The sequence below is a fragment of the Pseudomonas sp. Ag1 genome (genome assembly GCF_000278565.1).
GTDB lineage: Bacteria > Pseudomonadota > Gammaproteobacteria > Pseudomonadales > Pseudomonadaceae > Aquipseudomonas.
Genome location: NZ_AKVH01000101.1, coordinates 56,500 through 113,574, shown reverse-complemented (window position 1 = coordinate 113,574; position 57,075 = coordinate 56,500). Strand labels below are relative to the sequence as shown.

50 protein-coding genes and 1 tRNA gene (2 of these 51 cut by a window edge) are annotated in these 57,075 nt (G+C 59.4%); 27 read left to right on the top strand and 24 right to left on the bottom strand.

The genetic code is table 11. The features are described from left to right. From A462_RS34280 to A462_RS33460, 3 genes are all read right to left on the bottom strand, one after another. Positions 1 to 5: the 5' portion of a hypothetical protein gene (locus A462_RS34280; protein ID WP_102650689.1), read on the bottom strand. The gene continues 190 nt to the left of window position 1, outside the view; the window shows 5 of its 195 coding nt (coding positions 1-5); its start codon is at positions 3 to 5; the stop codon falls past the left edge of the window. A gap of 79 nt (positions 6 to 84) precedes the next feature. Continuing rightward, positions 85 to 678, bottom strand: coding sequence for a putative adenosine monophosphate-protein transferase Fic (locus tag A462_RS14355; RefSeq protein ID WP_008435782.1), 594 nt, complete (start codon positions 676 to 678; stop codon positions 85 to 87). Further along, positions 678 to 848: a YhfG family protein gene (locus A462_RS33460; protein ID WP_003213201.1), complete on the bottom strand. Its 171-nt coding sequence runs from the start codon at positions 846 to 848 to the stop codon at positions 678 to 680. Before A462_RS33460 ends, A462_RS14355 begins: the two co-directional genes overlap by 1 nt. Before the next feature lie 209 nt (positions 849 to 1,057). Here A462_RS33460 and A462_RS14360 point away from each other — a divergent pair, with 209 nt between their 5' ends. From A462_RS14360 to A462_RS14370, 3 genes are all read left to right on the top strand, one after another. After that, positions 1,058 to 2,995 carry a RecQ family ATP-dependent DNA helicase gene (locus A462_RS14360; RefSeq protein ID WP_008435781.1) on the top strand — a complete coding sequence of 646 codons (1,938 nt, stop codon included), beginning with the start codon at positions 1,058 to 1,060 and terminating at the stop codon, positions 2,993 to 2,995. 114 nt (positions 2,996 to 3,109) lie between these two features. Further along, positions 3,110 to 3,967: a M15 family metallopeptidase gene (locus tag A462_RS14365; protein ID WP_008435779.1), complete on the top strand. Its 858-nt coding sequence runs from the start codon at positions 3,110 to 3,112 to the stop codon at positions 3,965 to 3,967. A 60-nt stretch (positions 3,968 to 4,027) separates the two neighbouring features. Continuing rightward, complete coding sequence (locus A462_RS14370; RefSeq protein ID WP_003213207.1) at positions 4,028 to 4,459, top strand: acyl-CoA thioesterase; 432 nt, start codon at positions 4,028 to 4,030, stop codon at positions 4,457 to 4,459. Between the two features lie 165 nt (positions 4,460 to 4,624). On the opposite strand, the gene A462_RS14375 is transcribed toward A462_RS14370, so the two are convergent. From A462_RS14375 to A462_RS14390, 4 genes are all read right to left on the bottom strand, one after another. Then, complete coding sequence (locus A462_RS14375) at positions 4,625 to 5,107, bottom strand: glycine zipper domain-containing protein (protein ID WP_008435777.1); 483 nt, start codon at positions 5,105 to 5,107, stop codon at positions 4,625 to 4,627. A 257-nt stretch (positions 5,108 to 5,364) separates the two neighbouring features. Continuing rightward, entirely contained in the window at positions 5,365 to 7,713 is a 2,349-nt protein-coding gene (locus A462_RS14380; RefSeq protein WP_003213210.1) for an FdhF/YdeP family oxidoreductase, read from the bottom strand. After that, positions 7,710 to 8,549 carry a formate dehydrogenase accessory sulfurtransferase FdhD gene (gene fdhD / locus A462_RS14385; protein WP_008435774.1) on the bottom strand — a complete coding sequence of 280 codons (840 nt, stop codon included), beginning with the start codon at positions 8,547 to 8,549 and terminating at the stop codon, positions 7,710 to 7,712. Before fdhD ends, A462_RS14380 begins: the two co-directional genes overlap by 4 nt. Positions 8,550 to 8,644: 95 nt before the next feature. Continuing rightward, positions 8,645 to 9,532, bottom strand: coding sequence for a LysR family transcriptional regulator (locus tag A462_RS14390; RefSeq protein ID WP_003213213.1), 888 nt, complete (start codon positions 9,530 to 9,532; stop codon positions 8,645 to 8,647). Between the two features lie 130 nt (positions 9,533 to 9,662). Between A462_RS14390 and lysM the strand changes: the two genes are divergently transcribed. Beyond that, entirely contained in the window at positions 9,663 to 10,103 is a 441-nt protein-coding gene (gene lysM / locus A462_RS14395; RefSeq protein WP_003213215.1) for a peptidoglycan-binding protein LysM, read from the top strand. 120 nt (positions 10,104 to 10,223) lie between these two features. On the opposite strand, the gene yrfG is transcribed toward lysM, so the two are convergent. Further along, positions 10,224 to 10,886, bottom strand: coding sequence for a GMP/IMP nucleotidase (gene yrfG / locus A462_RS14400; RefSeq protein WP_003213217.1), 663 nt, complete (start codon positions 10,884 to 10,886; stop codon positions 10,224 to 10,226). 87 nt (positions 10,887 to 10,973) lie between these two features. On the opposite strand from yrfG, the gene nudE reads away from it, so the two are divergent. Next, on the top strand, positions 10,974 to 11,540 hold the full coding sequence (gene nudE, locus A462_RS14405) for an ADP compounds hydrolase NudE (RefSeq protein ID WP_003213218.1): 567 nt from the start codon (positions 10,974 to 10,976) through the stop codon (positions 11,538 to 11,540). Continuing rightward, positions 11,537 to 12,373 (top strand): 3'(2'),5'-bisphosphate nucleotidase CysQ, encoded by an 837-nt coding sequence (gene cysQ, locus A462_RS14410; protein ID WP_008435771.1) that lies wholly within the window; start codon positions 11,537 to 11,539, stop codon positions 12,371 to 12,373. Before nudE ends, cysQ begins: the two co-directional genes overlap by 4 nt. A gap of 113 nt (positions 12,374 to 12,486) precedes the next feature. Here the strand turns inward: cysQ and A462_RS14415 are convergent, their stop codons facing one another. From A462_RS14415 to rfbB, 7 genes are read right to left on the bottom strand one after another with little or no spacing between them, the layout of a single operon-like run. Next, positions 12,487 to 12,942 (bottom strand): YiiD C-terminal domain-containing protein, encoded by a 456-nt coding sequence (locus A462_RS14415; RefSeq protein ID WP_003213222.1) that lies wholly within the window; start codon positions 12,940 to 12,942, stop codon positions 12,487 to 12,489. A 27-nt stretch (positions 12,943 to 12,969) separates the two neighbouring features. Further along, positions 12,970 to 14,355 carry a sigma-54-dependent transcriptional regulator gene (locus tag A462_RS14420; protein WP_008435770.1) on the bottom strand — a complete coding sequence of 462 codons (1,386 nt, stop codon included), beginning with the start codon at positions 14,353 to 14,355 and terminating at the stop codon, positions 12,970 to 12,972. Next, positions 14,352 to 16,160: a sensor histidine kinase gene (locus A462_RS14425; RefSeq protein WP_023659335.1), complete on the bottom strand. Its 1,809-nt coding sequence runs from the start codon at positions 16,158 to 16,160 to the stop codon at positions 14,352 to 14,354. The genes A462_RS14420 and A462_RS14425 overlap by 4 nt, the downstream gene beginning before the upstream one ends. A gap of 36 nt (positions 16,161 to 16,196) precedes the next feature. After that, positions 16,197 to 17,066, bottom strand: a complete 870-nt coding sequence (gene rfbD / locus A462_RS14430) for a dTDP-4-dehydrorhamnose reductase (protein ID WP_008435752.1) — start codon at positions 17,064 to 17,066, stop codon at positions 16,197 to 16,199. Further along, the gene (gene rfbC / locus A462_RS14435) at positions 17,063 to 17,608 is read right to left on the bottom strand and encodes a dTDP-4-dehydrorhamnose 3,5-epimerase (protein ID WP_008435750.1); all 546 of its coding nucleotides are present in this window, start codon (positions 17,606 to 17,608) and stop codon (positions 17,063 to 17,065) included. The genes rfbD and rfbC overlap by 4 nt, the downstream gene beginning before the upstream one ends. Then, complete coding sequence (gene rfbA, locus A462_RS14440) at positions 17,605 to 18,480, bottom strand: glucose-1-phosphate thymidylyltransferase RfbA (RefSeq protein WP_032899443.1); 876 nt, start codon at positions 18,478 to 18,480, stop codon at positions 17,605 to 17,607. Before rfbA ends, rfbC begins: the two co-directional genes overlap by 4 nt. Further along, positions 18,477 to 19,559, bottom strand: coding sequence for a dTDP-glucose 4,6-dehydratase (gene rfbB, locus A462_RS14445; protein ID WP_008435746.1), 1,083 nt, complete (start codon positions 19,557 to 19,559; stop codon positions 18,477 to 18,479). The genes rfbA and rfbB overlap by 4 nt, the downstream gene beginning before the upstream one ends. Before the next feature lie 177 nt (positions 19,560 to 19,736). On the opposite strand from rfbB, the gene A462_RS14450 reads away from it, so the two are divergent. The 4 genes from A462_RS14450 (at position 19,737) to A462_RS14465 (ending at position 25,219) form a co-directional block, all read left to right on the top strand. Continuing rightward, a complete protein-coding gene (locus A462_RS14450) occupies positions 19,737 to 22,646 on the top strand; it encodes an aminotransferase (RefSeq protein ID WP_008435740.1) in 2,910 nt (969 codons plus the stop codon). A gap of 125 nt (positions 22,647 to 22,771) precedes the next feature. Further along, on the top strand, positions 22,772 to 23,650 hold the full coding sequence (gene aguB / locus A462_RS14455) for an N-carbamoylputrescine amidase (protein ID WP_008435737.1): 879 nt from the start codon (positions 22,772 to 22,774) through the stop codon (positions 23,648 to 23,650). A 6-nt stretch (positions 23,651 to 23,656) separates the two neighbouring features. Next, positions 23,657 to 24,763: an agmatine deiminase gene (gene aguA / locus A462_RS14460; RefSeq protein WP_008435736.1), complete on the top strand. Its 1,107-nt coding sequence runs from the start codon at positions 23,657 to 23,659 to the stop codon at positions 24,761 to 24,763. 243 nt (positions 24,764 to 25,006) lie between these two features. After that, positions 25,007 to 25,219, top strand: coding sequence for a hypothetical protein (locus A462_RS14465; RefSeq protein ID WP_008435735.1), 213 nt, complete (start codon positions 25,007 to 25,009; stop codon positions 25,217 to 25,219). 169 nt (positions 25,220 to 25,388) lie between these two features. Here the strand turns inward: A462_RS14465 and A462_RS14470 are convergent, their stop codons facing one another. Next, positions 25,389 to 27,461, bottom strand: coding sequence for a TonB-dependent receptor (locus A462_RS14470; protein WP_008435734.1), 2,073 nt, complete (start codon positions 27,459 to 27,461; stop codon positions 25,389 to 25,391). Positions 27,462 to 27,688: 227 nt separating this feature from the next. On the opposite strand from A462_RS14470, the gene A462_RS14475 reads away from it, so the two are divergent. Further along, on the top strand, positions 27,689 to 28,396 hold the full coding sequence (locus A462_RS14475) for a DsbA family protein (protein ID WP_008435732.1): 708 nt from the start codon (positions 27,689 to 27,691) through the stop codon (positions 28,394 to 28,396). Between the two features lie 272 nt (positions 28,397 to 28,668). Next, on the top strand, positions 28,669 to 29,955 hold the full coding sequence (locus tag A462_RS14480; protein ID WP_003218115.1) for an OprD family porin: 1,287 nt from the start codon (positions 28,669 to 28,671) through the stop codon (positions 29,953 to 29,955). A gap of 72 nt (positions 29,956 to 30,027) precedes the next feature. Here A462_RS14480 and A462_RS14485 read toward each other — a convergent pair whose 3' ends face one another. Continuing rightward, positions 30,028 to 30,801 (bottom strand): alpha/beta hydrolase, encoded by a 774-nt coding sequence (locus tag A462_RS14485; protein ID WP_008435731.1) that lies wholly within the window; start codon positions 30,799 to 30,801, stop codon positions 30,028 to 30,030. Positions 30,802 to 31,059: 258 nt separating this feature from the next. On the opposite strand from A462_RS14485, the gene A462_RS14490 reads away from it, so the two are divergent. From A462_RS14490 to A462_RS14500, 3 genes are read left to right on the top strand one after another with little or no spacing between them, the layout of a single operon-like run. Then, entirely contained in the window at positions 31,060 to 31,275 is a 216-nt protein-coding gene (locus A462_RS14490; RefSeq protein ID WP_003218111.1) for a tautomerase family protein, read from the top strand. Further along, complete coding sequence (locus tag A462_RS14495; protein ID WP_008435730.1) at positions 31,272 to 31,922, top strand: DsbA family oxidoreductase; 651 nt, start codon at positions 31,272 to 31,274, stop codon at positions 31,920 to 31,922. Before A462_RS14490 ends, A462_RS14495 begins: the two co-directional genes overlap by 4 nt. Before the next feature lie 31 nt (positions 31,923 to 31,953). Then, a complete protein-coding gene (locus A462_RS14500; protein ID WP_003218108.1) occupies positions 31,954 to 32,664 on the top strand; it encodes an SDR family NAD(P)-dependent oxidoreductase in 711 nt (236 codons plus the stop codon). Between the two features lie 69 nt (positions 32,665 to 32,733). Here the strand turns inward: A462_RS14500 and A462_RS14505 are convergent, their stop codons facing one another. Then, positions 32,734 to 33,075, bottom strand: coding sequence for a DUF6124 family protein (locus A462_RS14505; RefSeq protein WP_003218106.1), 342 nt, complete (start codon positions 33,073 to 33,075; stop codon positions 32,734 to 32,736). Positions 33,076 to 33,932: 857 nt separating this feature from the next. On the opposite strand from A462_RS14505, the gene A462_RS14510 reads away from it, so the two are divergent. Genes A462_RS14510 through A462_RS14515 form a run of 3 tightly spaced genes read left to right on the top strand, consistent with a single transcriptional unit; the run spans position 33,933 to position 37,405 of the window. Further along, entirely contained in the window at positions 33,933 to 34,856 is a 924-nt protein-coding gene (locus A462_RS14510) for a hypothetical protein (RefSeq protein WP_008435726.1), read from the top strand. Positions 34,857 to 34,892: 36 nt separating this feature from the next. After that, the gene (locus tag A462_RS33455; protein WP_238544242.1) at positions 34,893 to 35,312 is read left to right on the top strand and encodes a hypothetical protein; all 420 of its coding nucleotides are present in this window, start codon (positions 34,893 to 34,895) and stop codon (positions 35,310 to 35,312) included. Continuing rightward, on the top strand, positions 35,309 to 37,405 hold the full coding sequence (locus tag A462_RS14515) for an ATP-binding protein (RefSeq protein WP_008435724.1): 2,097 nt from the start codon (positions 35,309 to 35,311) through the stop codon (positions 37,403 to 37,405). The genes A462_RS33455 and A462_RS14515 overlap by 4 nt, the downstream gene beginning before the upstream one ends. Before the next feature lie 127 nt (positions 37,406 to 37,532). On the opposite strand, the gene A462_RS14520 is transcribed toward A462_RS14515, so the two are convergent. The 5 genes from A462_RS14520 to A462_RS14540 all read right to left on the bottom strand — a co-directional run bounded on the left by A462_RS14520 (position 37,533) and on the right by A462_RS14540 (position 42,570). Then, the gene (locus A462_RS14520) at positions 37,533 to 38,432 is read right to left on the bottom strand and encodes a TIR domain-containing protein (RefSeq protein WP_008435723.1); all 900 of its coding nucleotides are present in this window, start codon (positions 38,430 to 38,432) and stop codon (positions 37,533 to 37,535) included. Beyond that, a complete protein-coding gene (locus A462_RS14525) occupies positions 38,432 to 38,710 on the bottom strand; it encodes a hypothetical protein (RefSeq protein WP_008435720.1) in 279 nt (92 codons plus the stop codon). The genes A462_RS14520 and A462_RS14525 overlap by 1 nt, the downstream gene beginning before the upstream one ends. Positions 38,711 to 39,108: 398 nt before the next feature. Next, entirely contained in the window at positions 39,109 to 40,089 is a 981-nt protein-coding gene (locus tag A462_RS14530; RefSeq protein ID WP_032899448.1) for an integrase domain-containing protein, read from the bottom strand. Between the two features lie 910 nt (positions 40,090 to 40,999). Further along, a complete protein-coding gene (locus A462_RS14535) occupies positions 41,000 to 42,322 on the bottom strand; it encodes a tyrosine-type recombinase/integrase (RefSeq protein ID WP_008435717.1) in 1,323 nt (440 codons plus the stop codon). Positions 42,323 to 42,494: 172 nt separating this feature from the next. Next, positions 42,495 to 42,570: transfer RNA gene (locus A462_RS14540), tRNA-Thr, on the bottom strand. 126 nt (positions 42,571 to 42,696) lie between these two features. Between A462_RS14540 and A462_RS33440 the strand changes: the two genes are divergently transcribed. Further along, entirely contained in the window at positions 42,697 to 42,888 is a 192-nt protein-coding gene (locus A462_RS33440) for a hypothetical protein (protein ID WP_008435716.1), read from the top strand. A gap of 166 nt (positions 42,889 to 43,054) precedes the next feature. On the opposite strand, the gene A462_RS14545 is transcribed toward A462_RS33440, so the two are convergent. Then, positions 43,055 to 43,285, bottom strand: a complete 231-nt coding sequence (locus A462_RS14545; protein WP_003218078.1) for a DUF2790 domain-containing protein — start codon at positions 43,283 to 43,285, stop codon at positions 43,055 to 43,057. Between the two features lie 690 nt (positions 43,286 to 43,975). Between A462_RS14545 and bcsQ the strand changes: the two genes are divergently transcribed. The 8 genes in view from bcsQ to A462_RS14585 are tightly spaced (at most 17 nt apart) and all read left to right on the top strand, a layout consistent with a single transcriptional unit that may run on beyond the window. After that, complete coding sequence (gene bcsQ, locus A462_RS14550) at positions 43,976 to 44,959, top strand: cellulose biosynthesis protein BcsQ (protein WP_008435715.1); 984 nt, start codon at positions 43,976 to 43,978, stop codon at positions 44,957 to 44,959. Next, positions 44,956 to 47,175, top strand: coding sequence for a UDP-forming cellulose synthase catalytic subunit (gene bcsA / locus A462_RS14555; RefSeq protein ID WP_003218076.1), 2,220 nt, complete (start codon positions 44,956 to 44,958; stop codon positions 47,173 to 47,175). The genes bcsQ and bcsA overlap by 4 nt, the downstream gene beginning before the upstream one ends. After that, entirely contained in the window at positions 47,172 to 49,430 is a 2,259-nt protein-coding gene (gene bcsB, locus A462_RS14560) for a cellulose biosynthesis cyclic di-GMP-binding regulatory protein BcsB (RefSeq protein WP_008435714.1), read from the top strand. The genes bcsA and bcsB overlap by 4 nt, the downstream gene beginning before the upstream one ends. Then, positions 49,427 to 50,623, top strand: coding sequence for a cellulose synthase complex periplasmic endoglucanase BcsZ (bcsZ, locus tag A462_RS14565; RefSeq protein WP_008435713.1), 1,197 nt, complete (start codon positions 49,427 to 49,429; stop codon positions 50,621 to 50,623). Before bcsB ends, bcsZ begins: the two co-directional genes overlap by 4 nt. After that, positions 50,605 to 54,462: a cellulose biosynthesis protein BcsC gene (locus A462_RS14570; protein ID WP_008435712.1), complete on the top strand. Its 3,858-nt coding sequence runs from the start codon at positions 50,605 to 50,607 to the stop codon at positions 54,460 to 54,462. Before bcsZ ends, A462_RS14570 begins: the two co-directional genes overlap by 19 nt. Before the next feature lie 17 nt (positions 54,463 to 54,479). Beyond that, a complete protein-coding gene (locus tag A462_RS14575) occupies positions 54,480 to 55,151 on the top strand; it encodes an SGNH/GDSL hydrolase family protein (protein ID WP_003218072.1) in 672 nt (223 codons plus the stop codon). After that, positions 55,151 to 55,816 carry an alginate O-acetyltransferase AlgF gene (locus A462_RS14580; RefSeq protein WP_008435711.1) on the top strand — a complete coding sequence of 222 codons (666 nt, stop codon included), beginning with the start codon at positions 55,151 to 55,153 and terminating at the stop codon, positions 55,814 to 55,816. The genes A462_RS14575 and A462_RS14580 overlap by 1 nt, the downstream gene beginning before the upstream one ends. A 17-nt stretch (positions 55,817 to 55,833) precedes the next feature. Continuing rightward, positions 55,834 to 57,075: the 5' portion of an MBOAT family O-acyltransferase gene (locus tag A462_RS14585; RefSeq protein ID WP_008435709.1), read on the top strand. The gene runs 174 nt beyond the window's last position; 1,242 of the gene's 1,416 nt are visible here — the first part of the coding sequence; it begins with the start codon at positions 55,834 to 55,836; the stop codon falls past the right edge of the window.

The window sequence follows — 57,075 nt, the reverse complement described above, 5'->3', positions numbered from 1 at the left end:
TTCATGGCTTGGGTCGTGCGCGGATGACGGGACGCGGAGCGTCCCTGGCGGCATTCCCACGCGGAGCGTAGGGAACGATCGGGGCTAGCGCGGGGTACTGATACACCGCTCGAAAATCGCCTCCAACCCCCGATAATCACACGCCACCGCATCAATGTTCGCCGGTATCCACGCTGCGTTCTTCACCAGCCACCAGTTCACCGAAAACCCGGCATTCACGATGATCTGCTCGAACAGAATCCGCTGCGCCCGGCCGTTCCCTTCGCGAAACGGGTGGATCACGTTGAGGTCGCCATAAGCTTCGGCGACTTGCGTCACCAACTCCGCCTGCGTCACCCCGACAAACCAGTTCGCCTGCGCCATGTGCTGGATGATCTTGCTCGCCTCAGGCGGGATACGCTCCGGTGTGCAGAACAGCGTGTCGCCTTTCTGGATGTTGACCGTACGCAGTTCCCCGGCCCATTCGTAAATGTCTGCGAACAGGGTGCGGTGGATGTGTTGCAGGCGTTCCAGGTCGTAGGGCGGGGGATACAGCGGAAGGCTGCCGACAGCGATTTCAGACAGTTCCCGCTCGGCCTGGTGCAGGCGTTCTTCGTCGAACAAATCGAGGCGGTTACGCAGGACGCTGCTACCGGGGTAGCAGTACGGGTCCTGGCCCACGCCATATTTGTCGAGCATCAGCGTGGGGTGTTGCGGTACTTGGCGAGGACGGCTTCGCGGGTCGGCAGGGGTTTGTCGACGTCGGCGGGCTGGGTGTCGAACCCTTCCAGGCGCAGGCTGGCGAGGTAGTTGGAACGGCGGATCTTGTCGTAGTGATCCTGCTTTTGCTCAAACGTCAGTTCGGCCATGACAGCGTCCTCTCGGTGCGAAGGTTGATTGTAGCGCAATGAGTTTCGAGATGCGTCCCGCGTAAGGTTGGAACGATTCTTACGGGTGCCTACTCCACTTCCCAGGCTGTGTATCATCCAGACTCTTTTTTCCTTGCGACCTTTCTCGATTCGCTGAATGCGCTGGTCTATGTTTTGGGCTCGTTCAGCGGTCAATGGAGTGACAGCTTATGCACAACACCCTCCAACAGGTCTTTGGTTATCCACAGTTTCGTTTGGGCCAGGAGGCGGTGGTCAGTGCCGTGCTGGCCGGCCGTTCGGCGGCGGCGATTTTTCCCACCGGTTCCGGCAAGTCCCTGTGTTATCAACTTTCCGCCGTGTTGCTGCCGCACCTGACGCTGGTGGTGTCGCCGTTGCTGGCGCTGATGCAGGACCAGTTGGGTTTCCTGCAGCGCCACGGTATCTCGGCGGGCAGCATCGACTCGGCCCAGAGCCGCGATGATGCCAATGACGTCATGGCCCGGGCGCGTTCGGGCGAGCTGAAGATCCTGATGGTTTCCGTGGAGCGCTTGAAGAACGAGCGCTTTCGCAACTTCCTGCAAAGCGTGCCGATCTCGCTGCTGGTGGTGGATGAGGCTCACTGCATTTCCGAATGGGGCCATAACTTTCGCCCGGACTACCTGAAGCTGCCGGATTACCAACGCCAGTTCCGCATCCCCCAGGCGCTGCTGCTGACCGCCACGGCGACGCCCAAGGTGATCGCTGACATGCAGGCCAAGTTCGCCATTGCACCTGACGATGTGATCACCACCGGGTTCTACCGCTCCAACCTCAACCTGCTGGTTGAGCCCGTCAGTGGCCAGGACAAGCGACGACGGCTGGTGACGTGGATGCAGGAGCGAGCCAATCAGCCAAGCATCGTCTACGTCACGCTGCAAAAAACCGCGGAGCAGATTGCCGAGCATTTGAATCGCAATGGAATCCAGGCCGAGGCTTATCACGCGGGCCTGGCTCACGATAAGCGGGAGGCCATTCAGAAGCGATTCATGGGCGGTCAATCCAACTGCATCGTCGCCACCATTGCCTTCGGCATGGGCATCGACAAAAGCGATATCCGCAACGTGGTGCACTTCGACCTGCCCAAATCCATCGAGAACTACAGCCAGGAAATCGGCCGCGCCGGGCGTGACGGGCAGCCGTCTGAGTGTCTGGTTCTGGCCAACCGCGACAGCCTGAATATCCTGGAAAACTTTGTGTACGGCGATACGCCGGAACAGGAAGGTATTCGCCGAGTCCTGGAGGAAATACAGGCGGTCCGTGCCGATGGACAGTGGGAGTTTATGCTCCGCTCACTGTCGGACCACAGCAACATCCGTGAACTACCGCTGAAGACCTTGCTCGTGCAGCTTGAACTCAAGGGTGTGATTGCGCCGCGCTACGCGTTTTATGCCGAATACCGCTTCAAGTATTTGATTGAACCAGAGGCATTGCTGGCGCGTTTTACCGGCGAGCGGCAGCAGTTTGTCGCAGCGATTATCCAGGTCTGCAAACGGGCGAAAACCTGGGCGACGGTGGACTTCGACGCGCTGTATCAACAGCACCAGGCCGAGCGCAGCCGGGTGGTGAAGGCCCTGGATTACTTTCAGGAACAAGGCCTGATCGAGATGGAAAGCCGGCAGATGACCGAGGTTTACGCCCTGCTGAATACCGACTTCGATCCACAGGCGCTGAGCACGGAGTTATACACAGGCTTCAAGCAGCATGAGGTAACGGAGGTGGCGCGAATTCACGCCATGCTGGATCTGTTCGCCACAGAGGAGTGCCTGGGTTACCGCCTGGCGCACTATTTCGGCGATGAAAACGCGCCCCGGCAGTGCGGGCACTGCTCGGTGTGCCACGGTAACGTCGCCCACTTGCCGGCGCCGCCGAGCTTGCCGCCGCTTGTGGATAAAAACTTTCTCGCGCTTTGCGGTGAATTTATCCACAGCCACCATGAATACAGCGGCGACTTGCCGAGCGCGGAGCGGCTGACACGGTTTTTATGCGGTCTCAGCGTGCCGTTGTTTACCAAGCTGAAGGCACGAGGGATTCCAGGTTTCGCGGTACTGGAGGAGTATCCCTATGCAGAGGTTCGTGAATGGGCGGAGGCAGGGTTGGAGGCACTCTGATTTCCGGTCTGGAAGGTCGCGCTTTCCCTTCCAGTGGCAGACGCCGCCGACAGCCGGACCGTGCCCGCAGGTGAGAAGGTTTGACGCTTCACTTCTTCTGCAAAGGAATTGCCCATGGCTTTTGGTTTTTCTCGTGGTGTTGTCCCCGGCGTCTTGCTGTTCGCCGGGTTGCTGGTCGCACAAGGCACGCTGGCCTCGGTCATCCCGTTGAGCGTGAATGACTGTCGGCAGATGCAGCTTCGCAACACTATCACCGCCGCCAATCCATTGCCCTGCGCACGCCTGGCGCGGGTGACGTTCAGCTATGTGGACTTTGGCGGAGTGCTGCATAACAACGGGCAGCTCGTGGTGCTGGATGCCATCGCACCCCATGTGGAGGAGATCTTCAGGCAGTTGCTGCAACGTCGGTTCCCGGTGCATCAGGCGGTCAGGCTGGAAACCTATCGAGGCAACGACAAGGTCTCGATGGCCCGCAACAATACCACTGGTTTTAATGGGCGCCAGGTCAGTGGCGCTTCGGGGTGGTCGCTGCACGCCTATGGCGCCGCAATTGACCTTAACCCTCTGCAAAACCCATTCGTTTTGTTCGGGCGTAACCCGCGAGGTGAATTCACCGGCCAGGCCACTGTTGAGCCCAGGGCAAGTACCGCGACTGCCGTTAACCGCCTGGATGCCCGCCCCGGCAAGCCGGCGCGCCCTGGCCGGGCAGAAGAGGTGATTGACCTGTTCGCCGAACACGGCTTTTTGACCTGGGGTGGTTATTGGGATTTTCCGCTGGATTACCAACACTTCCAGATCGGCCGGCGTTCGTTCGTGGAGTATCTGGCGCGGGTCACGCCGCAGCAGGCCAGCGCTGCAGTCGAGACCTATATCACCGCCTATCGCCAGTGCCTGCAGCAATCGGCCGAGACGGATCAAGCGCTCAAGCGTATGGCGTGCGTCCAGCAAACGATTGAGCAAAGCCCAACCTAGGCTTGCGGGTAGTGCTTGAACCCAGTATCAAGAGAGCCTCCTCCTGCCCGGGTTTTACCGATGACCAACGCCATGCCACAACGCGCCGATTACCGCCACTTCCAGCCGATCATCACGCGCTGGCACGACAACGATGTATATGGCCATGTGAATAACGTCACCTACTACAGCTTCTTCGACACCGCGGTGAATACCTACCTGATCGAGCAGGGCGGGTTGGATATTCATGACGGCGAAGTGGTTGGGTTTGTGGTGAGTTCGGCGTGCGACTACTTCGCCTCGATTGCCTTTCCGGACCGCATCGAGATCGGCCTGCGGGTGGGCAAGTTGGGCAACAGTTCGGTGCAGTATGAGTTGGCGGTGTTCAAGGCGGGAGAAGAAGATGCCTGTGCTGCGGGGAGGTTTGTGCATGTGTTTGTGGATCGGGCGTCGAACCAGCCGGTGACGATCCCGGGGATGTTGCGCGAGGCGTTACAGCGATTGGTGATCTGAATACGATCTGCGAAACAATGAAAGTCAAATGTGGGAGCGGCGGTGCGACGATTCGACTTGCTCGCGAAGGCGTTGTATCAGCCAATACATCCGGCGACTGATCCACCGCCTTCGCGAGCAAGCCCGCTCCCACATTAAATCCGCTGTGTTCTTTCGATTCGCGCGTTACCGGTGGTGGCGATAGTGATGCTTGTTTTTGCGATGCCCATAAGCATGGCCGCGCCCGCGATGGTCGTCGCGGTCATAGCGGCGGTTATCACGCCCACGGTAACGACGATCATCGTCATCGCTCTTGTTGCCCATGTAGTTGCCCAGTGCGCCACCGGCGCCACCGCCGGCTGCTGCGCCGATCAGGCTGCCGGTGCTGCCGCCGACACTGCGACCCACCACGTTGCCGCCGGCCGCGCCCAATGCGCCGCCAATGGCTGCTTCACCGCGGCTGCGCTTGTCTGCGCCCACCGCACTGCCGCCTGCGCCGCCAAGAGCCGCACCGATGGCTGAACCAGTGTTACCGCCCAGCTGCTGACCTACGACAGAACCTAGAACCCCGCCCAATGCGCCGCCCACACCGGCTTCGGTGGTGCCACCGGCCATGGCTGCGCCACTGACCAGGCCAAGGGACAACAAGAGAATCGAGGAGAACTTCATAGAGGAACCTCAAGAGGATGACGGCGCGATCCTGAGGTTGTATCGAGACGGTGACAATCGAAACCCGACCAGTGGTATGGGTTGTATACAATTCTCTAAGTTACTGTTTTGTATGAGGAACTTAAATGATTTTTGCGAGTCTTTAGTTACTTCGGAACGGCCGCTTTTATGCAAAAGCGGCCTTTTTTGTGCCCGTAAGAAACTCGGGTGCTGTCTGTGGCGAGGGAGCAAGCTCCCTCGCCACAATGAGGTGTCGCTTAGGCCGACTTCGCCATGATCAAGCCGGTCGCACTCGCTGCTTCCAGGCGGATCGCTACAAACTTCGACGTAGGCGTATGGCTGCCATCCCCCGTGCTTTCCAGCGGCACCAGCGGATTCACTTCCGGGTAATAAGCCGCAGCCTGCCCCGCCGGAATATCAAATGCCAGCAAGGTAAAGCCCTTCACCCGACGCTCACGGCCGTCGTCCCAGATCGACACGATGTCAGCCTTCTGCCCCGGCTTGAAGCCCAGGCGGATGATGTCGGCTTCATTGACGAACAACACATCCCGCTGGCCCTTGACCCCACGATAGCGGTCGTCCAGGCCATAGATGGTGGTGTTGTACTGATCGTGGGAGCGCATCGACTGCATGATCAGGTCCGGCAATTGCCCGGTGTTGCGGGTGCGTTCGTGCACCAGGTCCTTGGGCAGGATGTTCGGGCGGAAGTTGGCGCGGCCCGACGGGGTGTTCCAGCGACGAGCGCCAGCCGAGTTGCCCAGGTAGAAACCGCCCGGGTTTTTCAGGCGCTCGTTGAAGTCCTTGAAGCCCGGAATGGTGTCGGCGATCAGGTCGCGAATACGGTCGTAATCGGCCACCAGCCAGTTCCAGTCCACCGGCTTGCTGCCCAGGGTGGCGGCGGCAATGCCCGCCAGAATCGCAGGCTCGGATTTCATCTGTTTCGACAGCGGCTGCAGTTGGCCGTTGGAGGCGTGGACCATGCTGAACGAGTCTTCAACGGTCACGGCTTGCGGGCCTTCGGCCTGGATGTCGATGTCGGTGCGGCCCAGGCATGGCAGGATCAGCGCGTCCTTGCCATGCATCAGGTGGCTGCGGTTGAGCTTGGTGCTGATCTGTACGGTCAGGTCGCAATTGCGCAGTGCTTCAAAGGTGCGCGGGCTGTCCGGGGTGGCTTGGGCGAAGTTGCCGCCCAGGCCGATAAAGACCTTGGAGCGGCCTTCGAGCATGGCGTGAATCGCTTCCACCACGTTGTGGCCGTTATCGCGCGGCACCTGGAACTGGAAACGACGCTCCAGGGCATCGAGGAACGCCACCGGCGGCCGTTCGTTGATGCCCATGGTACGGTCGCCCTGCACGTTACTGTGGCCACGCACCGGGCACAGGCCCGCGCCCGGGCGGCCGATGTTGCCGCGCAGCAGCATCAGGTTGGCGATTTCCTGGATGGTCGGCACCGAGTGGCGATGCTGGGTGATGCCCATCGCCCAGCACATGATCACGTTCTTGCCTTTGGCGTACATGCGCGCCGCTTGCTCGATCTCCACCAGGGTCAGGCCGGACTGCTCGACGATTTCATCCCATGAGGTGTCGTCGATCTTGCCCAGGTAATCCAGCACGTTGGCGGTGTGTTCGTTGAGGAAGTCGTGGTCGAACACGGCCTCCTTGCCTTCGGCCTGGGCCTGGCGTTCCCACAGCAGCAGGAACTTGGCCATGCCCCGCAGGATGGCCATGTCGCCTCCCAGCGCCGGGCGGAAGTAGGCGGTGTTGGTTGGCTTGTCGCCGTTGGTGAGCATTTCCAGCGGGTGTTGCGGGTGCTGGAAGCGTTCCAGGCCACGCTCTTTCAGCGGGTTGATGCACACCACCTGGGCGCCGCGTTTTACCGCTTCGCGCAGTGGCTCCAGCATGCGTGGGTGGTTGGTGCCGGGGTTCTGGCCCCAGACGAAAATCGCGTCCGCATGCTCGAAGTCATCGAAGGTCACGGTGCCTTTGCCCACGCCCACGCTTTGCGCCAGGGCGACGCCGCTGGCTTCGTGGCACATGTTCGAGCAGTCCGGGAAGTTGTTGGTGCCGTAGGCGCGCACAAACAGTTGATACAGGTAAGCCGCTTCGTTGCTGGCCCGGCCCGAGGTATAGAACTCGGCCATGTCCGGGTTTGGCAGCGCATTGAGGTGCTTGCCGATCAAGTCGAAAGCCGATTCCCAGCTGATGGGTTTGTAACGGTCGGTTTCGGCGTCGTAGCTCATCGGCTCGGTCAGGCGGCCCTGGTATTCAAGCCAGTAGTCGCTCTGCTCCAGCAGCGCGCTGACGCTGTGCTTGGCGAAGAATGCCGCGTCGACCCGGCGCTTGGTGGCTTCCCAGTTGACCGCCTTGGCGCCGTTCTCGCAGAACTTGACCATGCCGCTTTCCGGCGAGTCGCCCCAGGCGCAGCCCGGGCAGTCGAAGCCGCCGTTCTGGTTGGTCTTGAGCATCATGCGGATGTTTTTCAGCGCGTTGTCGCTGGTCAGCCAGGCTTGCGCCACGCTGATCAGTGCGCCCCAACCACCCGCCGGGCCTTTATAGGGCTTGTAGCGCGGGGTGGGTTTGTCGTCGGCTTGATGATGATTACTCACGCTTGATTCTCCATCGCAGGGCTATAGACCCGCGGCGCACTTTTCTGCGGCAGGTGGATGAGATTGAGGTTGTGCCGGCGAGCCCATTGCAGGGCCAGGCCGGTGGGCGACGACAGGCTGACCAGGGTCTGGATGCCTGCACGCAGGACTTTCTGGATCAGTTCGAGGCTGCAGCGACTGGTAACAATCGCCAGGCCGCCGTCGGTCGGAATCTTTTGGCGGATCAGCGCACCGATCAGCTTGTCGAGGGCGTTATGCCGGCCGATGTCTTCACGGCCCAGCAGCAATTCGCCCTGGTTGTTCATGAACACCGCCGCATGCACCGCGCCGCTGTACTGGCCCAGCGGTTGGAACGCGCTGATGCGCTGGCGCAGGCCATCCAGCCATTCGGCAGGCGGCAACGGCGCGCCGGGCAACACCTTGAGGTTGGGCAGCGCCTGCTCCACGGCTTCTACGCCGCACAGCCCACAGCCACTGGTGCCGGCAAGTTGCCGGCGCTGCTGCTTCATATTCCAGAACGCGCGGCTGGAAATCTGCACCTGAGCGTATTGGGTCGAGCCCGAACCGCTGATTTTCAGGTCATAAATGTCGCTAACGTCTTCGATAATGCCGCTACCGATGCTGAATCCGACAATAAAGTCTTCAAGGTCGGTCGGCGTCACCAGCATCACCGCCTGGCTGATGTCGTTATAGGCAATCGCCAACGCGACTTCCTCGGCAAGCGCGGTGCTGGCCGATTCGGTGTGTTCGAGATTACAAAACTGGTAGCTCTGGCTGGCGGCGGGCGCGGGCGTTTCGAGGGCGGGCGCCGCGCAGACTGGGCGCTGGGCGTTCATTGGGCATTACCACCGGGAGTATTCAGCTGTAAGACTAGGCGCGACAAAGGGTCGCGTCTAATCGTCAGTACTGATCTACCGATAGATGCCGTCGATCAAGTCTCGATCAGCGATTTCTGGTACAGCGCAAAACACGCTTCCGCCAAGGCCGAACGGGGTGCACTGCGGCGCATGATCAACCCCAGGCGAGCCAAAGTGTGAGCGTCTTCAATTGGTTGCAGGCGCAGGTGCTCGGTGAGGGCGTCGAGGCCGCCGTCCAGTGGCATCACCGCGCAACACAGGCCGCCGTGCACCGCTTGTAACAATTGATGGACGGCATCGGTCTGCAACAGTGGCTGCGGGTTGAGGCCACGGCTGTGGAAATTGTGGTCGATGGACTGGCGAAAGTGCATGCCGCTGGTGAGCATGCCCAAGGGCAGTTCGATCAGCGCCTCCCAACTCAGGGGCTTGTCGCCGAAGCTGAAGAACCGTTGGTCGTACAGCAGGCCCATGCGGGTTTCGCCCAGGGCCAGGGAGTCGAAACGTTCGGCGTCCAGGCGCTCGAGGTACGACACACCGAGGTCCAGGCGGTTGCTGGCAAGTTGTTCAAGGATTTGCTCGGAGCTTAACGCGGACAACTCAAAGCGCAGGCTGGGGTGTTCCTTGTGCAGCTTCTGCATCAACGCCAGCGGATCGAAGCTCGACAACGGCACCACCCCCAGGCGCAACGTGCCTACCAGGTTGCCGCGACACGCAGCGGCCTCGGCCTGCAAGCCGTCATAGGCCGCCAGCACCGTGCGTGCCCAGGCCAGCACGCGTTCGCCGGGGGCGGTAAAGCCTTCGAAGCGCTGCCCGCGATTGACCAGCGGCAACTGCAGCTCTTCCTCCAGGCTGCGCAGGCGCATCGACAGGGTCGGCTGGGTGATATGGCAGCGCGCCGCCGCCTGGCCGAAGTGACGGGTTTCGTCGAGGGCGATGAGGAATTTCAGCTGTTTGATGTCCATCTTCGCTCCGGGCTTATTCCAATGCGGTGGGATTCTAGCGTGTTTGGGTCTTTGGTCAGGCTGGAACCCAATTCTGTAGGACTGGTCTAGTCTTTGGCATCTGGAAATTAAATCCCAAGGAGAGCGCACCATGAGTCTTTTAAGCTTTGTTAAGGAAGCAGGCGAGAAGTTGATTGACCTGTTGACACCGGGTAATGCCAACGCGAGCGAGCAGTTAAAAGAGCACGTGGCCAAGGTTGGATTGGGTAACCCCAATGTGCAAACCACCGTCGACGGTGACAAGGTGACCGTGACAGGTGAAGTCGCCAGCCAGGAAGAGAAAGAGAAGATATTGCTGGCGCTGGGCAACATCGCCGGCGTTGCGAGTGTTGATGACCAGATCACCGTTTCCGGTCCTGCTGTCGCGGCGGCCCGCTTTGTCGTGGTGAAAAAGGGCGACACCCTGAGCGCTATTTCGCTGGCGGTGTATGGCAACGCCAACCAGTACAACAAAATCTTCGAAGCCAACAAGCCGCTGCTGTCCCATCCGGACAAAATCTACCCAGGGCAGACGCTGCGTATTCCTGAGTAATCCGCGGACCCAATGTGGGAGCGGGCTTGCTCGCGAAAGCGGTGGATCAGTCAATATATTCAGTGGCTGACACACCGTATTCGCGAGCAAGCCCGCTCCCACATTGGACCTTCAGTGTTGTTACAAACCTACGATCAAGTCCCGGTAATCCCCAACCGCTGCAAACTCCGCCGTGTCCTTGGGCCCCTTCCGGCTGTCCGGTTCCTTCACCGCCAGCAAGTGCCCCACGCCAAAATCCCGGGCGCTGCGCAGGATCGGCAAGGTATCGTCGATAAACAGGCTGCGGGCCGGGTCGAAGGCGATGTCGGCGTGCAGGGCGTCCCAGAACTGCGGGTTTTCCTTGGCGAAACCATAGTCATGGGAGCTGATCAGTCGCTCGAAATAAGGCGCCAACTCGATGCGTTCCAGCTTCAACGACAGCGAATCCCGATGGGCATTGGTGATCAGGATCACCCGCTTACCCGCTTGTTTGATCGCCGCCAGGAAGGTATCGGCATCCGGGCGCAAGGCAATCAGGTGTGCGGTTTCAAGCTTGAGCTCGCGCACCGGGATCTTGAGTTCGGCGCTCCAGAAATCCAGGCAATACCATTGCAACTGTCCGGCGTTACGCTCGAACAGCGGCTGCAGCTCCATCTCGGCCATGGCCCGGCTCACACCATGCAACTCGGCATAGCGCTGGGGCAGGTGCTCCATCCAGAAATGGTTGTCGAAGTGCAGGTCGAGCAAGGTGCCGTCCATGTCCAGCAGGACGGTGTCGATGGCGTGCCAGGGCAATGGAGGCATAAAGAACACTCATGTAAGAAAAGATATCCGACACAGACAATCGGAAAAGCCACGGTATAGTAACCCGATCACGCCAAGGAGCCGCTCATGCGCCAGAAACCCACCGTCCTCGCCCGCGAAATAGTCGCCAGTAGCCGTTTGTTCCGCGTGGAGGAAGTGCAATTGCGCTTTTCCAATGGCGTGGAGCGGACCTACGAGCGCCTGGTGGGCAGGGGTGCCGGATATGGCGCGGTGATGATCGTGGCGATGATCGACTCGGACCATGCGTTGCTGATCGAAGAATATTGCGGCGGCACCGACGAGTATGAACTGTCACTGCCCAAGGGCCTGATCGAACCGGGCGAAGACGTGTTGGCGGCAGCCGACCGTGAGCTCAAGGAAGAAGCCGGTTTCGGCGCCCGCCAGTTGGAGCACATCACCGAGCTGTCGCTGTCCCCCGGCTACATGAGCCAGAAAATCCAGGTGGTGCTGGCCACCGAACTGTATGAAGAGCGCCTCGAAGGCGACGAGCCGGAGCCGATGCGCGTCGACCGGGTCAACCTGCGGGAGCTCTCGCAGTTGGCGCAGAACGAGCAGTTCAGCGAGGGCCGCGCATTGGCCGCGCTGTACCTGGTACGCGACCTGTTGACTCAACGTGGAGCGTTCCAGCCATGAGCGAACTGTTCCTGGGTCACCCGTTTATTGCCCCCGCGATCGAATTGGCCCGCCAGGCTGGCGAGGTCATCCTGCCGTATTGGCGCGCCGATGTTGCCGTCACCACCAAGACCGATGATTCACCGGTCACTGCCGCCGACTTGGCTGCCCATCACTTGATCCTCGCCGGGCTGACTGCGTTGGACCCGAGCATTCCGGTGCTCTCGGAGGAAGACGCGGACATTGACCAGAGCGTGCGCGCCGGTTGGCAGCGCTGGTGGCTGGTGGACCCGCTGGATGGCACCAAGGAATTCATCTCCGGCAGCGAGGAGTTCACCGTCAACATCGCGCTGATCGAAAAAGGCCGCGTGGTGTTCGGTGTGGTGTCGATGCCTACCAGCGGTCGGTGCTACTTCGGGGGGGCCGGGCTGGGTGCCTGGCGTTCCGATGTAGGTGCTGCGCCCAAGCAAATCCAGGTGCGCCAGACCCCGGCGAGCGGTGAAGCATTTACCGTGGTTGCCAGTCGTCGCCATACGAGCCCTGAACAGGATCGCTTGCTCGCTGGCTTGAGTGCCGGATTGGGCGAGCTGAAGCTGGCCAATATCGGCAGTTCTTTGAAGTTTTGCCTGTTGGCTGAGGGCAGCGCCGATTGCTACCCGCGCCTGGCGCCCACCTCGCAGTGGGACACGGCGGCCGCGCAAGGGGTGCTGGAAGGGGCGGGTGGGGAAGTGCTGGAGCTGGATGGGCAGCCGTTCAGTTACCCGGCGCGGGCGTCGTTGTTGAACCCGTTCTTCCTGGCATTGCCGGCTAAAGCGGAGTGGCGTGAGCGGTTGCTGACCCTGGCCCGGTCTTAAGCACAGCGCCGATCAAAAATGTGGGAGCGGGCTTGCTCGCGAAGGCAGTGTGTCAGTCACCAGATGTATTGGCTGATCCACCGCTTTCGCGAGCAAGCCCGCTCCCACATTTGTTATGTGTGCAGGACGTACTGCCCGGTAAAGGCCACGGCCCGCTCTTCACTGCCCTCGTTGACGATCCACGTCTCCAGCGCCAAGCGCGCCCGGCCATAACGCTTGTAGGTGGCGACGAATCGCTTCCACACCTTGTCATCAGGTGCCTGGCAAATCGCCGTCGCATCGGTGGTCACCGGCAGCGGATAACTGATCTGCCCTTCCTGAATCACGATGTGCCCGTCTTCAATCCCTTCCTCGCGCAACTGCAAATGCAGCCAGCCCCAACCTGCCAGCACGGCGCCGCAATACAGGCTGCCGCCAAACATGGTGCTCTTGTGGTTGATGTTGGCGTCCAGCGGCAAGCGCAGTTGCAGCTGCCGGTCCTGCCAGTCGATAACCTTGAGGCCCATTTCCCGGGTCAGGGGAATGTCGTGGTGAAGGATCGATTCCAGGTAACGGCTATCGCGACTCATGGTGGCCTCGTGGCAGGGGGAAAAGGGTCATTCGTCGTCAGCGTGACTGTTGCCGCTGTCAGCGAAGTTCAGCCCGTGCTTGCGCAGTTTGTCGTGCAGGGTTTTACGCGGCATGCCCAATGCCTCGGCGAGGCTGCGCATGGAATTGTGGGTGCGCGCCAGTTCGGCGGCGATCAGGCTTTTTTCAAACTGCTCGACTTGTTCGCTCAACCCCCCGGGGGTGCTGGTCAGGACGCTGGCTGAAGGGCTGTCCGAGGTGCTGTCCAGCGCCAGTTCAAGGCCAAGGGCAAAACGCTCGGCGGCGTTTTGCAGCTCGCGCACATTGCCCGGCCAGCTGTGACGCAACAACAGCGCGCGCTGGCCCGGTTGCAGCTCTTTCATCGGTAGCCCGTGGCGCGTGCTGGCTTCGTCGGCAAAGTGCTGGAACAGCATCAGCGCATCCTCACCCCGTTCGCGCAGCGGTGGAATGCGCAGCGGCGCAACGTTGAGGCGGTAATACAAGTCCGCCCGGAAGCGCCCCTGGTCGGCGGACTGGCGCAGGTCTTCCTTGGTGGCGGCGATGATGCGGATATCCAGCGGGATCAGTTGGTTGCCCCCCAGACGCTCCACCACACGCTCCTGCAACAGCCGCAGCAGCTTGACCTGCACATCCAGGCTCATGCTTTCGATTTCGTCGAGAAACAGCGTGCCGCCGTTGGCGAATTCGAATTTGCCGATGCGCCGCTTCTGGGCGCCGGTAAAGGCCCCGGGCTCATGCCCGAACAACTCGCTTTCCACCACCGACTCGGCCAGGGCGCCGGCGTTGATCGCCACAAACGGGCCGCTGCGGCGGTTCGACAGATCGTGCAGCGCACGCGCTACCACTTCCTTGCCGGCACCGGTTTCACCGAGGATCAGCACATCAGCCTTGGTCGCCGCCAGCGCGCCAATCTGCTCGCGCAGGCGCAGCATTTGCGGGGAGTGGCCCACCAGGCGCGTACTCAATTGCTGACGGTCGCTCAGGGCCAGGCGCAGGCTGCGGTTGTCCAGCACCAGGCGGCGCAGGGCCAGGGCGCGGCGCACGCTGTCGAGCAGGGCGTCGCTGGCGAAGGGTTTTTCCAGGAAGTCATAGGCGCCGGTGCGCATCGCCTGCACCGCCAGTGGCACGTCGCCGTGGCCGGTGATCAGCAGTACCGGCAGCTCCGGGTCCTGGGCGTGGAGTTCCTTCAACAGTTCCAGGCCGTCCATGCCGGGCATGCGGATGTCGCTCACCACAACCCCCGGCCAATCCCGGGACAGGCGCGCGGTCAGGCCCTGGGCTTCGCCGAGGGTCAGGACTTTCAGCCCGGCCAGGTCCAGGGTCTGGCAGAGGGCCTGACGCAGGTGTGGATCATCGTCGATCAACACCACCTGAATCTGGTTATCGATAGTCATACACTGCGGTCCTCGGACGGTTGCAGACTGACACCCGGTGCTCCGGCGCGCAGTTTCAAGGTTAACAGTGCGCCGCCTTCCTTGTGGTTGGCGAACAACAGTTCACCGCCAAAGGCGCGCATCAGGGTGTCGCAGATCGCCAGGCCCAACCCCAGGCCCTGGGTGCGGGTCTTGGTGGTGTAGAAGGGCTCGCTGGCGCGGCCCAGGGCTTCCATGCAGAAACCCGGGCCGTTGTCGCGAATGTACAGGTTGACGCCCTGTTCGGTGGTTTGGGCACTCAGCCAGAGTTTGCGCGGCGGGCCTTTTTCGGTCAGGGCGTCCAGAGCGTTGGCCAACAGGTTGCCCAGCACCTGGCGCAGGCGGGTTTCGCCGGCCGCCACCCACAAGGTGGCCTCGGGCAGGTCGCGGATCAGTTCCACTTCCATTGCCCGCCGCCGCTTGGCCAGCAGCGCCAGGGCATCGTCCAGGGCCGGTTGCAGGGCCACGCTTTCCGGCGCATGCCGGTCGCGCCGGGCGAAGGCGCGCAAGTGGGCGATGATCGAGGCCATGCGCCCGGTCAACTCGCTGATCAGCTTGAGGTTGCCACGGGCGTCGTCGGTGCGCTCATGGTCGAGCAAAATCCCGGCGTTTTCCGCGTAGCTGCGAATCGCCGCCAACGGCTGGTTGAGTTCATGGCTGATACTCGCCGACATGGTGCCCAGCGCCGACAACTTGCCGGCCTGCACCAGGTCGTCCTGGGCGCGCACCAGTTCCTGCTGGGCATGTTCACGCTCCAGCACTTCCTGTTTCAGGCGCCGGTTGAGGCCTTCCAGGTCGCTGGTCCGCTCGATCACGCGCATCTCCAGCTCGCGACGGGCCTTGGCTTCGAAGGCGATGCGTTCAAGGTAGTGACGGCGGCGCTGCATCATCAGCCCGAGCAACAGCATCAGCACCAGCAAGGCGGCGCCACCCACCGCGACCACGGTGCGCACCGGGCGGCTGATCAAGGTGCGCGGCGCGAGAATCTCGACTTTCCAGCCGGTTTCGGCGATGTCGGTGGATTGGCGCACCCACGCCGTCGGGCTGAGGCTCAGCGGCTGCGGGTCGCGGGTCGGATAGGGCTGGATGGCGATGATGGCGCGGCGTTCTTCATCCGTCAGCGGCCGGGTGGCACGAAAGCGCCATTGCGGGCGCGAGGTCAGGATCACCACGCCGTTGTGGTCGGTGACCAGCAGTTGTTCGGGGGTGTTGCCCCACAGGCTTTCGGTGTGGTCCAGGTCGACCTTCACCACCAGCACGCCGATGATCTTGTCACCATCTCGCACAGCGGCGGCGAAGAAGTAACCGCGTTTGGCCGAGGTGGTGCCCAGGCCGAAGAAGCGCCCGAGGCGCCCGGCCATGGCTTCGCTGAAGTAGGGGCGAAAGGAAAAATTACGCCCGACGAAGCTGTCCTGCTTGTCCCAGTTGGACGCGGCGAGGGTCTTGCCGGTGGTGTCCATCAGGTACATCACTTCCACCCCGGCCTGGGCGGCGACGTCCTTGAGCAGGTGGTTGGCGTTGACCAGGTTGGTGCTGACGTGAGGCGCGTCGATGGCGGTGCGCAGGGCCGGCAGGTCACCGAGGATTTGCGGCAACACTTCGTAGCGGTGCAGGGTGCCCAGCAGGTTGGCGACGTACAGGTCCAGCGTCTGGCGGTTCTGGCCGGCCAGTTCGTTGCGGTAATAACGCTCGGCCAAGTGCTCCAGCGGCCACAACAGCGGTGCCAGGCATAGCGCCAGCAATGCCAGGCTGCGCCAGCGGGGTCTTCGCGGAAGGGGTGGAGTCATGGGAGTCGTGCGCCTGTGGGTACAGGCGCATTATGCCTAGTGCTGCTCGGCAAGACACTCGCGCAATGCGTCATGCCACTGCGGTTGCGAGACATGCCATTGCTGTTGCAGGCGGCTGCAATCGAGGCGCGAGTTCAGCGGGCGCCTGGCCGGCGTTGGATAGGCGCTGGAGGGAATCGCTTCCAGCTCGGCGCAGGCACGACCGTTGGCCCGTAGTTGCTCGCCGATGGCCTGGGCAAAGCCGAACCACGAGGTCTCGCCCTGGGCCGTCAGGTGGTAGACACCCCAATCCCCGGCCTGGCCCGCCTGCCAGCGCTCGATCAGTGCACGGGTGCTGTTGGCGATGGTCCCGGCCCAGGTCGGCGCGCCGATCTGGTCGGCGACGATGCGCATCTGCGGTTTTTCCTGCAGCAGGCGTTGCATGGTCAGCAGGAAGTTCTTGCCGTGGGTCGAGTAGACCCAGCTGGTGCGCAGGATCAGGTGTTCACCGCCGATGGCCGCGATCGCCTGTTCGCCCGCCAGCTTGCTTGCGCCATAGACGCCCAGCGGGTTGGTTGCGTCGTCCTCGTTGTAGGGCGCGGCCTTGCTGCCGTCGAACACGTAGTCGGTGGAATAGTGAATCAGCGGAATGCCCAGTGCCTTGGCTTCCTCGGCGAAAATCCCGGGCGCGGTGGCGTTGATGGCGAAGGCCACGTCCGGCTCGCTCTCGGCTTGATCGACGGCCGTATGGGCGGCTGCGTTGATGATCAGGCCGGGGCGATGGGCGCGTACCTGGTCGCGGACCTGCTCGGGACGGGCCAGGTCAAGCTGGTCGCGGCCCAGCACGATCAACTCGCCCAGGCCCTGGAGACGTTGTTGCAACTCCCGGGAGACTTGGCCATGTTGGCCGCTGATAAGGATTTTCATGGGAACAGGTCGGCCTCTTGCAGGCTTTTCCCGGCCTGGTCCTTGGCGGACAGTTGCGGCGTCTCCGTCAGTTCCCAGTCGATGGCCAGCGTCGGGTCGTTCCAGAGGATGCAACGCTCGGCGCTCGGCTGGTAGTAATCGGTGGTCTTGTAGAGGAACTCGGCGTAGTCGCTCAGCACCACAAAGCCGTGGGCGAAACCTTCCGGTACCCACAACTGGCGATGGTTATCGGCGCTAAGCCGCACGCCCACCCATTGCCCGAAGTTGGGCGAGCTGCGGCGGATGTCGACGGCCACATCCAGCACTTCGCCGGCGATGACGCGCACCAGTTTGCCCTGGGTATGTTCGAGCTGGTAATGCAGGCCGCGCAGCACGCCTTTTTGCGAGCGCGAGTGGTTGTCCTGCACGAAATCACGCTTGAGCCCGGTGGCCTCTTCGAAGGCGCGGGCGTTGAAGCTTTCGTAGAAAAAGCCGCGCTCGTCACCGAACACTTTCGGTTCGATGATCAATACGCCTGGCAACGACGTGTCGGTGACCTTCATTTTTGCTCCCCGGCCAGTGAATACAGGTATTGGCCGTAGCCGGTCTTGCCGAAGTACTTGGCCCGCTCCAGCAAGTGGTCACGGTCGATCCAGCCGTTCTCGTAGGCGATTTCTTCCAGGCACGCCACTTTCAAACCCTGGCGGTGCTCGATGGTCTGCACATACGTCGAGGCCTCCAGCAGGCTGTCGTGGGTGCCGGTGTCGAGCCAGGCGAAACCACGGCCGAAGCGCTCCACGTGCAGGTCGCCACGATTGAGGTAGGCGTTGTTGACGTCGGTGATCTCCAGCTCGCCCCGTGGCGATGGCTTGACTGCCTTGGCGATCCTGATCACGTCGTTGTCGTAGAAATACAGGCCGGTCACCGCGTAGCTCGACTTTGGCTTGGCTGGTTTTTCCTCGATGGACAGCGCGCGGCCCTGGCTGTCGAAGTCGATTACGCCGAAACGCTCCGGGTCCTTGACCCAGTAACCGAATACCGTGGCGCCAGATGGGCGTTCGGCAGCAGTGCGCAGTTGTTCGCCGAAGTGCTGGCCGTGGAAGATGTTGTCGCCCAGGATCAGGCATACCGGGTCATCGCCGATAAACTCTTCGCCAATCAAAAACGCCTGGGCCAGGCCGTCCGGCGACGGTTGTTCGGCGTAGGTAAAACGCACGCCAAACTGGCTGCCATCGCCCAACAGGTTGCGGTATTGCGGCAGGTCTACCGGGGTGGAGATCACCAGGATTTCCTTGATCCCGGCCAGCATCAGCACCGAGATCGGGTAGTAGATCATCGGCTTGTCATACACCGGCAACAGTTGCTTGGAAACGCCCAGGGTAATGGGGTGCAAACGCGTGCCGGAGCCACCGGCCAGTACGATTCCCTTCATCATGCGATCAGATCCTTAAAGTCGGTGTTGCCCAGTCGTTCGCCTTGATAACTACCGTCCTGGACCCTGCGGCACCATTCCAGGTTATCGAGGTACCACTGCACGGTTTTGCGCAGGCCGGTTTCAAAGGTTTCCTGCGGAACCCAGCCCAGCTCGCGTTCGATCTTGCTGGCGTCGATCGCATAGCGCTGGTCGTGGCCCGGGCGATCCTTGACGAAAGTGATCAGGTCAGTGAATTTCTCCACGCCCGCCGGGCGTTGTGGTGCCAGTTCTTCCAGCAGGCCGCAGATGCTGCGCACCACGTCGATATTCTTCTGCTCGTTATGGCCGCCGATGTTGTAGGTCTCGCCTACCACACCTTCAGTCACCACTTTGAACAGCGCGCGGGCGTGGTCTTCGACGAACAGCCAGTCGCGCACTTGCAGGCCGTCGCCGTACACCGGCAATGGTTTACCTGCGAGGGCGTTGAGGATCACCAGCGGAATCAGCTTCTCGGGAAAGTGGAACGGCCCGTAGTTGTTCGAGCAATTGGTCAACAGCACCGGCAGGCCGTAAGTGCGCTGCCAGGCGCGTACCAGGTGATCGGACGCGGCCTTGCTGGCCGAGTACGGCGAGCTTGGGGCGTAGGGCGTGGTTTCGGTGAACAGGTCATCGACGCCGTGCAGGTCGCCATACACTTCATCGGTGGAGATGTGGTGGAAGCGGAAGGCACTCTTGGCCGGTTCTTCCAGCTTCTGCCAATAACCGCGTGCGGCCTCCAGCAGGCTGTAGGTGCCGACGATATTGGTCTGGATAAAATCCGACGGGCCGTCGATTGAACGGTCCACATGAGACTCGGCCGCCAGGTGCATGATCGCGTGGGGCTCAAAGCGCGCCAGTACGGCGCTGACGGTGGCCTGATCGATGATATCGGCCTGGACGAACTCGTAGCGGCTGTTGCTCGCGATGCTGGCCAGCGACTCAAGATTGCCGGCGTAGGTCAATTTGTCCAGGTTGAGCACTTCGTGCCCGGTGTGTTGAATCAGGTGCCGGATCAGAGCGGAGCCGATGAATCCGGCGCCGCCGGTGATGAGAATGCGCATGTCGGAGGCCCTTTTCCTTAGACAGACATTAAGCGAATGGAGCATAGCTTGAGTTGTGGAGCCAGGTGGTGCAAGGGGCCACAGTCAGATTGACGGCACTGCGCGGGACTGGGGGTTGCGTAACCCCCGTCAACAATGGCGATATAAGCGCCTGATAAAAAAGCCAGGGGTCTTCACATGTTGCTCGCCACGTTGATTCATCGCGCCAGCCTGCCATGCCCGCAAGTCGGGCCTGTGCCTGCGACGCAGCTACTTGAGCAGCATTACGGCCTGGGTGGGGCGTTGCGGTCCCTCGGCAGCCAGCAAGACCTCAACTACCGTATCGACAGCGAGCGTGGCCGTTTTGTGCTGAAAATCTGCCGGGGCGACTACGCCGCCGTCGAGTTGCAGGCCCAGCACGCAGCCCTCAAGCATCTGCAGGAACATTCGGATGTACGGGTGCCCAAGGTGATCTCGTCGCTTGCTGGCGAAGAACTGCTGACCGAGACCGTCGCCGGGCAAACCGTGCACCTGCGGTTGCTGGACTACATCGACGGCCAGCCGCTGACCCATCTGCCCCATCTGGGTCGCGAGGTGATCGCAGGCTTCGGCGAACTCTGCGGGCGGATGAGCCAGGCGCTGGCCGACTTCGAGCATCCGGGCCTGGAACGTACCCTGCAATGGGACCCACGCCATGCCCTTGAGCTGATCACTCATTTGCTGTCGACCCTCGAAAACCTCCCGCATCGGGCCGGGCTGGAGCGCGTGGTGGAGCAGGTCGGGCAGCGTCTGCGGCCGTTGGCCGACCGCTTGCCCTGGCAAGCCGTGCACATGGACATCACCGATGACAACGTGGTCTGGCAGCGCGATGCCCAGCGGCATTGGCAGATTGAAGGCGTGATCGATTTTGGCGACCTGGTGCGCACCTGGCGCATTGCCGACCTGTCGGTGACCTGCGCGGCGCTGCTGCATCATGCCGAGGGTGATCCGTTCGCGATCCTGCCGGCGATCCAGGCGTGCCACCGGATCACGCCGTTGCAGCGCGAAGAGTTGCAGGTGCTATGGCCGCTGATCGTCGCGCGGGCCGCGGTGTTGGTGCTGAGCAGCGAACAGCAGCAACGCCTGGACCCGGATAACGCGTACCTGTTGAAGAATGCCGAGCATGAGTGGGAAATTTTCCACGTAGCCACCTCGGTGCCCTTTGAATTGATGGAGGCGGCGATCCTGAACTGCGTCGGTGCCGAATTGCCGCCGATTGTCGGTGAAGGCTTCGCGCCTTTGTTGCCGGGGCTCGTTGGGCGTGAATTCGCGTTGATCGATCTGGGCGTGCTCAGCCCGCATTTCGAGGCCGGTAACTGGGAGCAGGAGGGCATTGATCGCCGATTGCTGGAACAAGCGGCCGTGGTCCATGGCCTGGCAGCCAGTCGTTATGGTCAATACCGTCTGTCCCGCACCCAACCCGACAGTGCCGTCGAGCCCGACACCTTCGCGCTTCACGTAGAACTGCACATGCCCTTGGGCGCCACGGTGGAAGCACCGTTCGCCGGCACCTTGCGCCATGGCGCCGACGGCCTGCTGAGCCTGCATAGCGCCCAGTTGAGTGTTCGGTTGTGGGGCGTGAACGCCTTGTTGAAGCACGGCGCCGCAGTGGTAAAAGGCCAGGTAATCGGCGACGTGGTCGCGCCGCTGACAGTACAACTGTGCCGCGCCGAGCTTGAGCCGCCGCTGTTCTGCACGCCTTCCCGGGCGCCGGCATGGCAAACGTTGTGCCCATCCCCGGCTACCTTGCTGGGGCTGGCCTGCGACGCCGAGCCGGAGCTGGACCCCGAAGCCCTGCTGGCGCGTCGGGACGCCAGCTTCGCCCGCTCGCAGAAGCACTATTACGTCGACCCGCCGCGCATCGAGCGCGGCTGGCGCAACCATTTGATCGACATGCAGGGCCGTTCCTACCTCGACATGCTCAACAACGTCGCCGTCCTCGGCCACGGTCACCCGCGCATGGCCGAGGTGGCGGCGCGGCAATGGTCGCTGCTCAACACCAACTCGCGCTTCCACTATGCGGCGATTGCCGAACTCTCCGAGCGTTTGCTGGCGCTGGCGCCGGACTCCATGGACCGGGTGTTTCTGGTCAACAGCGGCACCGAGGCCAACGACCTGGCGATTCGCCTGGCCTGGGCCTACAGCGGCGGGCGCGACATGCTCAGCGTGCTGGAGGCGTACCACGGCTGGTCGGTGGCGGCGGATGCGGTGTCGACCTCGATTGCCGACAACCCCCAGGCCTTGAGCAGCCGCCCGGACTGGGTGCACCCGGTGACCGCGCCGAATACCTATCGCGGCGAGTTTCGCGGGCAGGACAGCGCCCCCGACTACGTACGCAGCGTGGAACACAACCTGGCGAAAATCGCCGCGCAGAATCGCCAGCTGGCGGGTTTCATTTGCGAGCCGGTGTATGGCAATGCCGGCGGGATTTCCTTGCCGCCGGGATATTTGCAGCAGGTGTACGCGCTGGTTCGTGAGCAGGGCGGCGTGTGCATCGCCGACGAAGTGCAGGTGGGCTACGGCCGCATGGGGCATTTCTTCTGGGGCTTTGAAGAGCAGGGCGTGGTGCCGGACATCATCACCATGGCCAAGGGCATGGGCAATGGCCAGCCGTTGGGCGCGGTGATCACCCGCCGGGAAATCGCCGAGGCGCTGGAGGCCGAGGGTTACTTCTTCTCCTCATCGGGAGGCAGCCCGGTGAGTTGCCGGATCGGCATGGCGGTGCTGGATGTGATGGAGGAAGAAAAGCTGTGGGAAAACGCCCAGGAGGTGGGCGGACACTTCAAGGCGCGGTTGGAGGCGCTGGTCGAGCAGTATCCATTGGTGGGCGCGGTGCATGGTTCCGGGTTTTACCTGGGGCTGGAATTGGTCCGCGATCGACAGACCCTGGAACCGGCCACCGAAGAGACCGCGCTGCTGTGTGACCGGCTGCGGGAACTGGGGATCTTCATGCAGCCCACCGGCGACTACCTGAACATCCTCAAGATCAAGCCGCCGATGGTCACCTCACGGCACAGTGTGGATTTCTTCGTCGACATGCTGGCGAAGGTTCTGGAGGAAGGCTTGTAACAATAAACTCGATTGTTATCGGTAAAATTTGATCATTTTTCGATGAGTGGATATTTATTAGCTTCAAAAGCCGATTTTTATCCGCTATAAAGGCGTCCACTTGCCCGCCGCCGAGGAGATGATTCATGAGCCGTATCGTTACCGTTGCCGCGACCCAGATGGCTTGTTCCTGGGACCTTGATGCCAATCTCGAAACCGCTGAAAGGCTGGTGCGTGAGGCCGCCGCCAAGGGCGCGCAGATCATCCTGATCCAGGAACTGTTCGAGGCCCCGTACTTCTGCCAGAAGCCGAACCCGGACTACCTGCAACTGGCGACCACGGTTGAAGATAACGTCGCGATCAAGCACTTCCAGAAGGTCGCCCGGGAACTGCAGGTGGTGTTGCCCATCAGTTTCTATGAACTGGCCGGCCGCGCGCGTTTCAACAGCATTGCGATCATCGACGCTGACGGCTCCAACCTCGGGATTTATCGGAAAAGCCACATCCCGGACGGCCCGGGCTACCATGAAAAGTATTACTTCAACCCCGGCGACACCGGCTTCAAGGTGTGGAACACCCGCTATGCGAAGATCGGCGTGGGCATCTGCTGGGACCAGTGGTTCCCGGAAGCCGCCCGCAGCATGGCGCTGCAAGGCGCGGAAATCCTGTTCTACCCGACCGCCATCGGCAGCGAGCCCCACGACAAGACAATTTCGTCCCGTGACCACTGGCAGCGGGTACAGCAAGGCCATGCCGGCGCCAACCTGATGCCGCTGATCGCCAGCAACCGCATCGGTAACGAGGAGCAAGACGGCTACGACATCACCTTCTACGGCTCGTCCTTCATCGCCAATCAGTTCGGCGAGAAAGTAGAAGAACTCAACGAAACCGAAGAAGGCATCCTGGTGCACCGCTTCGATCTCGATGAACTTGAACACATTCGCAGCGCCTGGGGTTCGTTCCGCGACCGCCGTCCGAACCTGTATGGTGCGCTTAAAACCCTCGACGGTTCCCTGGAGTCCTGAATCGCCATGACCACTTTGCACAGTACCCCCCGCGCCGACGGCTTCTACATGCCTGCCGAATGGGCGCCACAGACCCAGACCTGGATGATCTGGCCCGAGCGCCCGGACAACTGGCGCCTGGGCGGCAAGCCGGCGCAGGCCGCCCATGTGGCGGTGGCCAAGGCCATCGCACGTTTTGAACCGGTGACCGTGGCGGTCTCGGCCGGCCAGTACGAAAACGCCCGGGCGCGCCTGGACGTGCCGAATATTCGCCTGGTGGAAATGTCCAGCGACGACGCCTGGGTCCGCGATACCGGGCCGACCTTCGTGATCAACAACAGCGGTGAAGTGCGCGGTGTGAACTGGGACTTCAACGCCTGGGGCGGTTTTGATGGCGGCTTGTACTCGCCGTGGAACCGCGACTCCCAGGTGGGCGGCAAGATCCTCGAGATCGAGCGCAGCCCGCGTTATCGCACCGAAGGGTTTGTGCTGGAAGGCGGTTCGATCCACGTCGACGGCGAAGGCACCCTGATCACCACCGAAGAATGCCTGCTTAACCGCAATCGCAACCCGCACCTGCAGCGTGAGGAAATCGAAGTGGTGCTCAGCGCCAGCCTGGCGGTGGATAAAATCATCTGGTTGCCGGATGGCCTGTTCAACGACGAAACCGACGGGCATGTGGATAACTTCTGCTGCTACGTACGCCCAGGCGAAGTGTTGCTGGCCTGGACCGACGACCCGCAAGACCCGAACTATGCGCGCTGCCATGCCGCCATGGACGTACTGCAAAGCAGCACCGACGCCCAGGGCCGCTCGTTCACAGTGCATAAAATGCCGATCCCGGGGCCGCTGTACGCCACCGAGGAAGAATGCGCAGGCGTGGACCCGGTAGACGGCACCCAGGAGCGCAATCCCACCGTGCGGTTGGCCGGTTCCTACGTCAACTTCCTGATCGTCAACGGCGGCATCATCGCGCCGAGCTTCGACGACCCGCTGGACAGCCGCGCCAAGGAGATTCTGCAGAGCCTGTTCCCGCAGCATGAAGTGGTGATGGTGCCTGGCCGCGAACTGTTACTGGGGGGCGGCAACATCCACTGTCTGACCCAGCAACAGCCGGCCCCGCACAAAAACTGAGTGCACTTGTAACAGCCTGGTGCCGGGTTTAACGGCAATCGAGTGCGCCATGTTTTGCGCGCTCACAGCAAGCCCGCGGCCCGTCAGGTTCGCGGGCTTTTTTGTGTGCAAGTGCCGACAAACCGGGCACATTGGCATAGCTCTTGTATCGCTGTTGCGACACACAGCACGGTGTATGACTAAGCGGTTCTGTCATAAACCTTGAGTAAGTTAGCCGCTCATGCCGTCGGAGAGAGCGCTGAAATGAATGCCGATATCAACCTGATGTACACGCGCACGTTCCACCCTTTGCGGGTGAACGGTGACGCGATCCACGCGCTGGCGCTCTGGTTGAAGGCAAACGGTTCGCGGCAGATCAGGACGCCCGACCCGCGCCGGGTGATGAGCGAACGGTACCCGGCGGGGCTGTTCAGCGAGGACGAGGTGCAGGTGTTGTGTGAATTGATGCAAGGCTGACGGTTGTTTTCAATGTTGCACTGGACCTTGTGGTGAGGGAGCTTGCTCCCGCTGGGCTGCGCAGCAGCCCCAAAACAGATCATCGAGTTCTATCTGAAAAAACACAGTCGCCTATTTTGGGGGCGCTTCGCACCCCAGCGGGAGCAAGCTCCCTCGCCACGCAAGCCTGTTAGAAACTGTAGGTTCCGGTCACCACCAGACTGCGCGGGTCGCCGAACTGAATCTGCGCCGCACTCGTCGCTGACGCGTAGTACGTCTTGTCGCTGATATTGTTCAGCGCCGCCCGTACATCCCATTCCTTCTGCCGAAACCCGGCCAGTGCGTCCCAACGCCCATAGCCCGGCAACAATACCGTGTTGGCGTTATCCGCATAGCGCTCACCCACCAGCGTCAGCCCGGTTTCCGCGTACCAGCCCATCTCCGGTTTCCAGGTGACGAACAGGCTCGCGTTGCGCTTGGCCACGTCGCTGATGCGCTTGCCTTCAAAGCCATTGTTGTCTTTCACCACCGTGGCGTCCTGCAGGCCGACGCCACCGCGCACGTACCAGTTGCCGACGACCTTGCCGGTAGCGGTCAACTCCACGCCACGGGAACGCTGCTCGCCGCTGAGCAGGGTGATGGTCGGGTCCAGCGGGTCGCGGGTGCGGCGGTTGTAGAGCTCCAGTTCATACACCGCCAGGGTGGTGCTCAGGCGGTCGTCGAGCCAGTCGCTCTTGACCCCGATTTCCTTCTGTTTGGTCAGCTCCGGGCTCAGGTCGTTGGCGTTGCCCGTGGCATTGGGCGTGATGCCGATCAGGCCGCCGCCGGTCGGCGAGAACGTCTTGCTCCACGAGGCATAGAACGAATGGTGTTCCAGCGGCGTCCAGACCAGGCCCACGCGCGGGCTGGTGCTGTGGCTCACGACCTGCTCCGAGGCCTTGGTCAGCTTGTTGGTGGACTCCACATCAAAGCGGTCATAGCGCAAACCGGCGAGCAGTTGCCATTGATCGTTCAGGCGCAGTTGGTCCTGCACATACACGCCCTGGCTTTGCGCTTCGGTGTGACTGCTGCTGAATGCCGGCAGGCGACCGTAGTGGCGCAGGTCCGGGTTGGGGTTGTACACATCCACGCTCGGTACAGCGGCGAGCGGCGCTCGATAGAGTTTCGGGTCACGGCGCTGGTTGCCCAATTCCACTCCGGTGAGCAAGCGATGCTCCAGGCCGAAGGTGGTGAAGCCGCCTTCCAGTTCGACGTTGTTGAGGATGTTGCGGGTGGTCAAGTCCTGCTGCCAGCGCTGGCGCCCGACCTTGCCGGTTTTTGGGTCGTAGCTGACGGCGTAGGTGTTATCGAAGTCGCTGTTTAGGGTGAACACGCCCAACGTATGGCGCAGTTGCCAACTGTCGTTCAGCTCATAGGCAAGCCGCGAACGCAGGGATTGTGACGTGTCGTCGATGTAATCGCGCTTGTCACCATAAGTGGTGCCGCGGCTGACATCCGCCGGCCGCCCATTGACCCCGGGAATGCCCCGGTCCGGCGTGCGGTTGTAGCGGCTGTATTCGTACTGCACCAGCCAGTTCAGGTCGGGGCTCAGTTGCCAGCTCATGGACGGCGCAAACAGTTGGCGATTGCCGCTGACGCCGTCGCGGAAACTGTTGTTGTCCTGGTTGCCCATGTTCAGGCGCAGGCTGATGGTGTCGGTGGGGTCGGTGCTGAGGTCGGCGTACAGGCTGCGCAAATCATTGCTGCCGCCCTGGGCCTCGATGCTGGAGGCGCGACCGGCCTGGGGCAGCTTGCTCACCCGGTTGACGATGCCACCTTGGCCGCCGCGGCCGTATAACACGGCTGCCGGGCCCTTGAGTACTTCGATGCGTTCGATGTTGTGCAGGTCGCGCACGTATTGGCTGTCGTCGCGAACGCCGTCCAGGTAGAAGTCGTTGCTGGCGTCGAAGCCGCGGATGCGCAGGCTGTCGAACCGTGTGTCGGCGCCGCTGCTGACGTTGGGTATACCGCTCAAGGCCTGGCCCAGGTCATTGGTGCCGTAGGAACGCAGGTTGTCGGTTTTTACCGAGTCGATGGCCTGGGGCACATAACGCACGGGTGTGGCGGTGCGGGTGGCGGTGCTGGTTTCCTTGACGCGCGGGTCGTCCTCTTCAGCTTCGGCGCTCACGGAGGTTTCCGGCAGGACAGTGGCAGCGCAGGTAAATCCGGCAGACAGCAGGACAGAGAGCCCAAGGGTCATGGGCGTCAGGCGAAGGGCAGGCATCGGGGTGTGTATCCAAAAAGGTTGGCAGAATAAAAGCGCGTTAATGGTAATGCTTACTATTTGCGCAGGTTATCTATTCCTGGGCGGACCTTTCTGAAAAATGTTACGGCGTATGTTTTTCAAGGGTATTCGACCGATTCTCGGAACAGTCTGAAAGCCGATCCGGGGTTTTTCCCAATTGTGCGTAAGACTAATCTGCCGATCATCAACATCCATCGGAGCCCGTCATGTCGGCAGCCACACTTCACTACATTTACGACCCGCTGTGCGGTTGGTGTTACGGCGCCGAGCCGCTGCTGAGCGCCGCCCGGAGCGTGTTACCGATCCAGTTGCATGGCGGCGGCATGATGACCGGCGCGAATCGCCAATCCGTATCGCCGCAGTTGCGTGACTACGTAATGCCCCACGACCGGCGCATCGCCGAGTACACCGGGCAACCGTTTGGCGAGGCGTATTTCGAAGGTTTGTTGCGGGACCACGGTGCGGTGTTCGATTCAGCCCCGCCGACCAGCGCCGTGCTGGCGGCAGAAAAAATTGCCGGTCGCGGGCTGGAATTATTGGCGCGTCTGCAAACGGCGCACTACGTCGAAGGTCGCCGAATTGCCGATAAGGACGTGCTGCTGACCCTGGCCGAATCCATCGGTTTGGATCCCCAAGCCTTCACCGCCGCTTTCAGTGAAATCCTTGGCGCAGCAACTCAAGCGCACATCAATGACAGCCGCCAATGGCTGGCAAAAGTCGGTGGCCAGGGCTTCCCCACGCTGGCCCTGGAGCAGAATGGGCAGCTGCAATTGCTCGATATCAGCCCCTGGTTGGGCAAGCCAGAAGCCTTCGTTGAGTGGCTGAGACAAAGAGTCGCAATTTCGATTCAACCCACCCAATCGAGTGCACCAATGTGTGGCCTGCAGGGGTGTGCAGATCCAGGAAGCGCTTGATAGAGCCTTGCGCAATGATGGCTATTTAATGGTTCTTAGACTTTTTTAGCCTAAATACAGAAGATTCACGAAATTGACACACAGTAAAGGGCGCGGATAGGATTCGCCCCAACGCCTGTGGCTAACCGCCATGACTTCCCCAATAAAAAAAGGCCCGCGGCATTTCACGTCGTCCGCGGGCCTTTTTTTATCTGGGAAAGTCGACACCAGAAAAGCAACACGGAGCCTGGTGTCACAGCGCGTACTCAACCAGTAATAAGGAATATAAGAAAATGTTGAAGCAACGGATGGGGCTGATCGCTCTGGGGATTTTGAGCGCTACGCAAGCAATGGCTGACGACCAATCCCAATCGAAGGGTTTTGTTGAAGACAGCCACCTGAACATCGCGGCACGCAACGCTTACATCAGCCGCGACTACAAAAACGGCAAGCAAGACAAAGCCGAATGGGGCCAGGGCTTCATCGGCAAGTTCGAATCCGGTTTCACCCAAGGCACCGTTGGTGTGGGTGTGGACGTGATCGGCCAATACGCCATTCGCCTGGATGGTGGTAAAGGTCGCAGCGGCGCTGGCGGTATCGACTTCTTCAAGCAAGGCGACAGCGGCGAAGCGGCCAACGACCTGGCCAAGGGCGGCGCTGCCGTCAAGGCACGCATCTCCAACACCGTGATCAAGTACGGTGATCAGATGCCAGCCGTGCCGGTCCTGGAATACGACAACTCCCGCCTGTTGTCCGAAACCTATACCGGTACCTCGATCGTCTCCAAGGAAATCGCCGGCCTGCAGCTGGACGCTGGTCACTTCACCAAGGAAGCTCGCAAGAGCGCCGAGGGTTCCGACAGTGGCGCGCTGAAAAGCATCGACTACATCGGCGGTAGCTACAAATTCACCGAAAGCCTGTCGGCAGCGCTCTACGCTTCCAACATGCAGGACGTGCTGAAGAAGCAATACGTCAACGTCAACTACGTGCTGGCCCTGCCAGAGAAGCAATCGTTGACCTTCGACTTCAACGGCTACAAGACCAAGCTCGACCGTAGCTTCGCCCTGGAAAACCAAGGTGACGCCGACGCTCGCGACAACAAAATCTGGAGCCTGGGCGCCACGTGGGCCGTTGGCCCGCACAGCTTCACCGTGGCTCACCAGCGCAGCACCGGTGACACCGGTTACCTGTACGGCGGCTACCGCAACGCAGGCGGCATCGGCGACGGTGGCAACACCATCCTGCTGGCCAACTCCTACTGGTCTGACTTCAACGGCAAGGACGAGCGCTCCTGGCAAGCAGGCTACGGCCTGGACTTCAGCGCCTTCGGCGTGCCTGGCCTGACCTACAACATCGCCTACGTGCGCGGCACCAACATTGACGACGGTTCCAACCGCGGCAGTGGCACCGAGCGTGAAATCTTCAACCAGTTCAAATACGTAGTACAGAGCGGCCCGGCGAAAGACCTGAGCCTGCGTGCCCGTGCGTCGTGGTTGCGCGTTTCCAACAACGCCAGCAACTACAACGTGGGTGGTAACGAGATCCGCCTGTTCGCCGACTACCCAATCAACGTTTTCTAATTGATTCGGCGTCGCGCCTGATTCAAGGCGATAAAAAACCCCGACTGGTTCGGGGTTTTTTTATGCCTATGATCAGCGCTTGCTGGCGGCTGTGATGATCACATCTGCGACCTTTTGCGGCTGCGACAGCATCGGCACATGGCTGGTTTGCACCACGGTGGTGGTGGCATTGATTTTCTTCGCGTAGGCCTGCTCCAGGCCCGGGTCGATCATGCGGTCCTTGGCGGCGACGATGTAATAGTTGGGTTTGGTTTTCCAGGCGGCGACCGTGATTTTATCGTCGAACGCCTTGCCCAGAATCGGCCCCTGGGTCACGGCAATCAGGTTGGCCTGGTCGGCAGGCAAGTCCTGGGCGAAGTTTTTCGCCACGGACGCGGCGGGCAAATACAGGTAGCCGGAAGCGTCGGCACTGATGGTCTCGATACCCGGCGGGGTTGGGTAGCCTTTCTCGGACTCGGCAGAGCTCTGGCCCTCGGACGGCGCGAACGCGGCCACATAAACCAGTGCCTTGACCTTGTCGCTGGTGCCGCCCTGAGTGATTACACTGCCGGCCCACGAATGGCCCACCAGAACCACTCGCCCACTCTGGGCATCAATCACCCGCTGGGCGGCGGCCACATCATCTGCCAGGGACGTCAGCGGGTTTTGCACCGCCACCACCTTCAAGCCTTTGGCCTGCAACAACGGAATCACCTTGTTCCAGCTGGAGCCATCGGCAAAGGCGCCGTGCACCAGCACCACGGTGGTGTCCGACAGCGCCGGGGTGGCGGCATAGGCCTGGCCGGTGAGCATCGCGGCGGCCATGAGCGTAGGCAGCAACAGGGTTTTGAATGTGGATTTAAGCATGTGGGGCACGTCCGTAAGTGAGGGGTTATCGGCCAGCACTCAAGGCGTTTGCAGCCTGCCTTAAGCCTGTAGGCAAGACGCGCGGGGAGGGCGGTTATTCCAGGGAGCAGTAAAAAAACGCAGCGCCGGACGTCTCGATTGATTACATAGCATCACTAATGAAGTACTCCGACCCACCTTTATCCACCTCAAGCAACCTCTTAAATTGGCCTCACTGCCTGCCCACCATGTCGATGGGCAAGTCACTGGAGCCTTGTCATGCCATTTGTCAGCGTACGTATCACCCGCGACGGCGTTACCTCGGAGCAGAAAGCCCAGGTCATTGCCGAAATCACCGAAACCCTCGAACGCGTCCTCAACAAACGCCCGGACCTGACCCACATCGTCATCGAAGAAGTCGACACCGATAACTGGGGCTACGCCGGCATCACCACCACCCAGTACCGCAAACAGCTCGCGGAAAACCCGTCATGAGCACGCCTGTCACCATCGACTTCATCTCCGACGTGGTGTGCCCATGGTGCGCCCTCGGCGCCACCGCCCTGGAGCAAGCCATCGACAACCTGGCGGGCGAAGTGAAGGTTGAACTGACCTTCAAACCCTTCGAGCTCAACCCCGACATGCCGGCCGAAGGCGAAAATGCCGTTGCCCACATGATGCGCAAATACGGGCGCAGCGCCGAGGAAGTTGCCAGCGGCAAAAGGATGTTGATGGAGCGAGGCGCGGCCATCGGCTTCACCTTCGACCTGGAAAAGCGCAGCCACTTCTACAACACCTTCGACGCCCATCGGTTGCTGTTTTGGGCTTTGCAGCAAGGGCGCCAGCTCGAGCTGAAAAAGGCGCTGTTGCGCGGGTATTTCAGCGATGGCCAGAACGTCAGTGATCACGAAACCCTGGCGGGTCTGGCCGCCGAGGCCGGGCTGGATATTGAAGGCGCACGACGGGTGCTGGGCTCTACCGCCTACGCCAATGAAGTGCGCGAGCTGGAAGCGTTCTACCGCGAGCACGGCATCAACTCCGTACCGGCCATGGTCCTCAATGGCCGCCAGCTGGTCTCCGGGTCGCAATCCGTCAGTTACTACGAACAGATGCTGCGGGAAATGTCCGCCGCGGCTGCTTGAACCATCCCATTTTCCATATAGAGGTTTCATCATGAGCAATTCGAAAAAAGTCGTTGTGATCACCGGCGCATCCCAAGGCCTCGGCGCTGCTGCAGTGAAGGCTTACCGCGAGCTGGATTACCGCGTGGTTGCCACCTCCCGTTCGATCAAACCGTCGACTGATCCGGACATCCTCACCGTGGCCGGCGACATCGCCGACCCGGCCACCGCCGAGCGCGTCATCCGCGAAGGCGTAGCGCGTTTTGGCCGCATCGACAGCCTGATCAACAACGCCGGGATCTTCGTTGCCAAACCGTTCACCAGCTACACCCACGAAGACTACGTAAACGTGTTGGCGGTGAACCTGAACGGGTTCTTCTACATCACCCAACTGGCGATTACCGAGATGCTGAAACAGGGCGCCGGGCACATCGTCAACATCACCACCAGCCTGGTGGACCACGCGATTGATGGCGTGCCGTCGGTGCTGGCATCGCTGACCAAAGGCGGACTGAATTCGGCGACCAAATCGCTGGCGATTGAATACGCCAAGCGCGGGATTCGCGTGAATGCGGTGAGCCCTGGGATTATCAAGACGCCGATGCATGGGGAAGAGACGCATGCGGCGTTGGGCAGCCTGCATCCGGTGGGGCACATGGGTGAAGCGCGGGATATTGCGCAGGCGATTGTGTACCTGGAATCGGCTGGGTTTGTGACCGGGGAAATTCTGCATGTGGACGGTGGGCAGAGTGCTGGGCACTAAGCGAAGCGGTTGAACGAAAAACGCCCCGGACAGTGATCGTTCGGGGCGTTTTTTGTTGGCCTGTCGAAATTAACGGGTTGCAGGCGCGACTTGTTCCAACGCTCGATCTACCAGCATTGAACTCAACTCAATCAGTTGCTGAATCCCCAATGCCACTGCCCTTTGTGATCCTTCCAACTCAAATGCCAGATTCGAGACCATCTCGTTGGCTGATGAGAGGGTTTCTGCGGCATTGGCCAGCAGCGTTTCGGTATCCACATCGGGCGAAACGGAGAACAGATTACTGCCTGGACGCGCCGCAGGTTCTGCATCGTCTGATGGGTGCAAGTAATGATCAATCGCCCGCTGTGCGGCGGCATGAAGCTTGGCGTCGATTGGGGCTTGAGGCGGGTTGGGTGTGACCTTGAACATGGCGAAGCTCCTTTAGCGATTCAGGAACTGCCAATCTCACTTCCACATGAGGGTGGCAGCTGTGCGCAGGTGTGGAAGACCGGGGCTAAAGGAACCCGGCGCACCGAAGTGCCCCGCACACAGCCGCCATAACACAAGAATACAGGCGAAAAAAAACGCCGGCAGGTGTTCATGGGCGTTTGAGCGCCTTTAGCCATAGTACGGACTTCCACATCCGGCCGCTGATTTTGCAGCGACTGGGGGAGGTTAGCGGGGTGGAGGATGGGGAGGCAAGCTGATATGGGTGTACGAAAATTCGGGGCCGCAGCGGCATGTGCTCATGAATTAGCTCTTTTTATAGATACGCCATAATTATTGGCTACCCATAATTCTGCATAAAACGCTGAAGGCGGGACTTCGCTACAGGAATTGATCTTTCTGGAGGCTCACCGGCTTGTTCAGTTGGGGCGCCAGGCGTAGACAGAATATGAACACCCCAGAAACAACAAAGCCCCCGCATTTCTGCGAGGGCTTCGTTTTGTATGGTGCGGCACCAGAAGTCGAATAGCATCCTAATACTATGAAAGTACGAGATTTTTTTTAGAAAAATATAGTTGCTACCTCTAAAAATACCCTTCTGTAATGATAGCTATTTTTAGTGAGTGAAAATATTTTTGTTTAGGGAAGAGTGGTTAATGAATGGAAACGTAGTTCTTTAGTGAATGTATCGATCAGCTTTCTATAGATGCAGATTTTTTAGTATATAGAAAAAAATAGCGAAAAATTGTCAATTGCACTAGAATTGACATGGCCATTAGCCATTTTATGGACTTGTGATCGTAATGGTATATATCTAAAGCGGAAGGGATAGCCATCTGATGTTCATTACAAAATTGGGCCCATTCAATGGCGATACATGGGAGAATTTATGCCAGTTAGTTTTCAAGAGTAAGCATGGCATTGATGGCTATCAGGAGATGCCAGCTTCGCCAGGAGACTTCGGTATAGAAGGCTATACAATTAATACCGGACGTGCATTCCAGTGCTACTGTCCTGATAGGATTTATACTCAACAAGTATTGCTAGACAAGCAAAAAAGAAAAATCACTGATGATGTAAACAAGTTGAAGAAGTTTCAACTTGAGCTCAAAGGCCGTCTAGGAGGTACGCAGATAAAAGAGTGGTGCTTTGTATCTCCTGAAATCAATCATCACAACCTGCTTTCCCACGCTAAAGTTAAAGAAGTTGAGGCGCGTGACTGGGGTCTCGATATATTGCATCCTAATTTCACAATACATTTGCATGATGCGGATTTTTACCTTCGCGAAATAAATGAGCAGCGCAGTTTGAATGGAGTAGCTATCAGTTTTGGAAACCAGGTGACTTCTCTACCGCTACTCGACTCTGACCCTGAACTGTATGAGCAACACCTCTTAAGAAAGTCTGCACTTCGATTAGTTGAGAAAATGGATCCTCCATCAGAAAAGCTAGTTGGTCGGTTATATAATTTTACGCTGCAAACCTTTCTCGAACATGATAATTACTTTAACGCTTTAAATGCCGCTTCCCCCACAATTTATTTTAGACTTGTAAGGTTGTTGTCTGTTTTTGAGCAGGACGTAAAGGAGTGGGCGTTTACTTGGTCGGGTACCGCTGAATCACTTATCGAAAAAGTTACCGATAAGTTGGCGGAAAGGATCGTCTCTGAGTTACGGCCGGGCGTAGATCATACTCTCGCGAGCGAAATAACTAGGCATACAGTTGCACGTTGGCTCGCCGCTTGTGAATTAGACTTTGAGTAAATAGTCATGATGAAATTAAAGTTCACGCAGCGACCCATGCCTGTACTTGCTGAGCATAGAACATTATATAAAATCTCGCAGATACTCCTTGTTTTACATCTTTGCGGTCGCGCGGAAAAATGTAGTTTGCTTAAACTTCATTTGTTTAACTGGGCATTGAAGTCAGAAAGAAGATTGGCTAGTCTAAAAGAAGCTTCTCGTAAAGGAGTGTTAACTTTACCTGTTTGGGGGTTCGATCCTGCTTTGGCAATAGCTTTGAAATTTGCTGTAGAGGATCAACTAGTTACTGCTTTGTCGACCGGGGTGGAATTATCTGTCAAGGGACAAGATTTTTTGAGCTTTTTGCTTAAAGATAAAGATCTTTTATCTCCAGAAAAAACGTCCTTAAGAATAATTGGAAAAGGGATTTCAGAAAAAATGGTTGATTCAGTGGCGAAAGGATGGGATGCCTTATGATTATTAGGGCATTAAAGCTTAAGATTACTACTCAAGAAGGTGATTTTGGTTTTTTTCTTGAGTTTGATCGCGCGCTGACAATCATAAAAGGATCAAACTCATCTGGGAAGAGTACTGTATTTAACAGTATTCTATATTCACTTGGCATGGAGGAATTGATTGGTGGTAAAAATCAGTCATCACTGCCATATGCAGTTAAAGACTACTTTGAATATGACGACAAAAAAATACCAATAACACAGTCAGAGGTTTATTTAGAGGTTGAAAATAAGCTGGGGGATGTTCGAACGTTTCGTCGTGCTATTACGGATCAGACACGAAATGCTAAGTTGGTGGAGGTGTTGGATGGGGCTTTCCTCACTGGAAAATTACCGTTGCAATCATCTTTCAAATATCTCCACGATGGTGGAAGTGCAATTTATGAAGAGGGCTTTCATAATTTTCTGGAGAAGTTTTTAGGTTTCAATCTGCCGCAAGTGCAAAACTCTTCGGGTAAACAGGTTAAGTTATATCTCCAGGCGATTTTTGCCGCTCTTGCGGTTGAACAAAAAAGGGGCTGGACTGACTATATTGCAAACATACCGCACTATGGAATTCGCGATGTGCGGGTGAAGGTAGTTGAGTTTTTGTTAGGTCTGAATGTATTTGAGGCTGATGCGAAACGAAGTGAGCTTAATTATGAGTCAGTTGAGATAGATAATGCTTGGAATGACTCATATAAAGAGCTGCTTCGCGAATCAAGAGCGGCTGGTGAAGGGATAGAGATTCAAGGGGTGCCGTTACGAGTAACTTCGGCGCTTGATTCGGATAATATAGCTGTTTATAAGCGAGTGGGGCAAACTAAGTTCTCTCTTTCCGACTATATAAGCCAGCTCCGTGCTGATTATGAAAGGCAAGAGCTCGAAATGAATAAGCTTAAAGATGGTGTAAGTCCAGAGGTTGTATCGGCAATAGATGTAAATAGCGCAGAGCTCAATAGGCTAGTAGGGCTTTATGAAATTAGCGTGAGCACCTTAGCTATCCATCGTTCATCCTTAGCTACCAACAAACAGTTAGCTGAGCAGGCGAGTGAGGAGTTGCTTAGAAATAAGTCCACCTTGAAATTGCAAAAATTTGGAGCGGAGCAGGGGCTCTATATAGCCAAAGAACAATGCCCCACCTGTTTTCAATATGTAGATGACTCTCTGACCGGCGGTGGCGTACTCACCTCTAAAATGAGTATTGAAACAAATATCGATTATCTTGATAGCCAATTGAAAATGTTAGAGCGTCAACAGCAAGGGATAAGGTTGACTATTCAAAATCTAGAAGAAGAAGGGGAAGGTATACGTCAACGGATTGCGAAATCTAGGTCAATATTGGCAGCATTGCGCTCTGATGTAACAAATGGAACCGCCGGCACTCGAACTCTGTTAAGAAAACAGATGCATCTTGAGTCTGAAATCGAAAAAATTAATGGCTTCGATACGAAGTTTGATGAGCTAAAAAAACGTTTTGGTTCTTTATCTCTTCAGCTAAAAAACAACCAAGACCAGCGTTTGTTTTTACCTAAAGAACATTACTCGGAGCAGGATACTAAGACTCTAAACTTGTTTGGGAAAATGTTCAGAGCAAATGTTGGAACCTTTGATTATCACAGTGCCCCTGTAGGAGATATTGAACTAGATTTTGATAGCCTGTTACCATTCTTATCACGTATAGAGCTCCGGGTTATTAGAGAAAAGAACTCGGAGTCCGAAAAGGCTATCCATCAGTATAGAAGTAATAAAAATCAAAACAGCATGGCAGCAGACTCCAGTGCAAGTGATTTTGTACGATTGATTTGGGCATACCTGATAGCTATCCATCAAACCTCGGCACATCCAACGATCAAAGCCAATCACCCCGGTTTCATTTTATTTGATGAGCCTGGACAGCACTCAATGGCCACTAAGAGCCAGCATGCTCTTCTCCAAATGCTTTCTTCATCCACAGGTTTGCAAAGTATTGTTGCAGCATCATTTGATGATTCCGAGCCGGTTTTTAAAGAGTCTACCGAGGGCGTTAAATTTAAGTTGATTCAGCTAGGTGAAAAGTCTATCGGTCCATTATAAACAATGGAAGTATTGACTTTGGTAGCCTCTGATTAAAATAGTTTGGAGAGCTATCGGTCTATATGGCCGGTAGCACTCCCGCTGCTTACAATTTAGGAGTCGGTAAGGGGGCTAGATTTTTACTTGGCTACCAAAACTTAGTAGCATCAAAATCTAACTGAGCCGCTTTCAACTCTCGTACCAGTTTCATCTTCCAGGCTTCAGCCGAGTCCATGTCGGTATAAATTACACCAAACAAATCAGATGGTATTTCCACCTGCCCCTTGCGAAGCAAACAAACACGGCCGCGCCCAAGTTTTCCGGCAAAGAATCCAAGTTCAAAAATGACATTTTGACGTGCGCGAGCATCGCTCACGTCAGCTTTTATTGAACCACCAACATCGTCGGGTGTTAACAATATTACCGCGAAACCTACATCAGCCGAATGTTCAAATTTTTCAATAATCGTCTGGCCTCGATCGGGTTGTTCCCTAAGGATAATCGCTTCTAAGCCGAGCTTTTCTAGGAAGCGCGCGAGACCTTGTAATGCAGCCTCGTCATGGCCATGAACAATAAATACTTTATTAGATTTTGATATTTTCAACTGCGGTTTAACCTCTCCCTGAGATTCGACATAGACTTTATAATCCCGCACAAATGGGGCGATTATCTGTCCAGTAAATCCATGGACACCTGAAATAAGCTTTCTACTGCCCGAGCTAAAGTAGTGGTGACCGAAATTAATGGCGTATTTTGGATCTTCAGCGAGTTTTTCGATTAGCAGTAGGGTGAGACCTAGTCGTTGTTTGTCGTCATCTGATTCTGGCCAAGCAAGTTTATGATTCCCCATGCCGCCGCCAGACCGTTCGCTCGCTTCCAAGAATGCTTCGAGATCTAGCCCCGATATCAATTCATTGTTGCTAGCGTCAAGCGCCGGATCGCGAAGTAGGCGGGCCAGTTTTTTTAGCGGTTGTTCGAAGGTCTGATGTTGTGAGCTCTGTAGATCTATAACCGCATTGTTGATCTGAGCAAAGAGGTCGATGGCCACTATTTTTCTTCCTCTAACAGTCGCGCTGCGGCAGCCCGTTCTATGATCTTTTCCCTATATCGCTCTTTCATCTGCTCTGCCAAGGAGCTGATTATTGGATTTGACGTATAGGTTCCCACACGCTCATCTATGAGATTTGATATCTGCTGAATCGCACCTTCAATACTCACGGGATCGTGAGGATTAAAATTCACTGTACAAAGATCGCCTTCGAGTGATTGAAGTACCTTTTGTGCATCTGCAAGTTGACGCTGGAGCTTGTCGATTCCTTTTAGCATTATTATCCCTCTAGCTTATTTTTTACCTAAATGTTGCGCGAATTTCATGTTGACGCAAGCTATTTTCAATCCCAGTGCTAGCTATGTTCTGTCGCCAACGGTTTTTGTCCCGTTTAGGGCCTCCACCTAACATTTGAACTTCCAGGTTTTCCCTAAGCGAAGAGTGAGCAAATGAATAGTCAGCAGGTAATAATAGCGGGTAGGTTCTGTGTGATTGTTTATACGGTAATCCAGAAACCATGCGAGATGCTTCCGTTGCCAAACCCATGGGTTGTCGCAGTGCCATCGCTCATTGATTGCTGTCTGGATTGCCCTTGCCTGATGAAGGTGGCGTTGTCGTGTTACAGGTGATCCCGCCAGCACGCCCGTTAGAAACAACTCTATATCGAATGGTTTGCTCATGGTCGGCCGCCGATGTACGCCGAAACCACGTCGATACGACCGTGCCCCAGCTCATAGCTGATTTGTGCGCGTGCCTCCTGATCGAGGCGTCGGTCTAGCTGGCAGCACCTGCCACCGTTGATGGGTGCAAGATGCTGGGTGATTTGCTCGTAGCGTTCGCACGCATAGGCTGCCCGCAATTCGTGGAAGCCTTTGAGGTTGTGTATATGGAGGACCTCCCGTGCGGGGCGGACGATTCCCTGTTGGAAATCAAGGTAGCTTTCGTTCGGTGCCAGTAGGTTGCGGCTGCCATGCGGTAAGACCTGCTCGGCATATCTGAGTGCTTCGCGAACATGGTCATCCACCATGATCCAGCGAGGTGCTGTTGCTCCGCCGCGGCCACCTTTGGTGCCGTCCTGGATGTTGATCCTCCCGAGTTGCTCGGCTTCCCGTTGCAGTCGAGGAAGGTCGGCCAAAATCGCCTCACGTAAACGCATGCCGGTGGCTCGCGCTAACTGAGCTATGGCCGCAGCACGCGGTTGCTGATGTTCGCAAAGCTCGTCGACGATCCGCTTCACGTGTTCGCGGTCTTGGCCTTGCGGCACCGAGCGACGAACACTGGTGCGCTGCATTCCCAACGCCTTGCTCGGACTTGGCACTCTCACATACGGATCACCGCGAAGCGCGGCCATGGTTCGGTTCACGCTGGACAATCGGTTTTGCGCGGTGGCAATGCCGATAGCGCCTTGTTCAACTTGCTGACGCAGATGCCCGGCGTAATCCAGCAAGGTCTGCCGATCAATTTGTCGCGCATCGTTAAGTCCTGGTCCATCCTCCGACCGGCACCACCGCACAAACGCCTGCCAGCGATCACTGTGCGCTTTGACCGTCCCGTAGTGCCCGCCGCCAAACAGATCTTTTAGCGCTTGTGGCCCGGCATAACTCAACTGCCGGCCATAGCCAAAATTTCGCCCGTCTCGTCTACCGACCAATGCCATGATCGAACTCCTCTCGAAGTAAACTCTTAAAACCTTCCCCACGTCATCCCGCCAAGGATGTTGAGTGTTATCAGGGATCAAGGCCCCTGCGACCTGTGAGGGTTGTCCACTAACGCGGGACTGGCGGCTCTTTACGACCGGGAGCTTGGGCATCTCATGATCTGCCCTCCTGAACACTTCCAAGGAAGTGGGCGGGTGGAGGCTGCATTGGCTGACGAGACCAACGCCGCGAGATCTTGAGCCGGGTGAAGGCAGTGATGCGATGACCGGGGCGTGCCTGACTGTCAGTCAGGTGCAGTCCATTCCCTGGGCTGCGGCACCATCATCTGCATCGCTGTTGCTGGTGACTTCGGTGTTTGTCACGCCGATTGTCACGAGGGGAAATGCCGCAAAGCCTTGTACGAGTTGGGCTGCAGCAGCGGTAGGAGCGCCCGTCTCTTTCCGGGAGAAAGAGACGGGCGCAGGTTGGCGCACGGGAATGGCCAAGCGGATAGGTTGCTGCAGAGCAGCTATGAAAGGGGGATGAGTTGCCGCAGTGGGCACACTGGTAAAAGTAGGCATCCATCACATCGCTGTGACCGTGCGAGCCGCCGGACGCTAATCGCACTTTGGGAGAACCACCACGGTGTGGCGTAGCCTTAAAGGTTCTGGCTACCTGGGTTGCTGTCAACGACAGCGCTTTGCCCGATCTTTTCTACGCCTGTGGATAATTCGGGTCAAGGCTCGAATTTTCGGGAGTTCTGCGGCTGTGGATGAAATTATCCACCGGTGGAAATCCGTGGTTTTCCACAGACAGTTACTTGGGCTTTCGATTTTTTAAGTGAGGTCCATCCAAGCAGGGCGGCTTTGCAGCCCTGCTTGGATGGACCCGCGTGGAAAAGCGGATCACTGAGATATGAAGACCGAGCGCTTACTCGGTTGCGCCACGTTTTGCTTTTAGGCGAGTGACGTTTGCTCCTGTCTGGTTCGCGAATTCGTGTGGAGTGACATGCTCCTGCCGGTTGGCCTCCAGGTACCGGCTCCACCAGTTCATGATCAGCCTGCGCTCCTCGATGAACTCGGCCTTGTGGATGTAAGCGGCGCGGACGTTGTTGCGTTCCTTGTGGCTCATCTGCCTTTCAATGGCGGTCTCGGACCACAGTCCGGACTCGATCAGTGCGCTGCAGGCCATTGAACGAAACCCATGCCCGCAGATATCGGTTTTGGTGTCGTATCCCATCGTCCGAAGCGCGTTGTTCACGGTATTTTCGGACATGGGCTTCCAGGGTTTGGCATCCCCTGCGAAGACCAATGCGAATTTGCCTGTGAGTGCATGGATTTTTTCGAGTAGCGCCACTGCTTGCGGCGATAAGGGTACTAAATGGATATCCCCTGCCATCTTCGTACCCCTTGTGGAAAAGGGTACTCCCTCCAACGCGGGTCGAGTGTCCGGTATCTCCCAGGTGCCGCGCTTGAGGTCGAACTCGCTCCAGCGTGCGAAACGCAGCTCGCTGGATCGTACAAACACATGCAGCGACAGCATCACCGTGAGACGGGTAAGTGCCCGGCCTTTATAGGTGTCGATCCGCTCCTGCAGTTCCGGCAGTCGCGATAAGGGTAGAGCGGGGCGATGTACCACCCGCGGAGCTTTGATCGAGCCTTCGAGATCGTAAGCAGGGTTTATGGTGATAAGCCGGAGGCGCTTTGCCTCGCGCATGATGCTCTGCAGGTAGTTTTGTACCCTTAAAGCAACGTCGATCGTTCCGCGCTTCTTGATCGCTTCCAAGGGCTGCATAAGGTCATGGGTGTCGAGATCAACAATGGCGCGTGCGCCGATCAGCGGGAATACGTGGGTTTTGAGGCGGCTCATCACTGTCTTGGAATGGCCTGGTGCCCACTTGGCCGACATTTCCGTGTGCCAGTCCAGGGCAACGCTTTCAAAGGTTCTGCCTTTGATCACGGCTTCCGCCTTGGCTTGGTGCTTGGTCTCTATGGGATCAATGCCATCCGCCAGCATTCGCTTGACGTCCAAGCGCTTGCGGCGAGCATCGGCGAGGCCAATGACGGGGTAGTTGCCGAACGAGGTCAGTCCTTCCCGTCCGTCAGGTTTGACGTAACGGAGCCGCCAGCCTTTGCGGCCATTGGGTTGGACTAGGAGATAGAGGCCATCGCCGTCGAAAAGCTTGTAGGCGCGGTCTGTAGGTTTTGCCAAGCGGCAAGCTGCGTCGGAGAGCGGAGCTGTGGTGCGCGACATAAGGGTACTCCCTTTTATCGAAGTGACCTGTATCCCAAACTCTACCCTTAAAACGGTTGGAATCCACCAGTTTCTGACGGAAACCGATGGAATGCCAAAACGAAAAAACCCGCCAGAAGGCGGGTTTTTCGGGGGTTTCAGAGATTTTGGAAGCCTTCTCTGGAACCTTGTATGGTGCCGGCACCAGGAGTCGAACCCGGGACCTACTGATTACAAGTCAGTTGCTCTACCAACTGAGCTATACCGGCGTGTTAGGGCGACGATTATAGCGATTGGCAAGCATCTGTAAACCCCTGAATTCTGACTATTTTTGCAACCGACCGGGTTTTCTCTGCTCGGCCTCGTTTCAGCCACCCCAACCCCGCCAATCCCATGTGCTGGATCACTGGAAACGCCTGCGTGCAGAAAGCGGCAAGTGCCAGTTCCTGTCCTGGAACAACAACCTCAAGCCCGACGGCCGCTTCACCATCACGTTTTTCCGCGATGCGCAGCAAACCCAGCCGATTCAAACCGAGAACGGCTGGTGTGGCGGCGGACCCGACCGACGATTGCCAGGAGGATTATGAGTTCACCGAGCACCGTATTCGCGGTTAATGCCTTTTCACTTCAGATGAAATTTTGTGGCGAGGGAGCTTGCTCCCGCTGGGCTGCGCAGCAGGCCCAAAACAGTGGGAGCGCTGCGCACTCCAGCGGGAGCAAGCTCCCTCGCCACAGATTTTGTCGTTCAGCTTTTTAGCTGCCTTCATTACACGAATCGGCAAATTTCTTGTACTCAAACACCCGCTTCTGCCCATGGGAATCCAGGTAGGTCATCCGCGCATTCACCACGCCACACGCCGCGCCTCCATCGTCCACGGTCGACAGTACCTGCTGTACATCCAGCTTGGGGCTGGCCTGGGCCGAAAAGGCGGCAACGTTGAGCAAGGCAAACAGGCTGCTGGCGATGAGGGTGTTGCGGTTCATGGTGGTGTCCTCTGAGGTTCAATAGGGTGTGTGTTGCGTTGGAGCCTATTGAGCGCCCGGGAGGTATCCGGCCTGTGTCATGCACCCGGCGTTTTGCCTCGGCATGTGTTGAGAAGGGGATTGCATACAACTTGATACAGAAACATACCCATTAGAGGCATTAGTGCCTCAGGGTCTTTCTCTTAGATGTTTTCGACATAACGGTCATCGTTTTTCCCTTGAATAAGGTGAGTGTTACCGTATTCTGTTTCGAAATATTAAGCGTCATATAAATAGCGGAATCGTTTAACCCGGTTCACGGAACGTTGGCGGTTAATTACTAAGTTGTAATTTGATTCGTCAGCTAAGCAATTTTTCCTGACCAGGCGGCCAGAAAAATTGTTAGAAGCCGCCGCAAGCTTCTGATCTGAAAGAAATTGATAAAAATTCGCTAAATAAGTCAAAAATACGGCACTAAGCCGCTCGTCGGAAATAATTAATCCAAAAGCATCAAAATACTGACACCATCAATCTGATATCACAGAATGCCGCCAGCCAACACATAACTAGAAAAACCAAGGTCAGCCCAACGGGCTGACCTTTTTAACGCCTTTAAAGCGTAATAACCGGGGAGGGCCGTGGGTGAGTCGCGCAGACGATATTTCAAAACTATTCAATAAGCTGGGCGCCAATCCAAATGGCTACCGGGAGATGTACGCCGTCCACGATTATCTTGAGGATGACGTGGTGGTCGAGCCTTTCGACGCCGTGCCCATCCCGGCCCAAACCGCTTGCACCGTCGCGCTGGATGAGCCGCCGTCGGCGCCATTGCTGCGCTTGCTCGAAGAGCTGACCCAGGGCGAAGCCGATCACCTGCAACCTCCCGAAGTGGTCGAAGGGCCGACCGGTGAGGTGTACTCGGATCAATCGTCACCCAAGGTGATCGTGGTGGTCTCGCTCAAGGGCGGTGTCGGTCGCAGCACGCTGACCGCGGCCATTGCCAGCGGTTTGCAGCGTCAAGGCCACCCGGCCGTGGCGCTGGACCTGGACCCGCAAAACGCCCTGCGTCATCACTTGTGCCTGGGCCTGAATTTGCCCGGCATCGGCGCGACGAGCTTGAGCAATGAGTCCTGGGAAGGCCTGGCTGAGCGCGGCTTTGCCGGTTGCCGCCTGGTGGCCTTCGGTGAGACCAACAACGACCAGCAAAAAAACCTCAATCGCTGGCTCGGCGAAGACGCCCAATGGCTGCCCCGGCACCTGGCCGGTTTGCAGTTGAATGGCCAGGACACGTTGGTGATCGACGTGCCCGCCGGCAACACGGTGTACCTGCACCAGGCCATGGCCCTGGCAGACGTGGTGTTGGTGGCGGTGCAGGCGGATGTTTCCTCATTCAGCACCCTGGCCCAGATGGACAGTGTGCTGGCGCCGTACCTTGAGTGCGAAAAACCACCACAGCGTTACTACGTGATCAACCAACTCGACGGCGCCCACCGCTTCAGCCTGGACATGGCCGAAGTGTTCAAGGCCCGCCTCGGCGATGCACTGCTCGGCACGGTCCACCGTGACCCGGTGTTCAGTGAAGCCCAGGCCTGCGGCCGCGATCCCCTCGACCCTACCGTCAACAGTCTCGGCTGCCAGGACATTCACGCCCTGTGCCGCACGCTGCTCGAACGCATCGATTCGGACCTTCCATGACCGACACTACGTCCTCTACGCCCCACACTCCGGGGCGCGCCGAGCAGCGGCTGGACGCCGCGATTTCGCGCTTCAATCGCTGGCCCGATACGCTGCGCAAAGTGCTGGTGGTGATCAGTTGTGTGGTCGGCACCTTGCTGTTGGTGAGCATTGTCAGCGCCCCGCTGGACCTCTATAGCCAATGCCTGTTTGCCGCCGTGTGCTTCCTTGCGGTGCTGCTGCTGCGCAAGATTCCCGGGCGCATGGCGATCCTCGCGCTGGTGGTGTTGTCGCTGGTGGCGTCGCTGCGCTACATGTACTGGCGGCTGACTTCCACCCTGGGTTTTGAAACCTGGCTCGACATGCTGTTCGGCTACGGCCTGGTGCTCGCCGAGCTGTACGCGCTGGTGGTGCTGATCTTCGGCTACGTGCAAACCGCCTGGCCGCTGCGCCGCGAGCCGGTGTGGCTCAAGACCGAACCGTCGGAGTGGCCCACGGTCGACGTGTTCATCCCGACCTACAACGAGGCGTTGAGCATCGTCAAACTGACCATCTTCGCCGCCCAGGCGATGGACTGGCCCAAGGACAAGTTGCGCGTCCACGTGCTCGACGATGGCCGTCGCGACGACTTCCGCGATTTCTGCCGCAAGATCGGCGTGAACTACATCCGCCGCGACAACAATTTCCACGCCAAGGCCGGCAACCTCAATGAAGCGTTGAAGGTCACCGACGGCGAGTACATCGCGCTGTTCGACGCCGACCACGTGCCGACTCGTTCCTTCCTGCAAGTCAGTCTCGGCTGGTTCCTCAAGGACCCCAAGCTGGCGATGCTGCAAACGCCGCACTTCTTCTTTTCACCCGACCCGTTTGAAAAGAACCTCGACACCTTCCGCGCCGTGCCCAACGAGGGCGAGTTGTTCTACGGCCTGGTGCAGGACGGCAACGACCTGTGGAACGCGACGTTCTTCTGCGGCTCGTGTGCGGTGATCCGCCGCAAGCCCTTGCTGGAAATCGGCGGCGTGGCCGTCGAGACCGTCACCGAAGACGCCCACACCGCGCTCAAGCTCAACCGCCTGGGCTACAACACCGCTTACCTGGCGATCCCGCAAGCCGCGGGCCTGGCCACCGAAAGCCTGTCACGCCACATCAACCAGCGCATCCGTTGGGCGCGGGGCATGGCGCAGATTTTCCGCACCGACAATCCGCTGCTGGGCAAAGGCCTGAAGTGGGGCCAGCGCATCTGCTACGCCAACGCGATGCTGCACTTCTTCTATGGCTTGCCGCGGCTGGTGTTCCTCACCGCGCCGCTGGCCTACCTGATTTTCGGCGCGCAGATTTTCCACGCCTCGGCGCTGATGATTGTCGCCTATGTGTTGCCCCACCTCGTGCATTCGAGCCTGACCAACTCGCGGATCCAGGGGCGCTTCCGCCACTCGTTCTGGAACGAGGTCTACGAGACCGTACTGGCCTGGTACATCCTGCCGCCGGTATTGGTTGCGCTGGTCAACCCCAAGGCGGGCGGCTTCAACGTCACCGACAAGGGCGGGATCATCGACAAGCAATTCTTCGACTGGAAACTCGCCCGGCCGTACCTGGTACTGCTGGCGGTGAACCTGGTCGGGCTGTGCTTCGGTCTTTATCAGTTGATCTGGGGCGACGAGTCCACCGCGGTCACCGTGGCGATCAACCTGACCTGGACCCTCTACAACCTGATCATCACCAGCGCGGCAGTGGCGGTGGCTTCCGAAGCGCGGCAAGTGCGCTCCGAGCCGCGGGTCAGCGCGAAATTGCCGGTCAGTGTGATCTGCGCCGACGGTCGTGTGCTCAAAGGCACGACCCAGGATTTCTCGCAGAACGGCTTCGGCCTGATCCTCGCCGACGGGCACCAGATTGCCCGGGGCGAACAGTTGCAGTTGGTGCTGTCGCGCAACGGACAAGACAGCCTGTTCCAGGCGCGGGTGGTGTTCAGCAAGGGCGCGCAGATTGGCGCGCAATTCGATGCACTGTCCCTGCGCCAACAAAGCGAACTGGTACGCCTGACGTTTTCCCGCGCCGACACCTGGGCCGCGAGTTGGGGCGCCGGCCAGCCCGATACACCGTTGTCAGCCCTGCGTGAAGTCGGTGCCATCGGCATCGGCGGCCTGTTTACCCTGGGTCGCGCCACGCTGCATGAATTGCGTCTGGCCCTGCGCCGCACTCCCTCACAACCGCTCGATACGCTGATGGACAAGCCATGACTTCCACACTATTTGCCCGCCCGCAGTCGCGCGGCGTGCTCGCGCTGATGATCGCTTCGCTGCTGGGCCTGGGCTCGCAGGCACAGGCCGCTGCACCCGCTGTTGCGGTGCAGAGCACTGACGACGGCTACAGCCTGACCCTCAAGCAACTGGGCCGTCGCGACACCATGAACCTGCAAGGCGTGGAAGCGTCCGACAGCGTCAACTTCGACATCCGTGCCGATGAAGTGGTGAAGGGCGCGCAACTGTTGCTCAAGTACAGCTACTCGCCGGCGCTGCTGGCGGACCTGTCGCAGATCAACGTGCTGGTCAACGACGAAGTCGCCGCCAGCCTGCCGCTGCCCAAAGAGGGCGCAGGTATCCAGCAGGAAAAACTGGTGCAGATTCCGGCGCACCTGATCACCGAATTCAACCGCTTGAGCCTGCAGTTCATCGGCCACTACACCATGTCCTGTGAAGACCCGCTGCACAGCAGCCTGTGGGCCAAGATCAGCAACAGCAGTGAGCTGAAAGTGCAGGTGCAGCCGATCGTCTTGAAAGACGACCTGTCGGTGCTGCCGCTGCCGTTCTTCGACAAGCGTGATGCGCGCCAAGTCAGCCTGCCGTTCGTGTTTGCCAGCGCGCCGGACAATGCCGCGCTGGAAGCTGCCGGCGCGCTGTCGTCGTGGGTAGGCGGCTTGGCCAGCTACCGGGGTGCGACGTTCCCGACCACCCTTGGCGAGATTCCGGCCAAGGGCAACGCCATCGTGCTGGTGCAAAGTACCCAGGCTGTGGATGTACACGGTGTGGCGGTCCCTGAGCCTAAAGGGCCGACCCTGACCCTGATCACCAACCCCAACGATCCGAATGGCAAGCTGCTGATCGTCTCCGGCCGTGATGGCGCTGAACTCAAGCGTGCCGCCACCGCCGTGGTGCTGGGCAACCCGGTGTTGACCGGCAACAGCGTGGTCATCACCAGGCTCGACACCCTGGCCCCGCGCAGCCCTTACGACGCGCCGAACTGGCTGCCCAGCAACCGTCCGGTACGCCTTGGCGAGCTGGTAGAACTGAAAAAGCTCAACGTCTCCGGCTACAACCCGGGCCCGATCAGCGTCGACCTGCGCCTGCCGCCCGACCTGTTCAACTGGCGTGAGGAGGGCGTGCCGCTCAACGTCAAATACCGCTACACGCCGCAGCAGGTGTCCACCAACTCCTCCTTGCTGATCGGCCTGAACGACCAGTTCATGAAGTCCGTCGCGTTGCCGTCGGTGAGCAACCTGGGCGGCGGGCAGAGCCTGCTGGACCAGCTGAAGAAAGACGAAACCCTGCCCCGTGAAGTGACGACCCTGTTGCCGATCAGCTCGGCTTCGCCCAAGTCCAAGCTGCAACTGCGCTTCATGTACGACTACATCAAGGAAGGCGAATGCCGGGACATCATCGTCGACAACATGCGCGGTGCGATTGACCCGGACTCGAGCCTGGACCTGAGCAGCTACCAGCACTTTATCGCCATGCCGAACCTCGGCGTGTTCAACGATTCCGGCTTCCCGTTCACTCGCCTGGCTGACCTTTCGGAGTCGGCGGTGGTGATGCCGGATAACGTCGGCACCGATGAATTGAGCGCTTACCTGACTGTGATGGGCCGCTTCGGCGAGTCCACCGGCTACCCGGCCACCGCCGTCAAAGTGGTGCAGGCCAAAGACGTGCAAAGCGTTGCCGACAAAGACCTGCTGGTGCTCGCCACCGGCGGCAACCAGCCGCTGCTGCAGCAATGGCAGCAATACCTGCCGGCCACCAGTGACGGCCTGCAGCACCACTTCCTGTTGTCTGACCTGCCACGTTATGTGCGCAGCTGGATCAGCCCGGACGCCGCGGCCAACCAGCATACGGCCAATGCCGGCATCACGTTCAGCGGCCTGAGCAACAGCACCTGGTTCGCCGGCTTCCAATCGCCGCTCAAGGCCGGGCGCAGCGTGGTGCTGATCGCCAGCAACCAGCCTCAGGGCCTGCTTGAAGCGACCTCGGCGCTGATTGGCGGTGACGACTACAAAGACTCGATCCAGGGCAGCCTGGCGGTGGTGCAGGGCACGCAGATCAGCTCGTTGGTCGCGGACCAGCAGTACTACGTCGGCGACCTGAACTACTTCAAATTCATGCAATGGCAGCTGTCCCAGAACCTGGGCTGGATGCTGGCGATTACCTTCCTGGGGCTGCTGGTGCTGACCTGCCTGATCTACCTGGCACTGCGTGCCCGTGCAAAACGGCGGTTGGCATGAGCCCTTTGCGTAGCGCGATCCTGGCGGTGATTGGCAGCACATTGCTTGCCGGTGCCGCCCAGGCACAGACCTGCGATTGGCCGCTGTGGCAGAACTATGCCAAGCGGTTTATCCAGGACGATGGCCGGGTGTTGAACTCGTCCATGAAGCCGACGGAAAGCAGCTCGGAAGGGCAGTCGTACGCGATGTTCTTTGCCCTGGTGGGCAACGACCGGGCGACCTTCGACAAGCTCTGGACCTGGACCAAGTCCAACATGGCGGGCGCCGACATCGGCCAGAACCTGCCGGCCTGGCTGTGGGGCAAGCGTGACGATGGCAAGTGGGGCGCGATCGACAGCAACTCCGCCAGCGACGCCGATTTGTGGATGGCCTATGCGTTGCTCGAAGCCGCGCGCGTGTGGAACGCACCGCAGTACCGCAGCGACGCGCAACTGGTGTTGGCCAACGTTGAACGCAACCTGATCGTGCGCGTACCGGGCCTGGGCAAGATGCTGTTGCCGGGGCCGGTAGGCTATGCACACGCGGGAGGCCTGTGGCGTTTCAACCCCAGCTATCAAGTACTGCCGCAACTGCGCCGCTTTGCAAAAGAACGCCCGAACGCCGGCTGGAACGAAGTGGCCGAGAGCAACGCGAAGATGCTCGCCGACCTGCCGAGCAATCCCCATGGCCTGGCGGCCAACTGGGTCGGTTATCGCGCTACCAGCGCGAACACCGGGCTGTTTATCGTCGACCCGTTTTCCGATGACCTGGGCAGCTACGACGCGATCCGCACTTACCTCTGGGCCGGCATGACCGCCAAGAGCGACCCGCTGGCCGCGCCGATGCTCAAGGCCTTGGGCGGGATTTCCCGTGCCACCGCTGCGTCGGTCAGCGGTTTGCCGCCGGAGAAAGTCCACGTGCTGACCGGTGAAGTCGAGAAAAACAACGGCTACACGCCGACGGGGTTCTCGGCCTCCACCATGGCCTTCTTCCAGGCCCGGGGCGAAACCGCCCTGGCGCAATTGCAAAAGCAGAAAGTCGACGACGCCCTCGCCAAGGCGCTCGCGCCTTCGGCCCCGGACAGCGCCCAGCCGATTTACTACGACTACATGCTCAGCCTGTTCGGCCAGGGCTTCGCTGATCAAAAGTACCGTTTCGAACAAGACGGCACGGTGAAATTATCCTGGGAGTCTGCATGCGCCGTCACACGCTAGCCATTGCGATTCTGGCGGCCCTGGCTTCCAGCGCCAGCTTTGCCGAAACCACTGACCCGCAAAGCCTGCTGATCGAGCAGGGCTATTACTGGCAGTCGAAAAAGAACCCGGAACGCGCCCTCGAGACCTGGCAGAAACTGCTGCGCCTGAGCCCTGAACAGCCGGATGCGCTGTACGGCATCGGCTTGATCCAGGTGCAACAACAGCGTCCGGCCGAAGCGCAAAAGTACCTGGCCCGCCTGCAGGCGCTGAGCCCGGTACCGCGCCAGGCCTTGCTGCTGGAGCAGGACATCACCGTCAACATCCCGGCCAACGCCAAGTTGCTGGAACAGGCCCGTGAACTCGGCGAGCCTGAAGAAGAGCGCGAACAAGCGGTGGCGCTGTATCGCCAGATCTTCCAGGGGCGCCAGCCCCAGGGCCTGCTTGCCCGCGAGTATTACAACACCCTGGGCTTCACGCCCAAGGGCACGAACGAGGCCATCGCCGGCTTGCAGCGTTTGTCTCGCGAGCGGCCGAACGACCCGATTGTGGCGCTGTTTCTGGCCAAGCATTTGGCGCGTAATCCGGCCACCCGCGCCGACGGCATCCGCGCCCTGGCCAAGCTGGCACCGAACAACGACGTGGGCGGCAACGCCGATGAAACCTGGCGCTTTGCGCTGATCTGGCTCGGCCCGCCGAAGAGCGACCAGGTGCCGTTGTTCCAGCAGTTTCTGGCGGCGCATCCGGACGACAGCGAAATCCGTGCGCTGATGAACAAGGGCATTGCCCAAGGCAAGACCGGCGCCGGTTGGCAGCGTGATCCGCAGATGACCAAGGCGTTCAAGGCGCTGGATGACGGCGACCTGAAAACCGCCGAGCCGCTATTGGCGGCGCGCCTCAATGAAAAATCCAATGACGTCGATGCCCTCGGCGGCATGGGCGTGCTGCGTCAACAGCAGCAGCGCTTCAGCGAGGCTGAAAGCTACCTGGTTCAGGCCACCCGTTTGCCGGGTGGCGCGGCATGGCAGTCGGCGCTCAATGATGTGCGCTACTGGAACCTGCTCAACCAGGCCCGTGACGCCCAGCGTGGCGGGCGCGGCAGCCAGGCCCGCGACCTGGTGGCCCAGGCCGAACGCTTGAACCCTGGCCAGCCCGGCGCTGCCGTGGCACTGGCGGGTTTCCAGGCCCAGGATAATCAGTTCGACACCGCCGAAGCCGGCTACCGCAAAGTGCTCGCCCGTCATCCTGGCGACCCGGACGCGCTGAGCGGCTTGATCAACGTGCTGTCCCAATCCGGGCAGCCGGAAGAAGCCTTGAAGCTGATCGACTCGGTGTCGCCCGCCGAGCGCGCGAAGTTCGCGCCGAGTGTGAAAATCACCGCGTTGCGCGCTACCCAGGTGGGCAAGCTGGCCGAGCAGCGGGGCGATTTGAAAGCCGCGCAAGCCGCCTACAAACAAGCCCTTGATGCCGACCCGGAAAACCCGTGGACACGCTTCGCCCTGGCGCGCATTTACCTGCGCGACGGCCAGATTCGCAACGCCCGTGCCTTGATCGACGGCTTGCTGGCCAAGCAGCCGAACCAGCCGGACGCGCTGTACACCAGCACGCTGCTGTCGGCGGAGCTGGGTGAGTGGAAAAAGGCTGAAGAGACCCTGGCGCGTATCCCTGCGGGGCAACGTACCGCTGACATGAACGAGCTGGGTATCGATATCGCGCTGCACAAGCAGACCGACATCGCCATCGAGACCGCCCGCCGTGGCCAGCGTCCAGAAGCCCTCGCGCTGCTGGGTCGCAGTGAAGCCATGACCCGGCAGAAGCCTGAGCGCCTGGCGGTGCTGGCGGCCGCTTATGTGGAAGTCGGCGCGACGCAGCAGGGCCTGGATATCATGCAGAAGGTTCTGGATAACAATCCGAACCCGACCGTCGACCAGAAACTGCTGTACGCCAACGTGCTGCTCAAGGCCAACCATTACACCGAGGCGGGCGACATCCTGCGTGAAGTGCAGGGCAAGCCGCTGAGTGAAACCGGTCGCCAGCGTTACGACGATTTGATCTACCTTTACCGGGTCAAACAGGCTGATGCCCTGCGTGAGAAAAACGACCTGGTCGCGGCCTACGACATGCTGTCGCCGGCGCTTGCCCAGCGTCCCAACGACGCAATGGCGGTAGGTGCCCTGGCGCGGATGTACGCGGCCAGCGGCAATAGCAAAAAGGCCATGGAGCTTTATGCGCCGCTGATTCAGCAGAACCCGAACAACGCTCGCCTGCAACTGGGCCTGGCGGATATCGCGCTGCAAGGCCGTGATCGTGGCCTGGCGGAAAGCGCCAGTGAAAAGGCGCTGTCCCTGGAACCGGGCAACCCCGAGATCCTCACCTCGGCTGCGCGCATCTATCAGGGGCTGGGCAAGAACAACGAAGCCGCTGCACTGCTGCGCAAGGCGTTGGCGATTGAGAACAGCCAGAAGAGCCAGACGCAATTGGCTCAGGCCGGCTCCCAGGGCGTGCCTTACAACCCCTTCGTCGGCTTGCCGGGCCAGCGTCGCCAGGTCACCGACCTGACCGTCGCCGGCGCCGTGCCGCCGCCGATTGATGCACCGACCAATGTCGTGCCGGACAATGCCCTGGCAGCCTCCGCGCGTCCGGCGTCGAACAACTGGAACGAGCCGTTCGAGCCACCGTCGAGCATTGCTGCACTCGACACCGCCAACCTCAGCCCGGCACGTCGTGCGCTGGATACGATCCTGCGGGATCGCACCGGTTACCTGGTGCAGGGCTTGAGCGTTCGCAGCAACAATGGCGAAAGCGGCTTGAGCAAAATCACTGACGTCGAGGCGCCGTTTGAAGCGCGGATGCCGGTGGGTGATCTGAACGTTGCGCTGCGCGTGACGCCGGTGCATGTGAGTTCCGGCAGCGTGAAGAGCGACTCTGCCACACGCTTTGGCGGTGGCACGGCCAACCCGGCGGGCTCCCAGAGCGACACGGGCGTCGGTCTGGCCGTTGCCGTGGAGAACCCGGATGAAGGCCTCAAGGCCGACATTGGTGTAAGCCCGCTGGGCTTTCTGTACGACACCATCGTCGGTGGCGCCAGCGTCTCGCGGCCGTTCTCCCAGGGCTCCAACTTCCGTTACGGGGTCAACGTTTCGCGGCGCCCGGTCACCGACAGTGTGACCTCCTTTGCCGGTTCCGAAGACAAGCGTACCGGCGAGAAATGGGGCGGCGTGACAGCCAACGGCGGGCGTGGCGACCTGAGCTACGACAACCAGAAGCTCGGTGTGTATGGCTACGCCTCGTTGCACGAGCTGTTGGGCAACAACGTCGAAGACAACACCCGGCTGGAACTGGGCAGCGGCATCTACTGGTACCTGCGCAATACCCCGACCGACACCCTGACCCTCGGCATCAGCGGTTCGGTCATGGGCTTCAAGGAAAACCAGGGTTACTACACCTACGGCCAGGGCGGTTACTTCAGCCCGCAGCGCTTCTTCTCCCTGGGTGTGCCGGTGCGCTGGGCGCAGAGTTTTGATCGGTTCAGCTACCAGATAAAAAGTTCGGTGGGCATCCAGCATATCGAGCAAGATGCGGTCGATTATTTCCCGGGGCATAGCGATTACCAAAATGACCCGACCCGGGGCGATCCGAAATACGCCAAGGACAGCAAGACCGGCATCGGCTACAGCTTCAATGCCGCCGCCGAATACCGCCTCAGCTCGCGCTTTTACCTGGGTGGCGAAGTCGGTCTCGACAACGCTCAGGACTATCGCCAGTACGTCGGTAACGCCTACCTGCGCTACTTGTTTGAAGACCTGAGCGGGCCTATGCCCTTGCCGGTCAGTCCGTACCGTTCCCCTTATTCGAATTGATTTGATAGGAGTCATCCATGCCTGTTTCCGCTTCTGCTATTGCCGGCCTGACCCTGCTGGTATTGGGCGAAAGTCACATGAGCTTTCCTGATTCACTGCTCAACCCGCTGCAGGACAACCTCACCGCCCAGGGCGCCAAGGTTCACTCCATCGGCGCGTGCGGCGCCGGTGCAGCCGACTGGATCGTGCCGAAGAAAGTCGAGTGCGGTGCCGAGCGCCTGCCGGTTGGCAAGGCCGAGATTTTCGGCAAGAACGCCATGAGCACCACCCCGATCAAAGACCTGATCGCCAAGGACAAGCCGGACCTGGTGGTGATCATCATCGCCGACACCATGGCCTCGTACCCGGAGCCGCAGTTCCCGAAAGTCTGGGCCTGGAAAAGCGTGACTTCCCTGACCAAGGCCATCACCGAAACCGGCACCAAGTGCGTGTGGGTCGGGCCGGCGTGGGGCAAGGTCGGTTCGCAGTACAAGAAGGATGATGCGCGCACCAAGGTGATGTCGCAGTTCCTCGCCACCAACGTGGCGCCGTGCACCTACGTTGACTCGCTGACCTTCTCCAAGCCGGGCCAGTGGATCACCACCGACGGCCAGCACTTCACCATCGACGGCTACCAGAAGTGGGCCAAGGCGATCGGCGACTCCCTGGCGAAGTTGCCACCGGCCGCCGTGGGCAAAGGAGCGCAATAATGAAACGGATCACCCTGGGCCTGGCGACCTTGCTCGCCAGCGTCAGCGCCTACAGCGCCGACATCCCGCTTTACCCCACCGGCCCGGAGAAGGATTCGGCCTTCCTGCGCCTGGCCAACGGCACCGACGGCGAGCTGAAATTGCTGCCCCAGGGTTCCAAGGCCAGCCTGGTGTTGGGTGGCGACAAACTGGTGTCTGACTACCTGCCGGTGTCGGGCGGCAAGACTCCGATCAAGGGCGTGTTGAGCCAGGGCGGCAAGGATTCCGAGCTGGCCGTGACCGTCGCGCCGGGCGAGTTCGCCACCGTAGTGGCCGTGCCGGACGCCAAGGGCGGCACGCGCCAGCTGGTGATCCACGAACAGCCGGATGACTTCAACGCACTGAAGGCCTCGCTGGCCTTTATCAACGCCGACGCCGCCTGCGCCGATGCGAGCCTGGAAGCCGTGGCGCAAAAAGCCGAGCTGTTCAAGAAGGTCGCCGAAGGCGCGATTTCGCGCCGCATGATCAACCCGGTGGAACTGTCGGTGCAGCTCAAGTGCGCCAACGCGCCGGTGGGCCAGCCGCTGACCTTCACCCTCAAGGCCGGCGAACGCTACAGCGTGCTCGCACTGCCATCGGCTGCCGGTTCGAGGTTGCTGTTTACCTCCGACACGCTCGCTAACTGATCGGGCCCGACACCACCATGGTCTTTGCCTCACTGGAATTCCTCACGCTGTTCCTGCCGGCCTTCCTGTTGATTTATGCGCTGGCCCGTCCGGGCTGGCGCAACGTCATCCTGTTGATCGGCAGCTGGCTGTTCTACGGCTGGTTGAGCCCGCTGTTCCTGTTCCTGCACATGGTGTTGACCGTGGTGGCGTGGGTCGGCGGTTTGCTGGTGGACCGTTCCCGTGAAGACGGCAAGGGCCGGGTGCGGCTGTTGATCGCGTTGATCGTGTTCAACACCGCAGTGCTGTGTTGGTACAAGTACGCCAACATCGTCGCGGGCACCCTGAGTGAGGTGATCACCTGGTACGGCGCGATGCCGCTGGATTGGCAGCGCGTGGCGTTGCCGGCCGGGTTGTCGTTCATCGTGCTGCAGGCGATTTCGTACCTGGTGGATGTGCATCGGCACACCGTGCCGGTGGAGCGCAGCTTCATCAATTACGCGACCTATATCTCGATGTTCGGCCACTCGATTGCGGGCCCGATCATTCGTTATGACTGGGTGCGGCGCGAGCTGAACCAGCGTTATTTCAACTGGCCGAATTTCAGCCTTGGCGCCCGGCGTTTCATGATCGGCATGGGCATGAAAGTGCTGGTGGCCGACACCTTGTCGCCGCTGGTGGACATCGCCTTCCACCTGGAAAACCCGAGCCTGGTGGATGCCTGGATCGGCTGCCTGGCGTACTCGTTGCAACTGTTTTTCGACTTTGCCGGCTACAGTGCCATGGCCATCGGCCTGGGCTTGATGCTGGGCTTCCACTTCCCGGAAAACTTCAACCGGCCGTACCTCGCCAGCAGCATCCAGGACTTCTGGCGGCGCTGGCATTTGTCGTTGTCCAGCTGGCTGCGGGACTACCTGTACATCGCCCTCGGCGGTAACCGCGATGGCGAATGGCGTACCTACCGCAACCTGTTCCTGACCATGGCGATTGCCGGGTTGTGGCATGGCGGCGACAGTTGGAACTACCTGTTGTGGGGTTCGGCCCATGGTATCGCGTTGTGCATTGACCGGGCGTGGTCGCGCTCGAGCCTGCCGAGCATTCCGCCGGTGCTGTCGCACATCTTGACGCTGCTGTTTGTGTGCCTGGCCTGGACGCTGTTCCGCGCACCGGACTTCCATTCGGCACTGACCATGTACGCCGGCCAATTCGGCATGCATGGCATGGCCTTGGGTGATGCGTTGGCCGTGGCCATGCGCCCGGCTCATGGCATGGCCGCGTTG

Coding starts and splice junctions, on each gene's coding strand:
- rfbA (WP_032899443.1), bottom strand. CDS start 18,480: ATGATGAAGGGAATCGTACTGGCCGGTGGCTCCGGCACGCGTTTGCAC.
- A462_RS14570 (WP_008435712.1), top strand. CDS start 50,605: ATGCGCCGTCACACGCTAGCCATTGCGATTCTGGCGGCCCTGGCTTCC.
- A462_RS14360 (WP_008435781.1), top strand. CDS start 1,058: ATGCACAACACCCTCCAACAGGTCTTTGGTTATCCACAGTTTCGTTTG.
- A462_RS14355 (WP_008435782.1), bottom strand. CDS start 678: ATGCTCGACAAATATGGCGTGGGCCAGGACCCGTACTGCTACCCCGGT.
- A462_RS14420 (WP_008435770.1), bottom strand. CDS start 14,355: ATGACTATCGATAACCAGATTCAGGTGGTGTTGATCGACGATGATCCA.
- A462_RS14450 (WP_008435740.1), top strand. CDS start 19,737: ATGTTGCTCGCCACGTTGATTCATCGCGCCAGCCTGCCATGCCCGCAA.
- bcsQ (WP_008435715.1), top strand. CDS start 43,976: ATGTACGCCGTCCACGATTATCTTGAGGATGACGTGGTGGTCGAGCCT.
- rfbD (WP_008435752.1), bottom strand. CDS start 17,066: ATGAAAATCCTTATCAGCGGCCAACATGGCCAAGTCTCCCGGGAGTTG.
- A462_RS14525 (WP_008435720.1), bottom strand. CDS start 38,710: ATGCTAAAAGGAATCGACAAGCTCCAGCGTCAACTTGCAGATGCACAA.
- A462_RS14365 (WP_008435779.1), top strand. CDS start 3,110: ATGGCTTTTGGTTTTTCTCGTGGTGTTGTCCCCGGCGTCTTGCTGTTC.
- A462_RS14510 (WP_008435726.1), top strand. CDS start 33,933: ATGTTCATTACAAAATTGGGCCCATTCAATGGCGATACATGGGAGAAT.
- bcsB (WP_008435714.1), top strand. CDS start 47,172: ATGACTTCCACACTATTTGCCCGCCCGCAGTCGCGCGGCGTGCTCGCG.
- A462_RS14575 (WP_003218072.1), top strand. CDS start 54,480: ATGCCTGTTTCCGCTTCTGCTATTGCCGGCCTGACCCTGCTGGTATTG.
- A462_RS14545 (WP_003218078.1), bottom strand. CDS start 43,285: ATGAACCGCAACACCCTCATCGCCAGCAGCCTGTTTGCCTTGCTCAAC.
- A462_RS14415 (WP_003213222.1), bottom strand. CDS start 12,942: ATGAGTCGCGATAGCCGTTACCTGGAATCGATCCTTCACCACGACATT.
- aguA (WP_008435736.1), top strand. CDS start 23,657: ATGACCACTTTGCACAGTACCCCCCGCGCCGACGGCTTCTACATGCCT.
- fdhD (WP_008435774.1), bottom strand. CDS start 8,549: ATGAACGCCCAGCGCCCAGTCTGCGCGGCGCCCGCCCTCGAAACGCCC.
- bcsA (WP_003218076.1), top strand. CDS start 44,956: ATGACCGACACTACGTCCTCTACGCCCCACACTCCGGGGCGCGCCGAG.
- A462_RS14375 (WP_008435777.1), bottom strand. CDS start 5,107: ATGAAGTTCTCCTCGATTCTCTTGTTGTCCCTTGGCCTGGTCAGTGGC.
- A462_RS33460 (WP_003213201.1), bottom strand. CDS start 848: ATGGCCGAACTGACGTTTGAGCAAAAGCAGGATCACTACGACAAGATC.
- A462_RS14370 (WP_003213207.1), top strand. CDS start 4,028: ATGACCAACGCCATGCCACAACGCGCCGATTACCGCCACTTCCAGCCG.
- yrfG (WP_003213217.1), bottom strand. CDS start 10,886: ATGCCTCCATTGCCCTGGCACGCCATCGACACCGTCCTGCTGGACATG.
- A462_RS14500 (WP_003218108.1), top strand. CDS start 31,954: ATGAGCAATTCGAAAAAAGTCGTTGTGATCACCGGCGCATCCCAAGGC.
- A462_RS14475 (WP_008435732.1), top strand. CDS start 27,689: ATGTCGGCAGCCACACTTCACTACATTTACGACCCGCTGTGCGGTTGG.
- lysM (WP_003213215.1), top strand. CDS start 9,663: ATGAGTCTTTTAAGCTTTGTTAAGGAAGCAGGCGAGAAGTTGATTGAC.
- A462_RS14515 (WP_008435724.1), top strand. CDS start 35,309: ATGATTATTAGGGCATTAAAGCTTAAGATTACTACTCAAGAAGGTGAT.
- A462_RS14480 (WP_003218115.1), top strand. CDS start 28,669: ATGTTGAAGCAACGGATGGGGCTGATCGCTCTGGGGATTTTGAGCGCT.
- A462_RS14505 (WP_003218106.1), bottom strand. CDS start 33,075: ATGTTCAAGGTCACACCCAACCCGCCTCAAGCCCCAATCGACGCCAAG.
- A462_RS14470 (WP_008435734.1), bottom strand. CDS start 27,461: ATGCCTGCCCTTCGCCTGACGCCCATGACCCTTGGGCTCTCTGTCCTG.
- A462_RS14495 (WP_008435730.1), top strand. CDS start 31,272: ATGAGCACGCCTGTCACCATCGACTTCATCTCCGACGTGGTGTGCCCA.
- A462_RS14390 (WP_003213213.1), bottom strand. CDS start 9,532: ATGGACATCAAACAGCTGAAATTCCTCATCGCCCTCGACGAAACCCGT.
- bcsZ (WP_008435713.1), top strand. CDS start 49,427: ATGAGCCCTTTGCGTAGCGCGATCCTGGCGGTGATTGGCAGCACATTG.
- rfbC (WP_008435750.1), bottom strand. CDS start 17,608: ATGAAGGTCACCGACACGTCGTTGCCAGGCGTATTGATCATCGAACCG.
- A462_RS14465 (WP_008435735.1), top strand. CDS start 25,007: ATGAATGCCGATATCAACCTGATGTACACGCGCACGTTCCACCCTTTG.
- A462_RS14580 (WP_008435711.1), top strand. CDS start 55,151: ATGAAACGGATCACCCTGGGCCTGGCGACCTTGCTCGCCAGCGTCAGC.
- nudE (WP_003213218.1), top strand. CDS start 10,974: ATGCGCCAGAAACCCACCGTCCTCGCCCGCGAAATAGTCGCCAGTAGC.
- rfbB (WP_008435746.1), bottom strand. CDS start 19,559: ATGCGCATTCTCATCACCGGCGGCGCCGGATTCATCGGCTCCGCTCTG.
- A462_RS14490 (WP_003218111.1), top strand. CDS start 31,060: ATGCCATTTGTCAGCGTACGTATCACCCGCGACGGCGTTACCTCGGAG.
- cysQ (WP_008435771.1), top strand. CDS start 11,537: ATGAGCGAACTGTTCCTGGGTCACCCGTTTATTGCCCCCGCGATCGAA.
- A462_RS14485 (WP_008435731.1), bottom strand. CDS start 30,801: ATGCTTAAATCCACATTCAAAACCCTGTTGCTGCCTACGCTCATGGCC.
- A462_RS14425 (WP_023659335.1), bottom strand. CDS start 16,160: ATGACTCCACCCCTTCCGCGAAGACCCCGCTGGCGCAGCCTGGCATTG.
- A462_RS14535 (WP_008435717.1), bottom strand. CDS start 42,322: ATGTCGCGCACCACAGCTCCGCTCTCCGACGCAGCTTGCCGCTTGGCA.
- A462_RS33455 (WP_238544242.1), top strand. CDS start 34,893: ATGCCTGTACTTGCTGAGCATAGAACATTATATAAAATCTCGCAGATA.
- aguB (WP_008435737.1), top strand. CDS start 22,772: ATGAGCCGTATCGTTACCGTTGCCGCGACCCAGATGGCTTGTTCCTGG.
- A462_RS14530 (WP_032899448.1), bottom strand. CDS start 40,089: ATGGCATTGGTCGGTAGACGAGACGGGCGAAATTTTGGCTATGGCCGG.